We start from the raw sequence: 42,644 nt of genomic DNA, 5'->3' as shown, positions 1-42,644 counted from the left end.
CGTCCGGCGTTTGAGGACGAGGCCGTTCAGGCCGAAGCGGGGGTCTGGGGGCGGCAGCCCCCAGGGATGGGACGGGTAGGGGCGGCGGGGGCGAGAAAAATCCGCGCGACACCCCCGGCCCCTCCCCCTAGCCTGGCCCCATGACCCCCCGTGACGCCATCGACATACGCCCCGTCAGTGAAGACGGACTCCGGGAGTGGACCCGGGCCCTGAGCACCGGGTTTCTTCGGTCGCCCGAGGTCAGTGATGTGGAACTGGAGGCGCGGCGTGGGCAGTTTCTGCCGGCGCGGACGCTCGGCGCGTTCGACGGCGGGCGGTGTGTGGCGACCTTCCGTTCGTTCCCGCAGGAACTGAGCGTGGGTGGCGGCGCGACCGTTCCCGCCGACGCCATCTCCAACGTCACCGTCTCCCCCACCCACCGCCGCCGGGGCATCCTCACCCGCATGATGGCCCAGGACCTCGCCGCCGCGAAGGACCGTGGGGACGTCGTCGCGACCCTGATCGCCGCCGAGTACCCGATCTACGGACGGTACGGCTTCGGCCCCGCCACCTGGACCTCCGAGTGGACCATCGACGTACCGCGCACCGGCCTCGACCCCCGCTGGGCGGGCCCGACGGACGGCGGCCGTATCGACCTCGTGGACGCGGAGGACGTACGCAAGCTGGGACCCGAACTGCACGCGCGGCTCGCGCGGCAGCAGCCGGGTGCCGTCAGCCGTGACGAGCGCTGGTGGCAGGTGAACACCGGGGTGGTGCGGTTCGGGGGGTCCTGGGACGAGCCCTTCTACGCCGTCTACCGTTCGGCGGACGGGGAGGTCGACGGGCTTGTCTCCTACGAGGCCGACGACAAGTGGGAAGCGAAGCAGCCGCAGGACACCGCCGATGTGAACTGGCTGATCGCCGCGACCCCGGCCGCCGAGCGCGCCCTGTGGCAGTACCTCTGCTCGATCGACTGGATCACCAAGGTCAAGACCGGCTGGCGGGCCCCGGACGACCTGCTCCCCTTCTTCCTGCCGGACCCACGCGCCGCCAGGCTCACCGCACACGCGGACTGGCTGTGGGTGCGGATCCTGGATGTCGTACGGGCTCTGGAAGCTCGTCCCTACGACAGCGGTAGCGGTACGGGTGGTCGCGGTCTTGTCCTTGACGTCGTCGACGCGGACGGGTTCGCCGGTGGGCGGTATCGGCTGGACGTGTCCGCCGAGGGGGTCGGGTCCTGTACCCCGGGCAGTCGCGACGCCGCCGAACTCACCCTTGATGTGCGGGAGTTGGCCGCGCTGTGGCTCGGTGACGAGTCGGCCGTGCGGCTTGCCGCGCTGGGGCGGGTGCGGGAAGAACGAGCGGGCGCCGCCCGAGTGGCCGACGCCCTGCTGCGTACGTCCAGGCGTCCTTGGTGCCCGGACATCTTCTGATCCGACCTCTCTTCCCCGACTCGTGGTGGCTGCCGAGCTCCAGGCTCCCCTCCGGAGAAGAGTTCGGCAGCCAACCTGTGGAAGGTTTGACCATGTTGCCGAAGTTGGTGGTCATTGGTGTTTATTGGCAGCCAACTTCACTGTACTTATCTCCACTTGGAGGCGTCTCATAACCACCTTCACTGGAACTGCCCAAAGATGGCGGGAAGTTGTAGTGTTTGGTTGTGGAGCCTCAGAGGTCACACCGCGAGGTGGCCGACGCCCTGCGCACCCGGATCAGGACCGGTGAGCTGCGGCCCGGCCAGCGCATGCCCACCCAGGCCAGGCTGGCCGAGGAGTTTGGCGTCGAGCGGGGTGCCGTACGCGAGGCGTTGCGCATCCTGCACGCCGAGCGGCTGCTGACCAACGTCAGCAAGGGGAGCCCGGCGACGGTCGCGCCCGATCCCGGACCCGCACTGACCGGCCCCGCCGCCCCGCCGCTGCCCACCACCGTCGCCCTCGCGCCCCGTATCGAGGCCGCCTTCGCGGTGCCGCACGTCGCCATCGACGCCCTGTGTCTGACGGCCGTCTCGCTCACCCTCGCCATCGGTGAGCCGCTGCGGCAGATCCACACCGGACGACTGAATCCGGCCAGGATCGACGTCCGGGTGCTGCTGCCGAGCCGGGACATCGACCTCGCGTGGCCGGCGCCGGTGGCCCTGGCGGACGGCTCCCCGGCCGGGTCCGAGGCCACCAGCCTGCTGCAGCGCCGCTGGCTGGCCCAGCGCAACGCCCAGGGGCAGGTGCTCCGGCACAATCTGCTGGCCCTGCGCGCCACGCACGGTATCGACGTGCGCGTCTCCTTCCGGGCCCTCCCGTTCACGCCACCGGTGAAGCTGTATCTGCTCAACGAGTCGGAGGCGCTCTTCGCGTACTACACGCTGAAGAGGCGCGCGGCGGAGATCGACCACGAGCAGGTGGAGATGTACGACGCCGAGGGCGTCCGGTCGATGCTGTTCGCGTTCGAGCAGGGCGCCGGACTCCGGGACACGACCTTCGTGGAGCAGTCGCACCTGTGGTTCAACGCGCTGTGGGAGACGATCAGTTCGGAGCTGACGCTCACGGACTGAGGTCTCCCACAGCGGTCTACGACGGTCACAGGGCGGGGCCCGTGACCAGCAGGGCGAGGACCACCGCCCCGATGGAGCTGATGGTCGCGTTCTTGGCCTTGATGCCTACGGTGAGCAGTAGCAGGCCTACGACACCTGAGGTGCCGTACTTCCAGCTGATGAGCTGCTGGAAGCCGCTGATGAAGACGGCGGCGAGGAGGGCGATGGCGGGCATGGTGGTTCCTCCTTCAAGCTCAGGGGCGGTGGCAAGGTGATGGAGGGGAGGTAAACTTATGCCAACTTCACCAAGTTGGCAACCAACTCTGAATAGGTTGTCCCCACTTGGCCCCTAGTCATAAACAACTTTCAAACAACTCCCCATAGATGGATCGAAGTTGTAGCGTTTTGGTCGTGACCCAGGAGAACGTGGCAGTGAACGGCAGCAGAAGACAGTCGCCCCAGGAGATCGCCGACGCCCTGCGTGACCGCATCCGCAGTGGCGACCTGCGGCCGGGCGACAGGCTGCCCACTCAGGCCGAGCTGGCCGAGGAGTTCGGGGTCGAGCGAGGTGCCGTACGGGAGGCGCTGCGCGTCCTGCACTCCGAGCAGCTGCTCACCAACGTCAGCAAGGGCAGCCCGCCGCGGGTCGCCGCGATGACCCTGCCCCGGGAAGGGCCGCAGCCGACGATGGTGGGGCTGGCGCCGCGGCTGACGGAGGCGTTCTCGGCACCGCACGTCCGCATCGACGCGGCCTGTCTCACCGCGGAGACCCTGATGCTGGCCGTCGGTGAACCGGTCCGGCTGATCCACGAGGGCCGCATCCGCCCCCAGTCGATCGACGTACGCATCCTGCTGCCGTCCCGGGACATCACACTGGCCTTCCCGGTCTCTGTCGAGGGCCGTAGTGACGCCGACCCGGTCCACCAGCGCTGGCTGGCGCAGCGCAACGCCCAGGGGCATGTCCTGCGGCACAACCTGCTGGCCCTGCGCCACTCGCACGGCATCGACGTACGGGTGACGTTCCGGGCGCTCCCGTTCACCCCGCCGGTGAAGCTGTACCTGCTCAACGAGACCGAGGCGCTGATCGCGTACTACGTGATCGCCCGCCGCGAGGAGGCGGGGGAGAGCGGGGTCACGCTCGACATGTACGACGCCCTCGGCACCGAGTCGCTGCTCTTCTCGTTCGGCAAAGGGGCCGGTGAACGGGACACGGCGTTCGTCGAGCAATCCCAGAAGTGGTTCGACGCCCTTTGGGAAACCATCACGTCGGACCTGACACTCTCCTAGTGACCTCTGATACGACACAGACCGAACCAGCAGCCGCAGGGACCGTGAACGAGATCGAGAACCAGTTGATGGAGAGCCTGCGGCAACTGATCGCACCCGCCCGCGTCGTCCTCTGGGACTTCGACGGGCCGATCTGCCGGCTGTTCGCGGGCTATTCGGCCGAGCGGGTGGCGATCCGGCTGGTCGACTGGCTCGAAGGCCGGGGGCTGCACGGCCTGTTGACGGAGCGGGAGCTCGAATCCCTGGATCCGCACCAGGTGTTGCGTGCCGTCGACCGCGGGCACTCCGGCAGCGACCTGGTGGCGGAGCTGGAGGAACGCCTCACCCAGGAGGAACTCCGGGCGGTGCCCAGGTCGATGCCCACTCCGTACGCCGACATCCTGATACAGACCTGGAAGGCCGTCGGATCCAGACTCGCGATCACCACCAACAACTCCCCGAGAGTGGTGCGCACTTACCTCGCGGGGCGCAATCTGACCAGGTGCTTCACCCCGCACGTCTACGGCCGCACCCAGGACCTCCATCTCCTCAAGCCGGACCCGCACTGCCTCAACCGCGCCCTGAACGCGATGGGCGCGGCCCCGTCCGCGGCCCTGATGATCGGCGACACCCCCTCGGACTACTTCGCCGCACGCGACGCCGGGGTGCCCTTCCTGGGCTACGCGCGTAACGAGGAGAAGGAGAAGATGCTCAGGGCAGCGGGTGCGGAAACGATGGTGGCCTCGTTGGCGCCGGTGCTACGGGCGGTCCGCAGGCAGGCGCGGGCCGGTCAGGCCTGAGTCATCAGCAGCGCGAACACCACGGCCGCGCCCACGGCCAGGCCGTTGTGACGCGACCTGATTCCGACGAAGATCGTGCTCAGCAGGATCAGGCCGAAGAGCCCGAGCCGTAGCTGCGCCAGCACGCTCAACGCGAACTGGCATAACGCGTACAGCACTTGAAGAAGAAGCATGTCCCCCACCCGCACCTTCCACAGCAGTCAATCACTCAACTTGCCGTCCAATTGGACTGGTTGCCCTTCGGGATTGGTCTTCCCGGGGAGGGAGATCCCTTAACTGCCCTGCTCAAGTGGTTGGTTGGTTGACGCAAATTGGTGTGGCCGCGGTCCGGAAGAGGTACGGTCGATGTGTGGGTGAGCAACAGGACAACCAGCGTGGCACCGAGGGCGGCGGCAGGGAGTTCGAGCGGATCCTGGCCGAACTGATCCTCCGTATGTCCGGCGACGAGGGGACACCCGCGCTCTATCCACTGGGCTCTCTGCTGCCTCCCCAGCGTGAACTCGCCCAGGAGTTCGGGGTGTCCCGGGACACCGTCCAGCGGGTGCTGCGCGTGCTCACCGACCGGAACCTGATCGAGTCCCGTCAGGGCAGCGGCTCCCGGGTGATCGCCGTACCGGAGCCCGCGCGTACGGGCGGCGCACAGCCGGGAGCCGCCGCCCTGCCGGTGGGCGCGGTACGGCTCGCGCGTCCCGGGCGTACGACCCTGGCCCCGCACATCCGCGAGGCGTTCACGAAGCCCGAAGTCACCCTGGACGTCTCCACGTTGACCTCCGAGTCCCTGCAGGGGCACATCTGGCTCCAGGCGGAACGGATCAGGACCGGGGAGATCGCCGCCCCGCGGAGCATCGCCCTGCGCATGCTGCTGCCCACCGACGATCTGCCGCTGCCGTATCCGCGGGCCCTGGCCGACGCGACCGACACCCGCCCCGTGGACCGGCTCCGGGCCATCACCAGCCGGCACGAGACCTCGCTGCGCCATGTGCTGGGCATGCTGCGGGCGGAAGGGCTGGTGGAGAACGTCGAGGTGGCGATCCGGCGGGTGCCGATCGTCCCGGCGTTCAAGCTCTATCTGCTCAACGGCACGGACGCGCTGTTCGGAATGTACGAGGTGGTCGAGCGCCCCATCGTGCTGGAGGACGAGACGAAACCCCTTGCCGCGATCGACGTCGTCGGGATCGGCGCCACCCTCATGCACTATGTGCGGGGCGAGGAGCCCCCGGAATCCGGTGCGTCGGATTCCGGCGGTCCGGAATCCCAGGGGTCGGTGTTCGTGGCGAGCATGCAGTCGTGGTTCGACTCGGTCTGGAAACACCTCGCGGAGGACTGACCGCCCGAGGGCGATTCCGCCACCGACTCGACGACCGGAGCGTGCGAGGCGACCACGAAATCCGCTCCCCGGCGCAGCATTTCGCGCGCCCGGTCGTCGTAAGGGGTGAATCCCAGGAAACGTACGCCCGCTTCGGTGGATGCCGTCAGATCCGTCAACTGGTCGCCGATGAGCAGGACTTGTCCGGGTTCCGGGTCGCAGAGAAGGCGTAATGCCCGCCGGATCGAATCCGGATGGGGTTTCATCAGCCGGGGATCGTGCGGATCGCGTCCGCAGACCGCCTCGAACCGCCCTAGCAGACCGATGTGTTGGAGGTATTCCCGTACGGGACCCTCCGCGTTGTTGGTCACGATCGCCAGGGGCTTTCCTCGGGCGTGCAGCGCCGCTACGAGTTCGCTAGCGCCGGCTGTTCCCCGGGTCGAGCGCAGAGCCGAACGCACCGCGGCGTACTCGTACTTCTCGACGATCTCGTCCGCCCAGTCGAGCGGTCCGTCGAGGGCGGGCGCGTGCCGGTCCGCCATGGCGGCGAGCCTGCGGAGGATGCCGTGCGAGTCGGCGCAGTCCCGGACGTCCGCGTCCAACCCGGTGCCGGGCCAGGCCTGTTCCGCCCGGGCCTTGACCTCGTCGGCGATGTGCGCGGTGGAGGAGCCGCCGAACAGGTCGCAGACGGGGCCGTCGAAGTCGATCAGCACCGCGTGTGTGTCGCGCAGCAGGGCGCGCAGGCAGTGCGGGTCCTGGGCGCGGTGGTCACCGGGGGCGCCACTCATGAGTCTCCTCGTTCGTCGGAACGTGCGTTGAGCGCGCACCGGACACTCACGTGCCCGGTGCGCGGGCTGGTGTTGGGAGGGGTTCTGTGCGTCGGGAGATTCGCTCGGATACGGGCGCAACGTTCGCAAGCAGTCGGGACTGGGTGAAGTTGGTGCGGCGCTCGTACTCACGTCGTGGGCCCTTGCTTGACGACGCGCGACCACAGCAGACGGAGATCGCCTCTGTACCGGTCGAAGGCCGTGATCCCGATGTCCTCTTCCGGACGGCCCTGTAGGCAGGCACTATGAGCGAACTTGATACAACTCCATTGCCAACAGGGGGATTTGGTGTCAGATCCAGGGGTGCCGCTGAGAAGGAGAGTGGCCGCGGGTTGGGAGCGTGCCGAGAGCACGATGACCAAGCTGCTGCTCCTGGCGATCTTCCTCACCGGGCTGGTGGGGCAGTTCGTCAGGCCAGTAGGAGACGCGCTGGAGGGAAAAGCGTACATCGGTGGTGCGCTGCTCAGTCTGGTGGGATACGTCCTCTACGCCGAGGTGCAGCGGCTGAACACGGCCCATGAGGCGCAGCGGGAGGGAACGGGGAGCCTGCACGCCACCGTGCTGCAGCTGACCGAGGAGGTGCAGCAACTGAACGCGCTTCTCGGACCCCGGGCGGGGGAAGTGGTCACGCCCAGTAGTCTGCAGGCCGAGTTCCAGGAGGCGCTGGAGGTTGGCGGTGAAGTCCATCTGTCGGCGCTGGGTTTCACCGGAGAGACCTTCACGATTCCGCTGAAGACCCTTCTGGAGCGGATACCCTCCAACGCCCAGCGGTCTGTGTATGTGAGGGTCCTGTTGCCGGACTTCACCCAGCCGATGGATGTGCCGGGCCTGGTGAGGGCGGACGGGAAGGTGACGGATGCCGCCGGCTTCCGGCAGCGGCTCGTACGCCAGATCAAGGACTACGAGACCGATCTCAAATCGATGGTCGGGAGGGTACAGGTCAAGGGTTGGGGCACGCTCTCCGTCGAGTTCCGCGTGATGCACATCTCCCCCTCGCTGAAGCTCTATCTCATCAACAACGACCGGGCCTTCGAGGGGATTTACGACAAGACCGAGCTGCGGCCCTACGAGTACCACTCGGAGGGGGCGACGTCCGGAGAGGGCGCGGCGAATGAAGATCGGCTACTGGATCTCATCGGATACGACTCCCGCCTGACACGCTGGCGTTGGAACGACGGCGAGCGGGCCCGTGAGGCCATTGAACGACGTCGTGAACTCTTCGACACGTATTGGAACGTCGCACGCGAACTGTCTCCCTCTCCTCGCTGACCGGTTCGCTACCACACGGGTGCGCTCCGGCTCGGAGGATCACACCTTCAGATCCACTGGGCGAATTGAGGTTTGCGATGCAGTCAGCCGGCGGCCTCAGTCAGTTGACGGAGGCGAGGCCGCCCGGACTGCTCCGCGTGCGTCAAGAAACGGCCTCCGCAGGCAGCCAAGGCGAAGGCTGCGCCACGGAGTTCGCTACCCAACCGTCAAGGGCGACGTCGGCGGTGCCGTCACCGCCGAGTGTGGCACGGGCGGCCGACGGCCAGCCCATGGGCGGATCCTGCTGAATAGGGCATTCGGGGTCGTCGCCCAGAAGTCTACTTGTTCTCTTTGCCGGTCTCCTCGTCGCTATGAGGACAATCTCAACGTCTGGGGGCGCGTCCCCTACTTTTCAGGCCTTCCCAGTTTCCTCCAGGAGATACGTCGCTCATGCGGGAGGGCACTCAAGTGCCCGGCGCGGGACCGAACGAGGATCGGTGCCGGGGCTGTTGGGATGATGGTGGGGAACGGTGCGGGCGGGTGAATCCCTTCTGGCACCATGCTGATGCGTGGAGGAGTACCGTGCATCTTTCCCTCACCCACGGGTGTGGGGTCCGGTGGTGCAGGGTCCCGACGGTCCACGCCGGACGGCGGCGGGTTTCAGGCAGGAGAGCGGGCGATGCAGCCGAACGGAGTGTCTCCGGCTCCGGAGCGGGCCGCCCGTACGGCCTCCGACGCAGCCTTCGGGAGGGTCGTCAAGGTGACCGGTGGCGACGCGCATGTGGTCGATGTGATCGAGGAAACACACCAGGGCTACCACCATGTGACACACGTGATCCCGCTTCCCGGAGTTGCCACCGACGGTCGGCGACTGCGCGGCAAGGTTCGGGAGCCGCGCAGTAACCTCCTCTGGTTCGACCGGCGTTGCTACGTCTCGGAAGAACAACTGCTGGCGGACCTCCAGGGGCGCGTCGACGGCATTCCCGAGCTGATCGAGGCCGGGGACCTGCGGTTGCAGCGGTTCATCGAGGGGCGGACGCTGGCCGCGCGCCACCGCTCGGGCCGGGAGGTCCCCGGCGAGGTGGTCGACCAGGTCCTCGCGCTCTTCGCGCAGATGCTCGCCATCTCGGCGGACACCCTGAAAACGCCCCGTGTGTGCGAGCCCGAGGACCGGGCCACCGACCCCAACAGCTCGGAGTTCCTGGAACGGCTCATCACCTTCGCCGAGGAGCGCGTCTACCGGGAGAATCTCGAGGACTTCAAGTCCCTCTTCGACGCGCTGGGTATCGAAGCGGACTCCTTCAAAAAGCTCAGAAAGAACGTTTCGGACCTGACCGAACGTCCCTTTTGTCTGCTCCATGCCGATCTGCACCGGGAGAATCTCATCCTGGACCGGGAGAACCGGCTCTGGACGATCGACTGGGAACTGGCGATGTTCGGCGATCCGCTCTATGACCTGGCCACGCATCTGTACCTCATGCGCTATCCGGAAAAGCAGCACGATTCCCTTGCCGAGCGCTGGAGTTCGCTCGCCGAGCAGGTCAGGCCGGGCAGCGCGAAGAACTGGGAGAGCGATCTCCCCAAAATCATGGATTTCAAGCGCGCGCAATCGGTTTTCACCGACGTGATCCGTGCCACGCAGATTCTTGGTTCCGGTGCCAGGTTCAACTGGCCGCAGCTTTATCGCGAGGCTTCGAAGGTGCACGGGGCTCTGCTGGGCGGAGCGGAGCCCCTGGGGCTTATGGGTGTACCAACTCTTCGGTATGTCATGACATCCCTGGTGCGCTGGCATCGTGAACGACGGGACCGGGATCGGAGTGATCGACAGGGAAATGATCACCAGGATACGGAAATCGCTTTCCCTTAAACTCATTTGAGTGACTCTCGCCTCGTTGGCCACATGAGTGTTCTACAGTCGGTATCCAGCACTACGCACACGAGGCACAGGAACTCCATTGGGCACACCCCCTGCCCCGCACCCCACCGTGTACGGCCTGTTCGTTGAACTGGCGTGCAAAAAGGGGGAGTTGCTCGAAGGGCACCACAACTCGAACTACGTACTCGCGCTCACTCCTGAATTGGCGCAGGTCCTCCGCTGCCGGGAGGGCAGACTGGTCATGGTCCGGATACCCCGCAGGGGCCTGCCGGTCGTGGCGGTGAAGACCTGGCCGGACGAGGAAGCGAGGATCCTCGACGCCATCAGGAGCACCCTGCCGGGCGTGCCGCAGTGCCTGACGCAGGACTGGGGGAAATCCAGCCTGTTCGGCTTCGTGTCCGGTCGCCCGCTGTCCGACGACTCCCCCCGGGGGACCCCCGTCGACCGTGGGGCGATCGCGACGATGGCCGGCATTCTGGCGAGCCTGACGCTCGTACCCCTCGAAAAACTGCCCCCGCTGCCGCCGGGCTGGCCCCAGGGCGACGACAGCCGGGCCTTCCTGCGGCACCTGATCCATCGTGCGGACCGGGTCGTCCGACAGGCCAACACAGCTGTCTACGGCCCGCTGTTCCGGGCCCTGGGAATCCCCGACGGCGGTCTGCGGAGAATGGCCGGCCGGGTACCGCGGATGACCCGCCGGCCGTACAGCGTCCTGCACGGCGACCTGCACCGGGCCAACGTGATCGTCACCGCCGACGAGCCGCCGCGGCTGATCCCCGTCGACTGGGAACTCGCCACCTACGGCGACCCGTTGCACGACCTCGCCATCCATCTCGTGCGCATGGGCTACCCCGAGGGGCAGGCCAAGGAGGCGATCGAGGCCTGGGCGGAGGCGATGCGCGGGGTGAGCCCGGCCTCGGTGCGCGGGCTGGACGAGGACCTGCCCCAGTACATCGCCTTCGAGCGGGCTCAGTCCGTCTACCCCGACGTGATCCGCGCGGCGTACGACCTGGAGCGGTCGCCCGACCCCCGGCAACTCGTGAAGTCCGTGCGGAGTGTGCACCGGGCGCTGACGGCGGCCGCGGAGCCGCTCGCCCTGCGGGACGTCCCGGACGAGGGGGAGATCGAGGAGGTGCTGGTCCGCTGGACGTTCTTCCGGCTCGGCGCACCGATCCGCAGCGGCCGGGAGACGGAAACCGTCCACTGGAAGCCGGGCCGCGACCACCCGCACCTGCCCGATTTCACCGACGTCCAGGTCACCGACGCGCTTCTCGCGGAGCGCTCGGCGGCGGCCCGCAACGTGCGTACGGGCACGGCGGACGTGAACCCGGTGGTGCGGGTGCGGGGCCGGCGCGACCCGGTCCTCGTACGCCGCCCAGGCAGGACGCCCTCCCCCCGGCGCGAAACGGGTCTGCACGCCGAGCACGTGGTGCTCCAGCTCATCGAGAACGCGGGCGTCCCGGTGGCGGTGCCGCGTGTGCTGGCCATGGGCGACGACGGCGACCCGGCGGGTCCTTTCCTCATCCACACGTACGTCGGTCAGGGCGACGGCGGCACACCGCCCCGGCGCCCGCTGTCCGGCCTTCGGCTGTACGAGGCCGACGACCTGGTCGACCAGCTCTGCGCCCTCACCACGGTCGACTACTTCGCCCTCGACCCGACGGCCACCGCCGGAGTCTTCTACGAGCGGATGACGGACCGCCTCGTCCGGCTGGTCGACGCGTTGCCCGACGAGTCGCGCCGCCTCGCCGAGCGGTCCGGCCTGCCCGGTCCCGACCGCCTCCACCGGATCCTGTCCCGCTACCGGGTCAGCCCGCGCACCCCCACGCTCCTGCACGGCGACCTGCGCCTCTGGAACCTCGTACGCCTGAACGAGGAAAGGTTCTCTCTGGCTCTCGTCGACTGGGAGCGTGCGATGGTGGGCGACCCCCTGTACGACCTGGTCCGCCACTTCCACCTCGCCCGCTCCCGCCCGGTCATGCGGCACCGCATGCTGCGCCGTTGGGAGCTGGCCCTGCCGCCGCACTACACCCGCGACTGGCGGCGCGACCGGCGCACGTACCACCGACTGGAGATCGTCCGTTCCGCGTACGTCGACCTCGACCGGCTGGCCACCCGCACCGACCTGGAGGCAGTCGACGCCGGCCGGGCGGTGGTGTCGGTCCAGGCGACCGTGGTCGCCGCGCTGACCGCGTTGAACCTGGAGCCGGGACCGATCCTGTAACTGTTTCCCGGCGTGGACGCGGGGGTTCCGACAGTGCGTACGCTCCCTTCCATGGCAGAGATCGGGCTGCGTGAGCGCAAGAAGCGGCAGACGTACCAGAACGTGTCCGACATCGCGATCGGGCTCTTCCTCGAGAAGGGCTTCGACGCGGTTTCCGTCGCGGAGATCGCCGCCGCGGCCGGGATCTCGAAACCGACGCTGTTCCGGTACTTCCCGGCCAAGGAGGACCTCGTCGTGCACCGCTTCGCGGATCACGAGGACGAGGCGGCGCGGGTGGTCCGGGCGGCCCGCGCGGGGGCGGGGGCGGGCACGTCGCCGGTCGACGCGCTGCGCCGGCAGTTCCTCGACGGGCTGAGCCGCGAGGACCCGGTCACCGGCCTCAACGACGCCCCCGGGGTGCTCGCCTTCCACGGTCTGCTCTACGGCACCCCGTCGCTGGTCGCACGGGCGTACGAGTACCAGCAGCGGTCGGAGGCGGCGCTCGCCGGTGCCCTGGGCGGCACCCTGGCGGCCCGGCTCGCGGCTGGGCAGATCATCGCCGTACAGCGGATCCTCGCGCAGGAGAACTGGCGGCGGATAGCCGCGGGGGAGGCGGTGGAGGCCGTGCGCGGGGACGCGGTCGAGGCGGCCGAGGCGGCGTTCGGGCAGCTGGATGCGGGGCTGCCGTGGCTTCGGGCGGTGGGTGTGGGGCCGGGCGGTGTGGGCGACGCGACTGACAAGACTGGGTAAAATATTTAACTCGGTTACGTTATTTCGGTAGGCTTGCTGGAATGACGCCACCCGACTCCCCGCTCCGTGACGCCCTGCGCCGCGAACGTGCCCATCACGACGTCTGCCGTGCCGCCCTCGCCGCGATGATCGCCGGCGCCCAGGAGCATGTCGTCACCGGCGAGGACGTCTCCGCCTCCGGGGCGGACGCGGAAGTGCTCGGGTACCAGCTGCGCAGCAAGGCGAAGGAGCTGGGCGAACTGCCCGAAGGGGCGTTGTTCTTCGGCCGGCTGGACTTCGGAGAGGGTGACGACGGGGGTGATCACCGTGGTGCGCGCTATCACATCGGGCGGCTGCGGATCTCCGAGCATCCGACCCGCCCGCCCCTCGTCGTGGACTGGCGGGCCCCCGTCTCCCGCGCCTTCTACCAGGCGAGCGCCCGCGATCCGCAGGGCGTGGCCGTGCGGCGCCGATTCGGCTGGGCGCCCGGCAGTACGGGGGACTCCGCCGACCTGACCGGCCTGGAGGACGAGCACCTCACGGAAGGGGGCGCGGACGAAGGGGAGTTGGCGGGTGGCGCGGACGGGCTGGTCGCGCGGGAGATCGCCCGGCCCCGGGTCGGGCCCATGCGGGACATCGCCGCGACGATCCAGCCCGAGCAGGACGATCTCGTACGGGCCGGGCTCGGCGTCTCCGTCTGTGTGCAGGGTGCGCCCGGCACCGGCAAGACGGCCGTCGGGCTGCACCGGGCCGCGTACCTTCTCTACACCCACCCCCAACGCGTCCAGCGCGGCGGCCTGTTGATCCTCGGGCCCAACCGCACGTTCCTCTCGTACATCTCGGAAGTGCTGCCCGCCCTCGGCGAGACGGGCGTACGGCAGTCCACGGTCACGGACGAGATCGCGGGCCCGGGCCGTCCGGTGCGGGCGGAGGACGACGAGCTGGCGGCCGTCGTGAAGCACGACGCGCGGATGGCGGAGGTGCTGCGCCGGGCGCTGTACGCACGCGTGGTCACCGAGGGGTATCCGAACTCCCTTGAGGTGCCGGACGATTCGTACCGCTGGCGGATCCCTGCGGCCGAGCTGGCGCGGATCGTGGCGGGCGTACGGGCCGAGGAGCCGCCGTACGGGGTGGGGCGCGAGCGGGTACGGACGCGGGTGGTGGCCCGTATCCAGCGGGAGGCGGAGCGGCGGGCGGGGGCGCAGTCGAACGGCTGGGTACGGCGGATCGAGCGGGCGCGGCCGGTCGGGGCGTACGTGGAGGCGGTGTGGCCGAGGGTGCGTCCGGAGGAGGTGCTGGCCGAACTCCTCAGCGACGAACGGGCGTTGGCGCGGGCCGCCGAGGGGCTGCTGGGGGCGGAGGAGCAGCGGGCGGTGCGGTGGGCGCGTCCGCCGAGGTCGTGGAAGTCGGCGCGCTGGTCGGCCGCCGACCTGGTCCTCCTCGACGAGGTCGCCGGTCTGATCGAACACCCCGAGGGATACGGCCATGTCGTGATCGACGAGGCGCAGGACCTCTCCCCGATGGAGTGCCGGGTGATCGCGCGCCGGGCGCCCTACGGTTCGCTGACCGTCCTGGGCGACCTGGCCCAGGGCACCACACCGTGGGCGGCACGGGCGTGGGAGCCCCACCTGGGCCACCTGGGCAAGCCGGACGCCACGGTGATCCCGCTGACGACCGGGTTCCGGGTGCCGAGGACGGTGGTCGACTTCGCCAACCGACTGCTGGAGAGGCTGGAGGTGGCGGTGCCGCCGGCTCGATCCCTGCGCGGGGACGGGGAGTTGAGGGTGGTGGAGGCCGCGGATGTCGCCGGGGAGGTGGTGGCCGCGGTGGGGCGGGCGCTGGACGGGGAGGGGTCGGTGGGGGTCGTGGCGGCCGAGGGCGAAGTGGCCGCCGTACGGGAGGTGTTGGGGGCGTCGGGGGTGTTGGACGGGGGCCGGGTCGCGGTGATGTCGGCGAAGGCGGTGAAGGGGCTGGAGTGGGACCACGTGGTCGTGGTCGAGCCCGCCGCGATCGTGGAGGGGGAGGGGGAGGGGGCGACCGGGCGGGGGCTGCATCGGCTGTACGTGGTGCTGACGCGGGCGGTGTCACGGCTGGAGGTCGTGCATGGGCGGCCGTTGCCGTTCTGAAGGTGTTGGAGAGGGGGTGGGGCGCCTTAGCGGAAGGCGCCCCACTGTCGCTGCTTCGGAACATCAGAGCAACGGGATCAACTGCTCTTCCTCGTAGGTGAGATGGGCTTCGAGTTCGAGGGTGAGACGCTCGACCTCCGCCCGGACGGCGCCGGGGTCGGTGTCCTCGCCCTCGCCCTCGCCGGAGAGAGCCCCGCGCAGTTGCTGGACGAGTTCGGCGATCCGCTCGTGCTCGGTGCGCAGGCGTTCCAGGACGGGGGCCGACTGGGGGTGGCGGTCGGCTAGGAAGGGGAACAGGCCGATGTCCTCGCCGGTGTGGTGATTGTGCAGCCCCGCGCAGAAGGTGAGGCAGTTGGCGCGCAACTGGGCGCCGAGGGGCGCGGTGTCGCTGGTCGCTTCGCTCATCTCCTTGCGTATCAGGGCGAGTTCATGCCGGAAGGCGTCGTGGACGACCTTGATGGCCTCGCCCACGCCGGACGCGTTGATACGGGGCGGCCCGCCCTGCTCGATCTCGTACAGGGCGACCACGGGAATGATCCGGTCGGTCTTCTCCTGGTACGTGGCCCACCCCGGCTCGGCCTCGACGGCACGCGCGAAGATCCGGTCGCGCTCGTCGCGGTCGAGGACGACGGCACGGGCCTCGTACGTGAACACGCCTGACTCGACGGTGACTTGGGGGTGGGCGAGGATGTTGCGGTACCAGTCGGGATGCCTGGAGGAGCCCGCGGCCGAGGCGATGACGAGGACTCGCTCGCCGCCGTCGGGGAGGTAGCCGAGGGGTGTGGTGTGGGGGGTTCCTGTACGGGCGCCGGTGGTGGTGAGGAGAAGGAGACGGGCGCCTTCGAAGTAGCCGCCTACCTGGCCGCGGTTGGCCCGGAACTCGTCGATGACGGGCTGGTTGAAGTCGTTGGGCATGCTCTGCTTTCTGTGCGAGTGGTTTCTCTGTCGGTCACACGGACTCCCCGTGGAATGGAAAAGGGGGAAGCCCGTGGAAAGAGGGAAAGAGAAACCGGCGGGCCTCTGGCCCACCCCGACCTCACTCAGAGGCCGGGCACCCAACTCGCTCACGGCACAAGGCCGACCCGGCAGTCATGGGGATTACGGTATCAAGGGGGACGATGACGAGCCCTTTCTTTTCTGCCGCCCCGCCCACTCCCGCCCCTCTCCTCTTCCTGGACGTCGACGGACCGCTGATCCCGTTCGGCGGGACACCGGAGCAGTATCCGGACGGCTATCCGACGTACGAGCCCGCCCGGCGACCACGACTCCCGGCGTCCGAGGCGAACCCCCTGCTGCCCAGGGTCGACCCCGCACTCGGGCCTCGACTCGCCGCGCTGGGCTGTGAGTTGGTGTGGGCCACGACCTGGATGGATGAGGCGAACGAGTGTGTCGCGCCGTGGCTGGGGCTGCCGGATCTTCCGGTGGTGGCCTGGCCGGAGCCGGGCTCCGAGGGCTCGCCCGGAGTGCCTGGCGGGCATTGGAAGACTCGCCCTCTTGTCGAGTGGGTGGCCGGGCGGGACTTCGTCTGGCTCGATGACGAGATCGGTGGGGGCGATCGGAGCTGGGTGGCGGCGCACCACCCGGGGCGGGCCCTGTTGCATCGGGTCGATCCTCGGCATGGGCTGGGGGACGCGGACTTCGGGGTGGTGGAGGCGTGGCTGCGCTGATTCGGGCTCCGGATCAGGCTTCGGATCAGGCTTCGGCTCCGGATCAGGCTTCGGATGCTTACTCCTTCGTCATCGAAGTGGTTGTGGCACGCGTACTACTCTGTGGCTCCTGAACAGCTGTGCGGCACAGGGGTTTTGGGAAGGTGGGCGGCGATGCCGCTGAGCGCCGGGGAATCTGGGGCCGTCGGGGCGTCCGTCGGCGGTTATGTGCTGGGCGAGCGGCTCGGCAGTGGCGGTATGGGGATCGTCTACCTGGGGAGTTCGGCCTCGGGGCGGCAGGTCGCGGTCAAGGTCGTGCACGCGCAGTACGCGCAGGACGAGGAGTTCCGCACCCGGTTCCGGCAGGAGGTCGCGGCGGCGCGACGGGTCAGCGGGGCCTTCACCGCCTCCGTGGTGGACGCCGATCCGGACGCCGAGGTGCCCTGGATGGCGACGCTGTACGTGCCCGGGCGCACGCTGGCCGACATCGTCAGCAAGGAAGGGCCGTTGGCGGGGCGGGAGTTGCGTACTCTCGCCCTCGGGCTCGTCGAGGCGCTGCGGGACATCCACCGGGCGGGTGTGGTGCACCGGGATCTCAAGCCGAGCAACGTCCTGATGGCCGAGGACGGGCCGCGCGTCATCGACTTCGGGATCTCGCGTGCCGTCGACAGCCAGACGCTCACCGTGACCGGCCGGCTGATCGGTACCCCGCCCTTCATGTCCCCGGAGCAGTTCGCGGCGCCCCGGGACGTCACCGCCGCCTCGGACGTGTTCTCGCTGGGCTCGCTGCTCGTGTACGCGGCCACGGGCAACCGTCCCTTCGACGGGGAGAGCCCGTACATGACGGGCTATCAGGTGATGCACGCGGAGCCCGCCCTGGACGGCGTACGCGAGCCCTTGCGGAGCATCGCCGAGCGCTGTCTGGACAAGGATCCTGGCGCCAGGCCCGAACTCGCCGAGCTGTATGGGCTGTTCAGGGCGCTGCCGGACGTGGTCGCTGCCGCTCCGGACGCGGCCACCGCCACTCCGGACGCGGTCGCCACCCCGCCGGACATGGCTGCCACCTCGGGCGTGGTCGGTCCGCCGGCCGGTCCAGGGCATCGGAGGGCCTCCCGGCGGTCCGGTGGTGCGACGACCGTGACCGGGGGCGGCGGTCGCGGGCGACGGGTGCGCCGCCTGGTCGTCGTCGGGGCGGCCCTGGCCGTCACCGTGGCGTGCGCGTCGGTGTACCACCTGGTGTCGAGTTCGAGGACCACGGACGGCCCGCCCGCGGCCGACGCCCCCGCATCCCTCACCCCGGCGCTTCCCACCGGCTGGCAGCCCTGGCAGGCGAGCCTCTTCCGGCCCGTCAAGGACGAGTCCCTGATCTTCAACGCGGACAGTGTGGATTCCGGCTGTGCGTCCGGTGGATCCGCTGTGTACTGCTCGGGGACCGGCTTCACGGTCGCCCGGATCGACGCCGCCTCGGGCCGTATCGACTGGCGGTTCGGCAGCAGCCCCCTGTCCGCCGAGCGGCCCCTCGGCGTCCGGGACGGGATCGTGTACGGGGCCGACCAGCCGAACGTGACCGACGTGCAGTCGACCCAGCGGCTGTTCGCCCTCGATGCGAAGACCGGGAAACCGGTCTGGACCCGGGAGATCGACGCGGGCCGCAGCGCCGCCCTGTTCGACGGGGGTGTCCTGGCGATGCCGGAGGGGGCGAGGGAGTTCGTCGCCGTCGACGCCAGGACGGGCAAGGACATGTGGCGGACACCGGCGACGTCGTCGGCCGGCACCGCCTGCGACGTGCTGGTCCTGGGCGGTGTGCCCTACGGCACGTGCGTCGACGCGGACGATCCCACCCAGGGCTCGAACGCCCTCCTGCGCCTCGACCCGGCCGACGGTACGGCGCATGAACTCGCCGAACTGCCCCTGAACGCGCTGCCGCTCGGCGAGGTCGGTGGGCAGCCGTTGTTCGCGCTGCCGCGGCAGGCGGAGTGGGAGTCGAACGACGGGCGGGACGAGGCGTACAAGGCTCTGCTGCGGGTGGACCCGACCAGCGGTGCGGTCGTCGAGATCCCGTTGGCGGGGACCCCGCGCGGGACGGTCACCCTCGTCGACGGGGTGGTGTACTGCGTACGGCCCGACGGGACCGTCACCGCGAACGGGGTGAGCGACGGGGCTCGGCTGTGGCAGGTGGGCACGCAGGTGGAGAACCTGTCGGCGCCGGTGCGGTCGGTGAGGTACGACGAGTTGTACTTCGCCAATCGGTACGGTCGGCTGCTTGCGCTGGACCGTGGGACGGGCGTCGTGCGGTGGAGTACGGACAAGCTGGATGACGCGGGGACGTCGGCGGAGGACAGGTTTCCCAGCGTGTTGCTGGTGAAGGACGCGATCGTGGCCGTGGCGGGCGACACGGCGTTCTCCGTCCGGGCGGACGGGTCCGCGACGCGCACGTCGACGCCTGCTGCACCGGCCTCGAACTGACCGGTGCAGCCGCCTGCTCCAATGCGTTCGGCTGCGGGCCGGTGGGGGCTGGTCGCGCAGTTCCCCGCGCCCCTGAAGACCCCGTCCGTCCCGATGCGTTTGGCTGCGGGCCGGTGGGGGTTGGCCGCGCAGTTCCCCGCGCCCCTGAAGACCCCGTCCGTCCCGATGTGTTCGGCTGCGGGCCGGTGGGGGCTGGTTGCGCAGTTCCCCGCGCCCCTGAAAGGCCCGTCTGTCCCGATGCGTTTGGCTGCGGGTCGGTGGGGGTTGGTTGCGCAGTTCCCCGCGCCCCTAGGAGGGCGCTTCGCGCCCGTCCAACCCGCATAGCTGCGGGCATGCGTGCCGCTAGGGGCGGCTCCCGTCCCACCGAGAGCGGCACCCCGTACGGCGCCGGGCTGCGCGACCCACCCCCCGCCCACACCAAGTCGCTCAGCCGCCCACGTACCCCGCCAAGTGCTCCCCCGTCAGTGTCGAGCGTGCCGCCACCAGGTCCTCCGGAGTGCCCTCGAAGACGATTCGGCCGCCGTCGTGGCCTGCGCCGGGGCCCAGGTCGATGATCCAGTCGGCGTGGGCCATGACCGCCTGGTGGTGTTCGACCACGATGACCGACTTGCCCGCGTCGACGAGGCGGTCGAGGAGGCCGAGGAGGTGTTCGACGTCGGCGAGGTGGAGGCCGGTCGTCGGTTCGTCGAGGACGTACACGCCACCCTTGTCGCCCATGTGCGTGGCCAGCTTGAGGCGCTGGCGTTCGCCGCCCGAGAGGGTGGTGAGCGGCTGGCCGAGGCTGAGGTATCCGAGGCCCACGTCGGCCAGGCGGTCCAGGACTCGGTGCGCGGCCGGCGTACGCGCGTCGCCCGCGCCGAAGAACTCCTCCGCCTCCGTCACGGACATTGCCAGTACCTCGCTGATGTCCCGGCCGCCCAGGCGGTATTCCAGCACCGCCGCCTGGAACCTCTTGCCCTCGCAGTCCTCGCAGGTCGTCGCCACCCCCGCCATCATCGCCAGGTCCGTGTAGATGACACCCGCACCGTTGCAGGTCGGGCACGCACCCTCCGAATTGGCGCTGAACAGGGCCGGCTTCACCCCGTTGGCCTTGGCGAACGCCGTACGGATCGGGTCCAGGAGTCCCGTGTACGTCGCCGGGTTGCTGCGCCGGGAGCCGCGGATCGGGGTCTGGTCCACCGACACCACCCCGTCGGCGACCGCACCCTTGGTGTCCACCAGCGAGCCGTGGATCAGTGAGCTCTTGCCCGACCCCGCCACGCCCGTCACCACGCACAGCACCCCCAGCGGGATGTCCACGTCCACGCCCTGCAGGTTGTGCTTCGTCGCGTTTCGGATCGGCAGCGTGCCCGTGGGCTTCCGTACCGACTCCTTCAGGGCTGATCTGTCGTCGAAGTGGCGGCCCGTGACCGTGCCGCCCGTCCGCAGGCCCTCCACCGTGCCCTCGAAACAGACCGTGCCGCCCGCCGTACCGGCCCCCGGGCCCAGGTCGACGACATGGTCGGCGATCGCGATCACCTCGGGCTTGTGCTCCACGACGAGCACGGTGTTGCCCTTGTCGCGCAGCCGCAGCAGCAGGTCGTTCATGCGCTGGATGTCGTGCGGGTGCAGACCGATCGTCGGCTCGTCGAAGACGTACGTGATGTCGGTGAGGGAGGAGCCGAGATGGCGGATCATCTTGACGCGCTGCGCCTCGCCGCCCGAGAGGGTGCCCGAGGCGCGGTCCAGCGAGAGATAGCCGAGGCCGATCTCCACGAACGAGTCGAGCGTGTGCTGGAGCGCCGTGAGCAGCGGGGCGACCGAGGGGTCGTCCAGGCCGCGTACCCATTCCGCCAGGTCCCGGATCTCCATCGCGCAGGCGTCGCCGATGCTGAACTTGCCGATTTTCGACGATCTGGCGCCCTCGCTCAGCCGCGTGCCCTCGCACTCGGGGCAGGTCGTGAAGGTGACCGCCCGTTCCACGAAAGCCCGGATGTGCGGCTGCATCGCCTCCTTGTCCTTGGACAGGAACGACTTCTGGATCTTCGGGATCAGGCCCTCGTAGGTGAGGTTGACGCCGTTGACCTTGACCTTTGTCGGCTCGCGGTAGAGGAAGTCCTGCATCTCCTTCTTCGTGAACCGGCGGATCGGCTTGTTCGGGTCGAGGAAGCCGGACTCGGCGTAGATCCCGACGGTCCAGACGTTGTCCGACTTCCAGCCGGGGATCGTGAACGCGCCCTCGGCGATCGACTTGGAGTCGTCGTACAGCTCGGTGAGGTCGATGTCGGAGACCGCGCCCCGGCCCTCGCAGCGCGTACACATCCCGCCGGTGCGGTTGAAGGTCGCCTTCACTGTTTTTGTCTTGGCCGCGCCGCGGTCGACTGTGATTCCGCCGCTCGCCCGTACCGACGCCGTGTTGAAGGAGTACGCGCTCGGCGGGCCGATGTGCGGCTGCCCGAGCCTGCTGAAGAGGATGCGCAGCATCGCGTTGGCGTCGGTGGCCGTGCCGACCGTGGAGCGCGGGTCGGAGCCCAGCCGCTGCTGGTCGACGATGATCGCGGTCGTCAGCCCTTCGAGCACGTCGACCTCGGGCCGCGCCAGCGTCGGCATGAAGCCTTGCAGGAACGCGCTGTACGTCTCGTTGATCAGCCGCTGCGACTCCGCGGCGATCGTGTCGAACACCAGGGAACTCTTGCCGGAACCGGAGACACCGGTGAACACCGTCAGTCGACGCTTGGGCAGCTCGATGCTGACGTCCTTGAGGTTGTTCTCGCGCGCACCGAACACACGGATGAGGTCGTGACTGTCGGCGCTGTGCGGCTCGGCGGCCGACTTCGGGGCCGACTTCGGGGCCGGCTGCTGGGCCGACTTCGGGGGCCTGCTCATCGGGTCTCCGTCTCGTCCGGTTTTCTTACAGGCTTACCGTCTCCTACAGGTGCCGTTAGTTCTTCGGCTTCTGCGAGATCCGTACGAGATTGCCCGACGGGTCCCGGAACGCGCAGTCGCGCGGACCCCACTGCTGGTCCATGGGCTCCTGGAGCACCTCGGCGCCGGAAGCCCGTACCTTCTCGAACATGGCGTCGAGGTCGTCGGTGCGGAAGACGAACATGGGCATGACGCCCTTGGTGAGCAGCTCCTGGAGGGCGTCGCCGTCGGCCGGGGAGCGGCCCGCGTGCGGCTCGGAGAGGACGAGTTCGAGGTCGGGCTGCGCGGGGCTGCCCAGGGTGACCCAGCGGAACCCGCCGGAGGCGACGTCGTTGCGGACCTCGAAGCCGAGCGCGTCGCGGTAGAAGGCGAGCGACTCGTCGGGGTCGTTGACCGTGATGTGGCAGTACTGCAGTGCGATGTCCATGCCGACAACGCTAGGCGGCGGCCGTACGGCCCGCTTCTCGAATCCTGCTCGGCATGTTTTCGGCCGCCGCTTCGGGAGCGTCCGGGCTCGGTACGGGGTTCCTGCTCGGCCGTGTGTACACCTTCGCCACGCACGCGGGCATCGCCGTCACCGCGTCGTGCCCCCGGCTGCGATACGCGCTCGGCGTCTCCCCCACGATCTCGGTGAACCGCGAGCTGAACGAACCGAGCGAGGTACAGCCGACGGTCATGCACGCGTCGGTCACGCTCATCCCGCCGCGCAGCAGCGTCATCGCCCGCTCGATCCGCCGGGTCATGAGATAGCTGTACGGCGTCTCGCCATAGGCCGCCCGGAACCGCCGTGAGAAGTGCGCCGGCGACATCAGCGCGTGTTTGGCCATCGTCGGCACGTCCAGCGGACGCGCGTACTCCCGGTCGATCAGATCCCGTGCCCGACGCAGATGCGCGAGGTTGGCGAGTTCCTGCGGGTCCATGCGGCGACCGTACCACCGGGGTACGGGGTCCGGCCCTGGTCTGCGTCATGGTCTGCGAGGATCGAGTGGGCGGGGCGTACCCGCCCCGGAACCCGACCGGCTGCGGCCACGGCACGGCAGCTGACCTGCGAAGACGGAGACATCGGCACCATGGACGACGAACGGCCGCTCACCGGCGACCAGCTGGAGCAGCTGGAACAGCTCAAGGAGCTGGACGCCGGGCTGGAGGCGGCGGCGGACGTGTTCCAGGGGCTGCGGCCGAGGCTGTTCGGGATCGCCTATCGGGTCCTGGGGAGTGTGTCCGAGGCCGAGGACGTGGTGCAGGACGCGTGGGTGCGCTGGCAGGGCGCCGACCGGGGCGCGGTGCTGGATCCCGGGGCGTTCCTGGCGAAGACGACCACCCGGCTGGCGATCAACGTGGCCCAGTCGGCACGGGTCCGCCGCGAGGCGTACGTCGGGCCGTGGCTGCCCGAGTTCGTGGACACCCGGGTGGATCCACAGGTCGGCGCGGAGCGCGGCGAGGCGCTGGAACTGGCCGTACTGCTGGTCCTGGAGAAGCTGAACCCGGTCGAGCGGGCGGCCTACGTCCTGCGGGAGGCGTTCGACTACCCGTACGACGAGATCGCGGGCATGCTCCAGCTCGGCCAGGCCAACACCCGGCAGATCGTCAGCCGGGCCCGCAAACGGCTGGCAGCCGAGCGCCGCGCCCCCGTCGACACGTCGGAGCACCGGCGGCTGCTCGAAGCCTTCGTCGCGGCGGCCCGGGACGGTGACGTCGCCGCGCTGGAGAACGTCCTGTCCGCCGATGTCGTCGCGTACGCGGACGGCAACGGCATGCGTGGCGTGGCCCGCCTTGAGGTCCTGGGCGCCGGACGCGTGGCCATGATCACCGCCTTCGCCAAGAAGTTCTTCCCCGGTGCCGACTACGGCATCGTCGAGGCCAACGGCGGCCCCGCCCTGCTGATCGCCCAGGACGGCACCGCCGTCGCCCTGATGAGCGCCACCGTCGGACCGGACGGGATCGACGGGCTGTACTGGATCCTGACACCCGAGAAACTGAGGGCGTACGAGCGATCGGCGCACCGGATCGTGCCGTAGTCGTCCAGTCTTGATCTGGGGGTTCTCGTGATTGACGTAATCGTGGTCGGCGGCGGGCCCACCGGCCTGATGCTCGCCGCCGAACTGCGGCTGCACGGTGTGCACGTGGTCGTGCTGGAGCGGGATGCGGAGCCGACCCCGGTCGTCCGTTCGCTCGGTCTGCACGTACGCAGCATCGAGGTGATGGACCAGCGCGGCCTGCTCGAACGGTTCCTCGAACATGGCAAGCGGTACCCGGTCGGCGCCGGTTTCTTCGCCGGCATCACCAAGCCCGCACCCGACCTGGACACCGCGCACGCCTACGTACTCGGCATCCCGCAGACCCTCACCGACCGTCTCCTGGAGGAGCACGCGATCGAAGTCGGCGCCGAGATCCGGCGCGGCTGCGAGCTGGTCGGGCTGAGCCAGAGCGAGGACGGGACCGGGGTCGCGGCGGAACTCGCCGACGGTACGAGGCTGCGCTCGCGCTACCTCGTCGGCTGCGACGGCGGCCGCAGCACCGTGCGCAAGCTGCTCGGCGTCGGCTTCCCCGGCGAGTCCGCCCGGGTCGAGACGCTGATCGGCGAGATGCGGGTCGACGTACCGCAGGAGACGGTGGCCACTGTGGTGGCCCAGGTCCGCGAGACGCACCGGGGCTTCGGCCTCGGGCCCCTCGGGGACGGGGCGTACCGCGTCGTCGTACCGGCGGAGGGGGTGACCGAGGACCGCACGGTGCCGCCGACCCTCGACGAGGTGAAACGGCAGCTGCGGGCGTACGCCGGTACCGACTTCGGCGTGCACTCCCCGCGCTGGCTCTCGCGCTTCAGCGACGCCACCCGCCAGGCCGAGCGCTACCGCACCGGCCGGGTCCTGCTGGCCGGCGACGCGGCGCACATCCACCCGCCGGTCGGCGGTCAGGGCCTCAACCTCGGCATCCAGGACGCGTTCAACCTCGGCTGGAAACTGGCCGCCGAGGTGCGCGGCTGGGCACCGGCGGACCTGCTGGACAGCTACCACGCCGAACGGCACCCGGTGGCCGCCGACGTCCTGGACAACACCCGCGCACAGATGCTCCTCCTGTCCGCCGAGCCGGGCCCCCGGTCGGTGCGCCGGCTCCTGTCGGAACTGATGGACTTCGAGGACGTCAACCGGTACCTGATCGAGAAGATCACCGCGATCGGCGTCCACTACGACCTCGGCGAGGGCCACGAACTCCTCGGCCGCCGCCTGCGGGACGTACCACTGAAGCAGGGACGCCTGTACGAGCGGACACGCACCGGCCGAGGCCTCTTCCTGGACCGGACGGGCGGCCTCTCGGTGGCGGGCTGGACGGACCGGGTCGACCACGTCGTCGACGACAGCGACGCTTTCGCCGAACTGAAGGTGTCCGCCGTACTGCTGCGGCCGGACGGGTATGTGGCGTGGGCCGGTGCGGACCAGGGGGAGCTGGTCGGCGCGCTGGCGAAGTGGTTCGGCGCGGCGGATGTCCCTGCCCCGACCGGCTGAGAACCGGATCACCGGCCGCACGAGCCCACCGGGGCCGCGCATGAGCACGCCTGGCCGAGTGACCTCACCGGGGGTTCGTGATCCCGCCAGGGCCGCGCGACTCCACCGGGTGCTCGTGACTCCGTCTGGCCGCATGAGCCCACCGGGGTTCATGGCCCCGCCTGGCGGCACGAGCCCCCCGTGGGTTCATGATCCTGCCAGAGCCGTACGACTCCACCGGGTGCTCGTGACTCCGTCTGGCCGCATGAGCCCACCGGGGGTTCATGGCCCAGCCAGGGCCGCACGACTCCACCAGGGCCGAACTACTCCACCGGGTGCTCGTGGCCCCGTCTGGCCGCATGAGCCCACGGGGGGTTCATGGCCCAGCCAGGGCCGCACGATCCACCAGGGCCGAACTACTCCACCGGGTGCTCGTGGCCCCGTCTGGCCGCATGAGCCCACGGGGGGTTCATGGCCCAGCCAGAGCCGCGCGACTCCACTAGGTGCTCGTGGCCCCGCCAGAGCCGCACGCCCCCACCCGGGGCCGCGGGTCCCCACGTAACCTCTCCCTTGTGCCCGCACCCCGCCTGCATCGCGTCGCTGTCCTGGTGCTCGAGGGTGCGAAGCCGCTCGATGTCGGGATTCCGGCGCAGGTCTTCTCGACCCGCGCGAGCATGCCGTACGAGGTGCGGGTGTGCGGGGCGGCGCCCGGGCCCGTGACCGGCGGCGACGGTCTCGCGTACTACGTCGCCGACGGCCTCGACGCGCTCGCGTGGGCCGACATCGTCTTCGTCCCCGGCTACCGGTTCCCGGACCGTGACGACCCGCCGCGCGCCGTCGTCGACGCGCTGATCGCCGCCCACGCGCGCGGTGCGCGGCTCGCCGCGATCTCGACGGGCGCCTTCGCGCTCGCCGCCACGGGCCTGCTCGACGGCCGGCGTGCCACGACGCACTGGCACTACACGCGGGCACTCATGGCCCGGCATCCGCTCGTCCAGGTCGACGAGAACGTGCTGTTCGTCGACGAGGGCAGCGTGCTCACCTCGGCCGGCGCCGCCTCCGGCATCGACCTGTGCCTGCACATCCTGCGCGGCGACCTCGGCGTAGCCGCGTCCAACCACGCGGCCCGGCGCCTGGTCGCGGCCCCCTACCGCAGCGGCGGCCAGGCCCAGTACGTGCCGCGCAGCGTCCCCGAGCCGCTCGGCGAGCGGTTCGCCGACACCCGGGAGTGGGCGCTGCACCGGCTCGGCGAGCCCCTCACGCTCGACATACTGGCGCGGCAGGCGGGGGTCTCGCCGCGTACGTTCTCCCGGCGCTTCGTCGAGGAGACCGGCTACACGCCGATGCAGTGGGTGATGCGCGCCCGGATCGACCTGGCCCGCGAACTGCTGGAGCGCTCGGAGCGCGGCGTCGAACAGATCGCCGCCGACATCGGGCTCGGCACCGGCGCGAACCTGCGTCTGCACTTCCAGCGCATCCTCGGCACGACGCCGAGCGAGTACCGGCGCACGTTCACCCGAGGCGAGTGACCTACTCACATACGGGCATGGCGGGATCCTTTCGAACCATGGCGATCCCGCCACTGTCAGCGGCGCCGACCGCGCGCGAGCCTGGGGGCGAAGGGTCTGGACGGAAAGGGACACCACTCATGACTCGCATCGCCATCAACGGATTCGGCCGCATCGGACGCAATGTGCTGCGCGCCCTGCTGGAGCGCGACAGCGCCCTGGAGATCGTCGCCGTCAACGACCTCACCGAGCCCACCACCCTCGCCCGGCTGCTCGCCTTCGACAGCACGGCCGGTCGGCTCGGGCGCCCGGTGACCGTCGACGGGGACACCCTCGTCGTCGACGGCCACCGGATCAAGGTGCTGGCCGAGCGCGAACCGGCGCAGCTGCCGTGGGCCGAACTCGGAGTCGACATCGTCCTGGAGGCCACCGGCCGCTTCACCTCGGCCAAGGCCGCCCGAGCCCACCTCGACGCGGGTGCGCGCAAGGTGCTCGTCAGCGCGCCCTCGGACGGCGCCGACGTCACGCTCGCGTTCGGGGTCAACTCCGACTCGTACGACCCGGCCGTGCACACGATCGTCTCGAACGCGTCCTGCACGACCAACGCGCTCGCGCCGCTGGCCAAGGTGCTCGACGACCTCGCCGGTATCGAGCACGGGTTCATGACGACGGTGCACGCCTACACGCAGGAGCAGAACCTCCAGGACGGTCCGCACCGCGACGCCCGTCGCGCCCGGGCCGCCGGCGTCAACATCGTGCCGACCACGACCGGCGCGGCCAAGGCGATCGGCCTGGTGCTGCCGAACCTCGACGGCAAGCTGTCGGGCGACTCGATCCGCGTACCGGTGCCGGTGGGCTCGATCGTCGAGCTCAACACGACCGTCGCCCGTGACGTGACCCGCGACGACGTACTGACGGCCTACCGCACGGCGGCGGAGGGCCCGCTGGCAGGCGTCCTCGAATACTCGGAGGACCCGCTGGTGTCGTCGGACATCGTGGGGAACCCGGCCTCGTCGATCTTCGACTCGGCCCTCACCCGCGTCGAGGGCCGCCACGTCAAGGTGGTCGCCTGGTACGACAACGAGTGGGGCTTCTCGAACCGCGTGATCGACACGCTCGAACTCCTCGCCACCGGCTGACGGGACGCCGACACTTCCGTACTTCCGTCGAGTGCTCTGGTCAGCCGGTCGGGTCGGCCAGGGCTGTCAGCCGGGCGGCAGCGCGCCGAGAACGGCCGCGAGGCTGTACGGGTCGCGGCGGGCGATGTTGTGACCGACGGGAATCTCGTGAACCCGCCAGCCCGAGTCGTCGCGCAGCCGTTCGGTCAGTCACGAAGGGGCTGCCTGCCCACGCGTCCCCACTGATGTACGTCCGGCCGAGGGCGGGGCCGGGGTTGCCTCCCAGCCTGATCGACTGGACGAAGCTCGGCATGGGATGCGGTCGCGCGCGAGGGTCGAGCCCCTCAGGCACCGCGACCCATCGACCGTCGGCGCGGACGCCCGCGATGAACGACTCCCGGAAGCTGTCGCTGGTCAGGGACCAGCACGAATCCCCGTCGTCCGGGACATAGGCGTCGATGAAGACGAGCTGATCGAGGCGGTCGCCGAGCCGATCCGCGACACCGGCGATCACCATCCCGCCGTAGCTGTGCCCGCACAGCGCGAGGGGGGTTCCGTCGCTGCGGTCGACGATCTCGGCCACCTGGTCGATGTGGGTGCCAAGGTTCGGCGGACGGTCCACATCGACCGGGCCGTCCAACTCCAGCCCCGACAGGGTCACCGCCTCGACGTGATGCCCGTCCCGGCGCAACTCGGCGGCCACCGAGTCGAACACCCACCCGCCCTGCCAACCCCCTGGCACCATCACGAACTTCACCGCGTCATCGTAGGCCAGGCAGAACCGGACGAGCCCGGCTGGTAGTAGCGGAGCGACGAGCCCAGCCGACAGGAGCCGAGCGTCACGTCGGTGGCCGGGTGAGGTTGGCGGCCACGGCACGAACAGCCGCTCGCACAAGGCGCGTTGGCCACAAGCAGGCGTTAAGCAGGCGTCCCGGCCCGCGAGGCGCGCTTGGTCAGGACCGCGCGGTCCGGAACGCGAGATACCGGCTGAAGGCTTCGTGGCTGTCGGGGGTGAAGGGCCACTCCAGCAGGGCCGACCGCAGCTCCGGCTCGGTCAGCCGGCCGTGCCAGGCGACCTCATCGGGATCGGCGGTCACGGCGTCCGGCATCACGGCTTCGTGCACGCCGAGCCAGTGAGGGCTCGACCCGCGCCGGTTGAGGAACGTGAACAGCAGGCGCGGCAGCACACGGATGCCCAGCTCTTCGGCCAGCTCCCGCGCGGAGGCCTGTTCGTAGACTCGCCGACCTCCACGGCGCCACCGACCACGACCTCGTAGAGCCCGGGGAAGCGTGACAACTGCTCCGACCGCCGGTGAACGAGGATCCGCCCACGCTCATCACGACACACCGTCACGGCGACCCGGTGCAGCCAACCCTCCCGGACGGCCTGCCGACGGCTGACCACCACCCCCAGCACACGATCCTGATCGTCGACACGCTCCACCAGTTCGTCCACGACGCACACCCTGGCAGGACCCACTGACAACGCCGCCCATGCCGGCCGGAGCGCCCAGCCGCAGTGGCGTAGCGCACTATTGCAAGCGCCTGCTTGCAATAGTTAGCAACGGTGCGGCAAGCTGGACGCATGGCATCGCTCAACGTCGGCAATCTTGGTGAGTATCTGCGTGAACAGCGGCGCACCGCGCAGCTGTCGCTCAGGCAGCTCGCCGATGCCGCCGGGGTGTCCAATCCGTATCTGAGCCAGATCGAGCGCGGGCTGCGCAAGCCGAGCGCGGAGGTGTTGCAGCAGGTCGCCAAGGCGCTGCGGATCTCCGCCGAGACGCTGTACGTCCGCGCCGGCATCCTCGACGCCGAGCGTGACCGGGTCGATGTGGAGACGCGTGCCGTCATCCTCGCCGATCCCACCCTCAACGAACGGCAGAAGCAGGTGCTGCTGCAGATCTACGAGTCCTTCCGCAAGGAGAACGGGTTCGAGATCGCCGATCCGGACAGCGCGCCGGCCTCGATGGACGTCCCTGTGCCGGACGTTCCGGACGCCGACGCCGACGCGGATGCAGTAGATACAGCGGACACAGCGGATCCAGACGAACACATAGGCACCGGCAGCGACGCCGACCCGCAACAGACGGCCAGTTGATGCAGTTGATGCAGATGAAGTCGACGCAGATGCGTTTGACGCGGACGCAGTTGACGCACGTGAGACCGGCCCGACGTTCGCCGCAACCCAAAACCCTCAGCCCGAAGCAACCCGGGAGGACCATCACCATGGCCATCACCGACGACCTGCGCAAGACCTTCAGCGACCCCACCCCGTTCTACTTCGCCGCCGGCACCGCCGACCTCGCCCTTCAGCAGGCCAAGAAGGTCCCCGGTCTGGTCGAGCAGCTGCGTACCGAGGCACCGGCCCGGATCGAGGCCGTACGCGGCACCGACCCGAAGGCGGTCCAGGAGAAGGCCGCCGCCCGCGCCAAGGAGGCGCAGGAGAAGGCCGCCCTCCGTGCCAAGGAGGCGCAGGAGACCATCCAGACCAAGGTCGGCGAGTTCATCGGCACGCTGGACGGCGACCTGAAGAAGCTCGGCTCGACCATCGACGCCGACCTGAAGAAGCTCGGCGAGAGCGCCTCGGACCTCGCCCTGCGCGGTGTCGGCGTCGCCGCCGAGTACGCCGTGAAGGCGCGCGAGACGTACGAGAAGGTCGCCGAGCACGGCGAGCAGGCCGTGAAGACCTGGCGCGGCGAGGCCGCCGAGGAGATCGAGGAACTGGCCGTCGCCGTCGAGCCGAAGTCCGAGCCGAAGGCCGAGTCGGCCGAGGTCAAGACGGCGACCGCGGAGACGACGCCCGCCCCCGTCGAGGCCAAGGCCGCGCCCGCCCCGGCGAAGAAGACCGCCGCCAAGAAGGCCCCGGCCCGCAAGCCGGCCGCCAAGAAGACGACTCCGCCCGCCAAGTAGGCAGAGCCGAGCGGGTGAAACCGCGTGTACGGGGACGGGTCGGGCACTCCATGCGTGCCCGGCCCGTTCTCCGGGTAGCGGGTTTGCGGATACGGGTACGGTGACCGCAGATACGAACTGACGAACTTGGTGGTGGACGTTGTGCTGATGCAGGGGTTCGCAGGGTTCATGTGGCTGTTGAGCATGGCCCTGATCCTTTTCAGCGGCTTCGCGCTGATCGACGCCGCGGTGCGCCGCGAGGACGCCTACCGGGCGGCGGACAAGAAGACCAAGCCGTTCTGGCTGATCGTCCTCGCGCTCGCTTTCGTTGTGAACCTGATCTTCAACATCCTGTCGTTCCTGCCGATCATCGGCCTGGTCGCGACGATCGTGTACATGGTCGACGTACGACCGGCCCTGCGCGGTCTCCCGGGCGGTGGCCGCAGCCGCAGGGGCGGCGGCTCCAGCAGCGACGGCCCGTACGGCCCCTACAACGGCGGTCGCTGAAGCCCGAACAACGGCGGCCGCTGAAGCCCGAGGGCTACGCCACGCGGTCCAGCAGCAGTACCGCCAGGTCGTCCGTCAGCTCCCCGCCGTTCAGTCTGCGCACCTCGCTCACGGCCGCCCGCAGCAGCTTCTCGCCGCGCAGGCCCTGGGCCAGCTGGCGGCGGATCATCGCCACCATGCCGTCCTGGCCGAGCCGTTCCCGGCCCTCGCCGACATGGCCCTCTATCAGGCCGTCCGTGTAGAGCATCAGCGTCCACTCGGCCCCCAACTGCACCTGCGTACGGGGCCAGCGCGCCCCCGGCAGCAGGCCCAGCGCCGGGCCGTTGTTGTCGAACGGCAGCAGTTCCGCCACAGCGGATTCCGAGGCCCCCGCAGACCCAGAAGACCCCGAGGGCACGGGCGCCGGGCGCACCAGCAGCGGAGCGGGGTGGCCGGCCAGGCACAGGCCCGCGCTGCGGCCGTCCGGCGCGATGTCGACCGTGCAGAGCGTCGCGAAGATCTCGTCGTTCTCGCGTTCGTGCTCCAGGACCTGCTGGAGCGTGCCCAGCAGCGCGTCGCCGCACAGGCCCGCCAATGTCAGCGCGCGCCACGCGATCCGCAGCTCCACACCGAGCGCCGCCTCGTCCGGGCCGTGCCCGCACACGTCGCCGATCATCGCGTGGACCGTGCCGTCGGGCGTACGGACCGTGTCGTAGAAGTCGCCGCCGAGCAGCGCGCGGGAGCGGCCGGGGCGGTAGCGGGCGGCGAAGCGCAGCGAGGAGCCGTCGAGGAGCGGGGTGGGAAGCAGACCGCGTTCGAGGCGGGCGTTCTCCTGGGCCCGCAGCCGGGACTCGGTGAGCCGGCGTTCGGCCTTGTCGGAACGTTTCCTCTCCACCGCGTAGCGGATCGCGCGGCTCAGCAGCCGACCGTCCAGCTCGTCGCGGAAGAGATAGTCCTGGGCGCCGACGCGCACGGCCTCCGCACCGCGTTCGGCGTCGCCGGAGGCGGTGAGCGCGAGGACGGCGTGCCGGGGCGCGAGCCGCAGTACGTGCTTGAGCACCGCCAGCTCGTCGTCGTTGCCGTCGTCGGTGTTCGGGGGCGTCGGGGGCGCGGGCAGCGCGAGGTCCAGCAGGATGCAGTGGACGTCGTCCGTGAGCAGCCGCTCGGCCTCGGTGAGGTTGCGGGCCGTACGGATGCGGATCGGCTTGCCCGTGGCGTCGAGCAGCTCGGGCACGACGGGCGAGCCGCCCGGGTCGTCCTGGATCAGCAGCAGCGTCAGCTGCGTGCCGGTGGCGGTCCCGGCGGTGATCCCGGTGGCGTTGGCGGCGTCCGGGCCGGGTGTCGTCGGCTTGCGCGGAGCCACTTCGCCGGAAGGGCCACCGGGGCCGCCGGGAGCGCCGGGAGTGCCTGCGGAGGGCGTCCCTCCGGGCACGGCCGGAGCCTGCGCCTGACCGTTCTCGACGGCCGGGATCGCTCTCTGCCGCGGTACGGGTACGGGCATCGTCGTGGGTTCCTTCCCTCCCCCCGAGGGCACGATGGGCGAGGGGTCTCGATCCACCGACCGGGACCATAGCGGTTGACGGGGCAGGAACGGAATGGTGGGGCGGAGCGTCGGTGGGGTGGCACCGGTGTCATATGCCGTGTTCCGTAACGCACTTGGGCACGGGGTTGCCTCTCCGGGGATGACGAATGTCACGTCCACGGGAGGGTTGGGAGAGGCCGGTGGGTGCGGTGGGTCACGTGGGACGGGTCACGCACAGTGCGGAATGCGCCGTACGGAATGTGACATACGGCGGAAATGTGCCGTACGTGACGATTCGCGGGCTCAGTTGGGCCGGACCACCCCGAGTATCGGCATCGACCCCGCCCCCGCGATCGTCACCGTCCGCCCCGGGCGCGGGGCGTGCACCATCGCGCCGTCGCCCACGTACATCGCGATGTGGCTGGCGTCGTCGAAGTAGATGATCAGATCGCCGGGGCGCATGTCCTCGACGTCGACGTGGGGAAGCTGCGCCCACTGCTGCTGCGAGGTGCGCGGGATGCCGATCCCGGCCGACGCCCAGGCCGACTGGGTCAAGCCCGAGCAGTCGAACGTGCCCGGGCCCTCGGCGCCCCACTCGTACGGCTTGCCAATTTGTGCCGTCGCGAACTCCACGGCCTTCTGGCCCTGCGCGGTCGCCTTGCCGCTGATCTCGTCGAGGATGCCGGAGCCGAGCCAGGACGTCTGCGCCTTGTAGGCGGCCTCGCGCTCCAGCTCCGCGAGGCGTTCCTTCTCCTCCTTCTCCAGCTCGGACTCCAGCTTCTCGGCCGCCGCAATCTGCTCCTTGATCGTCTTCTGGGCGGCGGCCTTGGCCTTCCGGCTGGCCTCCAGCTTCGTCCACTGGGCCGAGGCGTCCTGCGCGTACTGCTCCAAGTCCTGCTGGGTGCGGGTCATTTCGGCGATCAGGCCCGTGGTCGCCTTCTGGCCCTGCCGGACCCGGCTGACACCCTCCAGCCAGGCCTGCGGATCGTCGCTGAGCCACAGCCGCGCCTCCGGCGTCAGGCCTCCGGAGCGGTACTGGGCGCGGGCGGCGGCACCCGCGCGGTCCTTCAACTCGGCCAGCCGCTCCTGCCCCTTGACGATCTCCCGGGCCAGTTCGACGATCTCGGTGGACTGGCGCTCGGTCTCCTCCTCCGCCGCGTTGTACGCGTCCGTGGCGACCGCGGCGTCGTGGTAGAGCTTCTCCAGCCGCTTGTGTACGGCTTCCAGGTCCTTGTTCGGCGGCAGCGTCACGCTCGGGGTCGTCGTGGGCGACGGGGTCGGTTCCGGAGCCGCGAACGCGGTGCCCGCTCCGCCGAGGACGGTGACCGCGCAGACCAGTCCCACGGCTGCCGCGCCCCAAATCCGCTTGCCGGCTCCCATTCCCCGTACCCCCGAACCTTTCGCCCACTTGATTAACCGTCAGTAACTTACGGACGCCTGGGGATGGTGACATGTCACCGCGAAAAGAAACAGGCCTCCTGCGAGGTGCCTGCCCCTCCCTTGGCCCCCGCATGTGTGACGAACGAGGTACGGAGATCGTTGCCCGTGATTCGTGAGCAATTTGAGGCGCCGGGGAAGTAATCAAATACGCCTAAAAGCACCTAGAGCGGCGCCAACGCCCCCCACCCCACGGTCACTTCCCCCTGCCGCCACCGCGTCGGCCCGTCCACCACGGGCCAGTCGCCCGTCAGGTCGTGCACCGCCCGGATCCAGCGCTGGCGTGCCCCGTACGAGGCGTAGGGCGCCGCCGCCGCCCACGCGCGGTCGAAGTCGCGCAGGAAGGCGTGCACCGGTTCGCCGGGGACGTTGCGGTGGATGAGGGCCTTCGGGAGGCGCTCGGCGAGGTCGGAGGGGCGGTCCAGGGAGCCGAGCCGGGCCGCGAAGGTGACCGTGCGCGGCCCTTCCGGCCCGAGGGCGACCCACACGTGCCGCCGCCCGATCTCGTCGCACGTCCCCTCGACGAGCAGCCCGCCCCCGGGAACGTCGTCGGTGGCCGGCGCGAGCCGGGCGCACAGCCGCGCCCACACCCCGGCGACCTCGCCCTCCTCGTACTGCCGCAGCACGTTCGCCGCGCGGATCAGCGCCGGCCGCTCCGGGACCGGGATCTCGAAGCCGCCGTGCCGGAAGACGAGCCCCTCGCGCTCGTACGGTTTCGCCGCCGCGACCCTGGCCGGTTCGATCTCGACGCCCACCACGCGCGCGCGTGGCGCCACCGTACGCAGTCGCGCCAGCAGCTCGACGGCCGTCCAGGGCGCGGCGCCGTACCCGAGATCGACCGCGACGGGGGAGGGCGCGCGGCGCAGGGCGGCGCCGTGGGTGGCCGCGATCCAGCGGTCCATCCGGCGCAGGCGGTTGGGGTTGGTCGTCCCGCGCGTGACTGATCCCACGGGTCGGGTCGTCGATGCGCGGGCAGCCATGGATACGAGGGTAAGGGGCGGCCCGGTATCGAACGGTTGAGCGGTAAAAGGTAATGATTGGGCAAAGAGGAAATGGGTTGCGTTCTCCCAGCGTTGTGCCTTCGGGCCTCTGCCGGACCTCTGTGAAGAGCGATCCGCGCAGAACGGCAGGAAACGAGGCTGGAGGAGGAACGCCACGTGAGCCAGTACATGGGCAGGCTGGGCCGCCGTCGCAGGCCCCGTCGCGTAGCCATGCTCTCCGTGCACACCTCCCCCCTCCACCAGCCCGGCACCGGTGACGCCGGCGGGATGAACGTCTACATCGTCGAGCTGGCGCAGCGCCTCGCCGCGATCAACATCGAGGTCGAGATCTTCACCCGGGCCACCACGGGCATCCTCCCCCCGGCCGTCGAGCTGGCCCCCGGCGTCCTCGTCCGGCACGTCGACGCGGGCCCCTACGAGGGCCTCGCCAAGGAGGACCTCCCGGCCCAGCTGTGCGCCTTCACCCATGGCGTCATGCAGGCCTGGGCCGGCAACCGCCCCGGCTACTACGACCTGGTCCACTCCCACTACTGGCTCTCCGGCCACGTCGGCTGGCTCGCCGCGCAGCGCTGGGGCACCCCCCTGGTGCACGCCATGCACACCATGGCCAAGGTCAAGAACGCCGCCCTGGCCGACGGCGACAACCCCGAACCCGCCGCCCGCGTCATCGGCGAGATGCAGATCGTGGCCGCCGCCGACCGGCTCGTCGCCAACACCGCCGAAGAGGCCGACGAACTCGTCCGCCACTACGACGCCGACCCCCGCAAGGTCGCCGTCGTCCACCCGGGCGTCAACCTCGACCGCTTCTCCCCGGCCGACGGCCGCGCCGCAGCCCGCGCCCGCCTCGGCCTCCCGCAGGACGCCCTGATCCCCCTCTTCGCGGGCCGCATACAGCCCCTGAAGGCCCCCGACGTGCTGCTCCGCGCGGTCGCCGTCCTCCTGGACGAGCGCCCCGAGCTGCGCTCCCGGATGGTCGTCCCCGTCGTGGGCGGCCCGAGCGGCAGCGGCCTGGCCAAGCCGGAGGGCCTGCAGAAACTCGCCGCCCGCCTGGGCATCGCGGACGTCGTACGCTTCCGCCCGCCGGTCGGCCAGGAGCAGCTCGCGGACTGGTTCCGGGCGGCGTCCGTCCTGGTCATGCCGTCCTACAGCGAATCGTTCGGCCTGGTGGCGATAGAGGCGCAGGCGGCGGGCACACCGGTCCTGGCGGCAGCGGTGGGCGGCCTCCCGGTGGCGGTGGCGGAAGGACGTACGGGATTCCTCGTACAAGGCCACGATCCGGCCGCCTACGCGCGCGTGCTGCGTGATTTCGCCGACGACGAGACCCTGTCGGCCCGGATGGGCGAGACGGCGGCCCGGCACGCGAAACGTTTCGGCTGGGACGCCTCGGCGGCGGCCACGGCGGACGTCTACACGGCCGCGATGCAGGCCCACAGGCGTCGCGTACGCTCGCTGCATGGCTGATGCGGCGTCGATCATCGAACAGGTCCTCACCGAGGCGGACCTGGACTGGGAGAGCCCGGCGACCGGCAACTACGTGGTCAAACTCCCGGGCACCCGCAAACTCTCGACGACGGTCTCGCTCCTGGTCGGCAAGCACTCGCTCTCCCTGAACGCGTTCGTGATCCGCCACCCCGACGAGAACGAGTCGGGCGTCCACCGCTGGCTCCTGGAACGCAACCTCAAGCTGTACGGCGTGAGTTACGCGGTGGACCGCCTGGGCGACGTCTACGTCACCTCCAAGCTCCCTCTCTCGGCGATCACCCCGGAGGAGATCGACCGTCTGCTCGGCTCGGTCCTGGAGGCGGCGGACGGCGGCTTCAACACCCTGCTGGAGCTGGGTTTCGCGTCGGCGATCCGCAAGGAGTACGCCTGGCGGGTGTCCCGGGGCGAGTCGACCCGCAACCTGGACGCCTTCGCCCACCTGACCCGGCGCCCGACGGACTGACTCCGCCTACGGACCGACTCCGCCGCTGAGCCGATAGCGCCCGGGCGGCACACCCACCAACTTCTTGAAGTGCCGCGTGAGATGGGCCTGGTCGTAGAACCCGGTGGCGGCGGCGACCTCGCCGGGAGCCTGCCCGTCGAGCAGCAGCCGCCGGGCGCGCTCGACCCGCCGCGCGGTCAGGTACTGATGCGGCGGCATCCCGAAGGCCGCACTGAACGCCCGTACGAGATGCGCGGGATGGGCATGCACGAGCCGCGCGGCCTCGTCGAGCGCGATCCCGTCGACGAGCCGCTCGTCGAGCAGCTCGCGCAACCGCCGGGCGAGCTGCGGATCGGCGCGTGGCGCACGGGGTACGTCGGTCTCCCGCAACCGCGCCCGCAGCCGCTCGGAGACGAGCGCCAGCCTGCTCTCGGCCTCGAACTCCTCCCCGACCCGCACGAGCGCCCCGTGCAACTGCCCGACGCGCAGCCGCAGCAGGGGATCACGCAGATCGGGCCGGTCGACGGCGGCCCCGATGAACTCGTCGCCGAGGTGCGTGGAGTCGAGATACAGCACCCGCTTGCGGAACCCGTCCGGGGTGGCTGCCGACCCGTTGTGCGGCACATGCGGCGGCAACAGGGTCACGGTGTCGTGCGGGGTACCGCGCTCGTGCCGGTCGAGGTCGTACCGTACGGCGCCGTCGTCGACGATGAGCAGCGTCCAGGTGTCGTGTACGTGCATCGGGTACGCGTACTCGGTGAAGTGGGCGTGGAAGACCTCGACGACGCCCGTCACGGCCGGGCGCCAGGCGGAGACTTCCTGCCGGGTGGCCATGCAAAGAACGTACAAGACGGGGTCGTACGGGGCTCGGCAGTCTCGAAGCATGAGCACAGAGACCCCCACGGGCACCGCCCCCACCCCCGCTCCGATCCGCTTCGACACGAAGATCGCCGTCCTGCTGCGCGAGGACCTGGAGCCCTGGCAGCGCCTGAACGTGACGGCGTTCCTGGTCAGCGGCCTGGGGACGACGGTCCCAGAGGTGATCGGCGAGCCGTACGAGGACGGAGAGGGAGTGCGCTACCTCCCGATGTTCCGCCAGCCGGTCCTGGTCTTCGAGGCCACGAAGGAGACACTGACCGCCGCCCACGCGCGCGTGCTGTCCCGTTCCCTCCCACGCGCGGTGTTCACCGGCGACCTCTTCACCACCGGCAACGACCACGACAACCGGGCGGCGGTACGGGCCGTACGGACCGGGGAGCTGGATCTGGTGGGGCTCGCGGTGTACGGGCCTAAGAACGCGGTGGACAAGGTGATCAAGGGGTCGCGGATGCACCCGTGACGGGGTCGGCGGCGGGGGTCGGTCCGACGGGCGTGACGGTTTCGGCGGCGGCTGCGGGGACCGGGCCGACGGGCGCGGGCTCCTCGCCCGCGTCCTGCGCCGGTTCCTCCACCGCGTCCTCCACCACGTCCTCCTCCGGAACCCTCCCCATCAGCCCCCAATACCCCACCCCCGCCACCGTCCCCACGACCGCGCACAGCCCCCACAGCCACTCCGCGCCGAGGTGGTCGATGACGAAGCCGGACATCAGCGGGGCGATGAGGCCGGCGACCGACCAGGCCATCGTGTACATGCCCTGGTAGCGGCCGCGTCCGTGCAGTGGGGACAGGCGGACGACCAGCCCGGTCTGGGTGGGCGCGTTGACGATCTCGGCCAGCGTCCAGACGCACACGGTGAGGATGAAGACGCCGACCGACCCGGCGAAGGCGGTGAGCCCGAACCCGTACCCGGCGAGGAGGGACGAGGCGAGCAGCAGGCGGCGGGCGTCCCGGTGTTCGATGAACCGGGTGACGGGGATCTGCAGCACGACCACGAGTACGCCGTTGACGGCGACGACCATTCCGAAGTCCGCCGGGGTGAACCCGGCCTCGCCCATCGCGATCGGCAGCCCGACCAGGCCCTGCTGGAAGATGAGCGCGACGAGGAACGCCAGCCCGACGACGCTCATGAAGCGCCCGTCGCGCAGCACGGTCCCGAGCCCCACGGAGGCCTCCTCCGCCTGCTCGGCCTTCGTGGCCCGCGTCGGCCGTGACTCGGGCAGCTTGAGGAAGACGACGATCGCGCAGGCCAGCGTCATACCGGCCTCGACGAGGAACCCGGCGACGTAACTCACCTCGACGATGAAGCCGGCCCCGGCGGAGGAGACGGCGAAGCCGAGGTTGATGGCCCAGTAGTTCAAGGAGAAGGCGCGGACTCGGTCCTCGGGCCGCACGATGTCGGCCATCATCGCCTGCACAGCCGGCCGCGAGGCGTTGCTGGCCATGCCCACCAGGAAGGCCACGGCCGCGATGGCGACGGGGTCGTGCACGAAGCCGAGCAGGGCGACGGAGAAGGCGGTGGACGACTGGGCGATGAGGAGCGTGGGCCGACGCCCGAGCCGGTCGGTCATGACACCGCCGCCGATCGACGACACCACCCCACCGAGCCCGTGGAGGGCGACGACGAGACCGGTGTACGAGGCGGAGTACCCGCCGTCGAGGGTCAGATAGATCGCCATGAACGTGGCGACGAAGGCCCCGAGCCGGTTGACGAGGGTGCTGGTCCACAGCCACCAGAACTCGCGGGGCAACCCGGAGACGGACTCTCGGGCGGCGCGTTTCAGGGCGGCGAGTGACACAGGGATCCCCCACGAACGTAAGCAGCACAGATGGCGATGACAACTTACGAGGAGGTCTCTCGGGGGAGCCACTCAATTAACAGATCCCGTCAACTGTCCGGTTGCCGGGCGGCCGAGCAACGGATCAGGACGTTCTATTACGCTCGGGGCATGGCCGACGCACCGTACAAGCTGATCCTCCTCCGCCACGGCGAGAGCGAATGGAACGCGAAGAACCTGTTCACCGGCTGGGTGGACGTCAACCTCACCGACAAGGGCGAGAAGGAGGCGGTCCGCGGCGGTGAGCTGCTCAAGGACGCCGGCCTGCTCCCCGACGTGCTCCACACCTCCCTCCAGAGGCGCGCGATCCGCACGGCCCAGCTGGCCCTGGAGTCCGCGGACCGCCACTGGATCCCCGTACACCGCAGCTGGCGCCTGAACGAGCGCCACTACGGCGCCCTCCAGGGCAAGGACAAGGCCCAGACGCTCGCCGAGTTCGGCGAGGAGCAGTTCATGCTCTGGCGCCGCTCGTACGACACCCCGCCCCCGCCCCTCGAGGACGGCACGGAGTTCTCCCAGTCCGACGACCCGCGCTACGCGACGATCCCGCCGGAGCTGCGCCCGCGCACGGAGTGCCTGAAGGACGTCGTCGTCCGCATGCTCCCGTACTGGTACGACGGCATCGTCCCGGACCTCCTGGCGGGCCGCACGGTCCTGGTCGCGGCCCACGGCAACAGCCTCCGCGGCCTCGTCAAGCACCTGGACGGCATCTCCGACGAGGCGATCTCGGGCCTGAACATCCCGACGGGCATCCCGCTCGCCTACGAACTGGACGCCGACTTCAAGCCGGTGAAGCCGGGCGGCACCTACCTCGACCCGGACGCGGCCGCGGCGGCGATCGAGGCGGTCAAGAACCAGGGCAAGAAAAAGTAGGTCGCACGACCGTGCCCCCGACCTGCGCACACGGCGCGGATCGGGGGCATTTTCGTGGCCCGGGCCCGGTCGGTCGGCGAGACTGCACAACCCCCCACCCGCCCCGTCAGTCTCACGCAGGTGAAGGCACCACCCGATTCACCTAACAGGGGAAACCACGCCATGCGCATACGCGCCACCGTCGCCACAGCTACCGCCGCTGCCCTCAGCGCCGCTCTGGCCGTCACCGCTCTCGCCGTCCCGGCAGCCGGGGCCGACCAGGACGACTCGGCATCGAAGTTCTCGAACATCGACGTCAACCACGACTGGCAGGACTACACCGTCGGCGTCGAGGCCGCGAAGAGGAGACTGATCCCGATCTCCGCGACGGTCACCGACCCGTCCGGCATCAAGAGCGTGTCGGTCGAGCTGCGGCGCGGAGACGACCCGGAGAAGCCCGATGCGGTCATCACCGCGTCCGCCACCTGCCACGAGATCAACGAGATCACTTCCTGGTGCGAGGCCCTCCTGACCGCCGACCCGAAGGTCAACCTCCGCAGCAACGCCCTCGCCGGTCTCTGGTACTTGAGCTTCACGGCTGTGGACGGTGACGGAAACGTCACCCGCGGGGACGGCCTCTACGACCTCACCTCCTTCGCCCGCATCAAGCGCACGACCTACATGACCCAGACCGACGCCACCCCCGAGCCGGTGACGAAGGGCAAGAACCTCACGGTCAAGGCCCAGATGACCGTCGCCAGCTGGGAGACGAACAAGAACGTGCCCCTCATCGGGCACCAGGTACTGCTCCAGTACCGCAAGGGCACGAGCGGCGCCTTCGTCACGCTGAAGAAGATCAAGACCGACCGGAACGGCTGGGCCAAGGCCACCGTGAAGGCGACGGCGGACGGCGCGTACCGCTACACCTTCGCGGGCACGAGCCTCACCCTGCCCGCGGCCGGCTGGACCGACTACGTCGATGTGAAGTAGGCCCGGACCGCTGAGACGACGGCCCCCTGCCCCGCGACACCGCCGGGCAGGGGGCCGTCGTGGGCAAGGGGTTCAGACGCTCAGCGGGACCGCGTGGATCTCATCGGGCGCGTCACTGCCCGCGTGGATGTGGGCACGTTGGACCGCGTCGGCCGAGGAGGCCTCGGTGAGGCAGTAGACGACTCCCGCCTCCGGGTCCGCCCAGGCCCGCTCGAAGCGCACGCCCTCTTCCTTCTGGATGGCGACGGCGGCGTCGTGGCCCTGCTGCAGCTGTTCGGCCGTGATGCCCTTCGCCCCGTGGTGGACGTCCATGAACTGGGTCATGGGCTCGCACCTCCTTCATCTCCGTCCCCCTCCTTCCATGGTGCGCCTGTACGGGCACACGGGCACCCGGCGGTGCGTCGGCGGGGCGACGGACACGTTCACACCGTCAGCGGCACCGGATGGATCTCGTCGGCGAGGTGACCGGCGCGCTCGTGGATGCGCTGGACCGCTTCCGCGGAGGGGGCCTCCGAGAGGCAGTAGACCGTGCCGGAGGCGGGGTCCGCCCAGGCCTTCTCGAAGTGGACCGCCTCGTCCTTCTCTATGGCGAGGTCGGCGTTGTGGGCCTCACGCAGCTGGTCGGCCGTGATGCCCTTCATGTCGTGGTGGACGTCCATGAACCGGGGCATGGCGTCGCACCTCCTATCCCTGATCTGATCAGATCTGATCCGATCTGCGAGCTTCTTGCGGACGGGGTACCGCCTGCCTTCCATCCTCTGCCCGCACGCCCGCCCCGGCGACCCCGTGCGCAGCCCCCGGCGGCACCGCGTCGCTCGTCGCGG

38 protein-coding genes and 2 pseudogenes are annotated in these 42,644 nt (G+C 70.0%); 24 read left to right on the top strand and 16 right to left on the bottom strand.

The features are described 5' to 3' along the window. The first annotated feature begins 140 nt into the window (after positions 1 to 140). On the top strand, positions 141 to 1,412 hold the full coding sequence (locus ACWCRB_RS30540; RefSeq protein ID WP_450999114.1) for a GNAT family N-acetyltransferase: 1,272 nt from the start codon (positions 141 to 143) through the stop codon (positions 1,410 to 1,412). A gap of 224 nt (positions 1,413 to 1,636) precedes the next feature. Continuing rightward, a complete protein-coding gene (locus ACWCRB_RS30535) occupies positions 1,637 to 2,521 on the top strand; it encodes a winged helix-turn-helix domain-containing protein (protein WP_235477134.1) in 885 nt (294 codons plus the stop codon). A 25-nt stretch (positions 2,522 to 2,546) separates the two neighbouring features. Here the strand turns inward: ACWCRB_RS30535 and ACWCRB_RS30530 are convergent, their stop codons facing one another. Continuing rightward, the gene (locus ACWCRB_RS30530; RefSeq protein ID WP_369035773.1) at positions 2,547 to 2,735 is read right to left on the bottom strand and encodes a hypothetical protein; all 189 of its coding nucleotides are present in this window, start codon (positions 2,733 to 2,735) and stop codon (positions 2,547 to 2,549) included. 170 nt (positions 2,736 to 2,905) lie between these two features. On the opposite strand from ACWCRB_RS30530, the gene ACWCRB_RS30525 reads away from it, so the two are divergent. Both ACWCRB_RS30525 and ACWCRB_RS30520 read left to right on the top strand, forming a co-directional pair. After that, complete coding sequence (locus ACWCRB_RS30525; protein ID WP_450999113.1) at positions 2,906 to 3,787, top strand: winged helix-turn-helix domain-containing protein; 882 nt, start codon at positions 2,906 to 2,908, stop codon at positions 3,785 to 3,787. Next, the gene (locus ACWCRB_RS30520; protein ID WP_450999112.1) at positions 3,736 to 4,566 is read left to right on the top strand and encodes an HAD family hydrolase; all 831 of its coding nucleotides are present in this window, start codon (positions 3,736 to 3,738) and stop codon (positions 4,564 to 4,566) included. Before ACWCRB_RS30525 ends, ACWCRB_RS30520 begins: the two co-directional genes overlap by 52 nt. Here the strand turns inward: ACWCRB_RS30520 and ACWCRB_RS30515 are convergent. Next, positions 4,557 to 4,739: a hypothetical protein gene (locus ACWCRB_RS30515; RefSeq protein WP_450999111.1), complete on the bottom strand. Its 183-nt coding sequence runs from the start codon at positions 4,737 to 4,739 to the stop codon at positions 4,557 to 4,559. The two genes, ACWCRB_RS30520 and ACWCRB_RS30515, sit on opposite strands and share 10 nt — an antisense overlap. A gap of 176 nt (positions 4,740 to 4,915) precedes the next feature. Here ACWCRB_RS30515 and ACWCRB_RS30510 point away from each other — a divergent pair, with 176 nt between their 5' ends. Continuing rightward, a complete protein-coding gene (locus ACWCRB_RS30510; RefSeq protein WP_450999110.1) occupies positions 4,916 to 5,893 on the top strand; it encodes a winged helix-turn-helix domain-containing protein in 978 nt (325 codons plus the stop codon). A 122-nt stretch (positions 5,894 to 6,015) separates the two neighbouring features. On the opposite strand, the pseudogene ACWCRB_RS30505 reads toward ACWCRB_RS30510, so the two are convergent. Next, a pseudogene (locus ACWCRB_RS30505) lies at positions 6,016 to 6,660 on the bottom strand (HAD family hydrolase); the annotation flags it as partial. Between the two features lie 393 nt (positions 6,661 to 7,053). On the opposite strand from ACWCRB_RS30505, the gene ACWCRB_RS30500 reads away from it, so the two are divergent. From ACWCRB_RS30500 to ACWCRB_RS30480, 5 genes are all read left to right on the top strand, one after another. After that, positions 7,054 to 7,968 carry an ATP/GTP-binding protein gene (locus ACWCRB_RS30500; RefSeq protein ID WP_450999109.1) on the top strand — a complete coding sequence of 305 codons (915 nt, stop codon included), beginning with the start codon at positions 7,054 to 7,056 and terminating at the stop codon, positions 7,966 to 7,968. 658 nt (positions 7,969 to 8,626) lie between these two features. Beyond that, positions 8,627 to 9,814 (top strand): phosphotransferase, encoded by a 1,188-nt coding sequence (locus ACWCRB_RS30495; RefSeq protein ID WP_450999108.1) that lies wholly within the window; start codon positions 8,627 to 8,629, stop codon positions 9,812 to 9,814. 88 nt (positions 9,815 to 9,902) lie between these two features. Beyond that, positions 9,903 to 12,047 carry a phosphotransferase family protein gene (locus ACWCRB_RS30490; RefSeq protein ID WP_450999107.1) on the top strand — a complete coding sequence of 715 codons (2,145 nt, stop codon included), beginning with the start codon at positions 9,903 to 9,905 and terminating at the stop codon, positions 12,045 to 12,047. A gap of 51 nt (positions 12,048 to 12,098) precedes the next feature. Further along, positions 12,099 to 12,776: a TetR family transcriptional regulator gene (locus ACWCRB_RS30485; RefSeq protein WP_450999106.1), complete on the top strand. Its 678-nt coding sequence runs from the start codon at positions 12,099 to 12,101 to the stop codon at positions 12,774 to 12,776. Positions 12,777 to 12,817: 41 nt separating this feature from the next. Further along, the gene (locus ACWCRB_RS30480; protein ID WP_450999105.1) at positions 12,818 to 14,881 is read left to right on the top strand and encodes a HelD family protein; all 2,064 of its coding nucleotides are present in this window, start codon (positions 12,818 to 12,820) and stop codon (positions 14,879 to 14,881) included. A gap of 63 nt (positions 14,882 to 14,944) precedes the next feature. On the opposite strand, the gene ACWCRB_RS30475 is transcribed toward ACWCRB_RS30480, so the two are convergent. Further along, complete coding sequence (locus tag ACWCRB_RS30475) at positions 14,945 to 15,796, bottom strand: nitroreductase/quinone reductase family protein (RefSeq protein ID WP_450999104.1); 852 nt, start codon at positions 15,794 to 15,796, stop codon at positions 14,945 to 14,947. Between the two features lie 203 nt (positions 15,797 to 15,999). Here ACWCRB_RS30475 and ACWCRB_RS30470 point away from each other — a divergent pair, with 203 nt between their 5' ends. Then, complete coding sequence (locus tag ACWCRB_RS30470) at positions 16,000 to 16,548, top strand: HAD domain-containing protein (RefSeq protein ID WP_450999103.1); 549 nt, start codon at positions 16,000 to 16,002, stop codon at positions 16,546 to 16,548. Between the two features lie 153 nt (positions 16,549 to 16,701). Then, entirely contained in the window at positions 16,702 to 18,993 is a 2,292-nt protein-coding gene (locus ACWCRB_RS30465) for a protein kinase domain-containing protein (protein ID WP_450999102.1), read from the top strand. 426 nt (positions 18,994 to 19,419) lie between these two features. Here the strand turns inward: ACWCRB_RS30465 and ACWCRB_RS30460 are convergent, their stop codons facing one another. Genes ACWCRB_RS30460 through ACWCRB_RS30450 form a run of 3 tightly spaced genes read right to left on the bottom strand, consistent with a single transcriptional unit; the run spans position 19,420 to position 22,817 of the window. Continuing rightward, entirely contained in the window at positions 19,420 to 21,858 is a 2,439-nt protein-coding gene (locus ACWCRB_RS30460) for an ATP-binding cassette domain-containing protein (RefSeq protein ID WP_450999101.1), read from the bottom strand. A 55-nt stretch (positions 21,859 to 21,913) separates the two neighbouring features. Then, positions 21,914 to 22,324, bottom strand: coding sequence for a VOC family protein (locus tag ACWCRB_RS30455; RefSeq protein WP_235477146.1), 411 nt, complete (start codon positions 22,322 to 22,324; stop codon positions 21,914 to 21,916). 10 nt (positions 22,325 to 22,334) lie between these two features. Then, a complete protein-coding gene (locus ACWCRB_RS30450; protein WP_450999100.1) occupies positions 22,335 to 22,817 on the bottom strand; it encodes a helix-turn-helix transcriptional regulator in 483 nt (160 codons plus the stop codon). A 150-nt stretch (positions 22,818 to 22,967) separates the two neighbouring features. Between ACWCRB_RS30450 and ACWCRB_RS30445 the strand changes: the two genes are divergently transcribed. The 4 genes from ACWCRB_RS30445 (at position 22,968) to gap (ending at position 28,026) form a co-directional block, all read left to right on the top strand. Continuing rightward, positions 22,968 to 23,915 (top strand): sigma-70 family RNA polymerase sigma factor, encoded by a 948-nt coding sequence (locus tag ACWCRB_RS30445; RefSeq protein ID WP_450999099.1) that lies wholly within the window; start codon positions 22,968 to 22,970, stop codon positions 23,913 to 23,915. A 27-nt stretch (positions 23,916 to 23,942) separates the two neighbouring features. After that, positions 23,943 to 25,400 carry a rifampin monooxygenase gene (rox, locus tag ACWCRB_RS30440; protein ID WP_450999098.1) on the top strand — a complete coding sequence of 486 codons (1,458 nt, stop codon included), beginning with the start codon at positions 23,943 to 23,945 and terminating at the stop codon, positions 25,398 to 25,400. Positions 25,401 to 25,951: 551 nt separating this feature from the next. Then, on the top strand, positions 25,952 to 26,908 hold the full coding sequence (locus ACWCRB_RS30435) for a GlxA family transcriptional regulator (protein ID WP_450999097.1): 957 nt from the start codon (positions 25,952 to 25,954) through the stop codon (positions 26,906 to 26,908). Between the two features lie 119 nt (positions 26,909 to 27,027). After that, positions 27,028 to 28,026, top strand: coding sequence for a type I glyceraldehyde-3-phosphate dehydrogenase (gene gap / locus ACWCRB_RS30430; protein ID WP_450999096.1), 999 nt, complete (start codon positions 27,028 to 27,030; stop codon positions 28,024 to 28,026). A 40-nt stretch (positions 28,027 to 28,066) separates the two neighbouring features. On the opposite strand, the gene ACWCRB_RS30425 is transcribed toward gap, so the two are convergent. Both ACWCRB_RS30425 and ACWCRB_RS30420 read right to left on the bottom strand, forming a co-directional pair. Then, positions 28,067 to 28,762, bottom strand: a complete 696-nt coding sequence (locus ACWCRB_RS30425; RefSeq protein WP_450999095.1) for an alpha/beta fold hydrolase — start codon at positions 28,760 to 28,762, stop codon at positions 28,067 to 28,069. A gap of 196 nt (positions 28,763 to 28,958) precedes the next feature. Next, a pseudogene (locus tag ACWCRB_RS30420) lies at positions 28,959 to 29,422 on the bottom strand (NUDIX domain-containing protein). Positions 29,423 to 29,590: 168 nt separating this feature from the next. Here ACWCRB_RS30420 and ACWCRB_RS30415 point away from each other — a divergent pair. From ACWCRB_RS30415 to ACWCRB_RS30405, 3 genes are all read left to right on the top strand, one after another. Next, the gene (locus tag ACWCRB_RS30415) at positions 29,591 to 30,103 is read left to right on the top strand and encodes a helix-turn-helix domain-containing protein (protein WP_450999094.1); all 513 of its coding nucleotides are present in this window, start codon (positions 29,591 to 29,593) and stop codon (positions 30,101 to 30,103) included. 128 nt (positions 30,104 to 30,231) lie between these two features. Next, the gene (locus tag ACWCRB_RS30410) at positions 30,232 to 30,915 is read left to right on the top strand and encodes a hypothetical protein (RefSeq protein ID WP_450999093.1); all 684 of its coding nucleotides are present in this window, start codon (positions 30,232 to 30,234) and stop codon (positions 30,913 to 30,915) included. A 147-nt stretch (positions 30,916 to 31,062) separates the two neighbouring features. Beyond that, positions 31,063 to 31,401 (top strand): DUF2516 family protein, encoded by a 339-nt coding sequence (locus ACWCRB_RS30405; RefSeq protein WP_450999092.1) that lies wholly within the window; start codon positions 31,063 to 31,065, stop codon positions 31,399 to 31,401. Positions 31,402 to 31,435: 34 nt separating this feature from the next. Here the strand turns inward: ACWCRB_RS30405 and ACWCRB_RS30400 are convergent, their stop codons facing one another. The 3 genes from ACWCRB_RS30400 to ACWCRB_RS30390 form a co-directional block, all read right to left on the bottom strand. Next, positions 31,436 to 32,881, bottom strand: a complete 1,446-nt coding sequence (locus ACWCRB_RS30400; RefSeq protein ID WP_450999091.1) for a PP2C family protein-serine/threonine phosphatase — start codon at positions 32,879 to 32,881, stop codon at positions 31,436 to 31,438. A gap of 324 nt (positions 32,882 to 33,205) precedes the next feature. Beyond that, positions 33,206 to 34,282 (bottom strand): NlpC/P60 family protein, encoded by a 1,077-nt coding sequence (locus ACWCRB_RS30395; RefSeq protein WP_450999090.1) that lies wholly within the window; start codon positions 34,280 to 34,282, stop codon positions 33,206 to 33,208. 221 nt (positions 34,283 to 34,503) lie between these two features. Further along, positions 34,504 to 35,319 carry a class I SAM-dependent methyltransferase gene (locus ACWCRB_RS30390; RefSeq protein ID WP_450999089.1) on the bottom strand — a complete coding sequence of 272 codons (816 nt, stop codon included), beginning with the start codon at positions 35,317 to 35,319 and terminating at the stop codon, positions 34,504 to 34,506. Positions 35,320 to 35,496: 177 nt separating this feature from the next. On the opposite strand from ACWCRB_RS30390, the gene mshA reads away from it, so the two are divergent. Together mshA and ACWCRB_RS30380 are read left to right on the top strand one after the other, a co-directional pair. Then, positions 35,497 to 36,801, top strand: a complete 1,305-nt coding sequence (mshA, locus tag ACWCRB_RS30385) for a D-inositol-3-phosphate glycosyltransferase (RefSeq protein WP_450999088.1) — start codon at positions 35,497 to 35,499, stop codon at positions 36,799 to 36,801. Beyond that, complete coding sequence (locus ACWCRB_RS30380) at positions 36,794 to 37,285, top strand: YbjN domain-containing protein (protein ID WP_450999087.1); 492 nt, start codon at positions 36,794 to 36,796, stop codon at positions 37,283 to 37,285. The genes mshA and ACWCRB_RS30380 overlap by 8 nt, the downstream gene beginning before the upstream one ends. A gap of 6 nt (positions 37,286 to 37,291) precedes the next feature. Here ACWCRB_RS30380 and ACWCRB_RS30375 read toward each other — a convergent pair whose 3' ends face one another. Beyond that, positions 37,292 to 38,098, bottom strand: a complete 807-nt coding sequence (locus ACWCRB_RS30375; RefSeq protein WP_450999086.1) for an AraC family transcriptional regulator — start codon at positions 38,096 to 38,098, stop codon at positions 37,292 to 37,294. A 49-nt stretch (positions 38,099 to 38,147) separates the two neighbouring features. Between ACWCRB_RS30375 and ACWCRB_RS30370 the strand changes: the two genes are divergently transcribed. After that, the gene (locus tag ACWCRB_RS30370) at positions 38,148 to 38,603 is read left to right on the top strand and encodes a DUF2000 family protein (RefSeq protein WP_450999085.1); all 456 of its coding nucleotides are present in this window, start codon (positions 38,148 to 38,150) and stop codon (positions 38,601 to 38,603) included. Here the strand turns inward: ACWCRB_RS30370 and ACWCRB_RS30365 are convergent. Further along, positions 38,578 to 39,939, bottom strand: a complete 1,362-nt coding sequence (locus tag ACWCRB_RS30365; protein WP_450999084.1) for an MDR family MFS transporter — start codon at positions 39,937 to 39,939, stop codon at positions 38,578 to 38,580. The genes ACWCRB_RS30370 and ACWCRB_RS30365 overlap by 26 nt on opposite strands. 150 nt (positions 39,940 to 40,089) lie before the next feature. Between ACWCRB_RS30365 and ACWCRB_RS30360 the strand changes: the two genes are divergently transcribed. Together ACWCRB_RS30360 and ACWCRB_RS30355 are read left to right on the top strand one after the other, a co-directional pair. Beyond that, positions 40,090 to 40,851: a phosphoglyceromutase gene (locus ACWCRB_RS30360; RefSeq protein ID WP_235477178.1), complete on the top strand. Its 762-nt coding sequence runs from the start codon at positions 40,090 to 40,092 to the stop codon at positions 40,849 to 40,851. 162 nt (positions 40,852 to 41,013) lie between these two features. Further along, positions 41,014 to 41,820, top strand: a complete 807-nt coding sequence (locus ACWCRB_RS30355) for a calcium-binding protein (protein WP_450999083.1) — start codon at positions 41,014 to 41,016, stop codon at positions 41,818 to 41,820. A 72-nt stretch (positions 41,821 to 41,892) separates the two neighbouring features. Here ACWCRB_RS30355 and ACWCRB_RS30350 read toward each other — a convergent pair whose 3' ends face one another. Both ACWCRB_RS30350 and ACWCRB_RS30345 read right to left on the bottom strand, forming a co-directional pair. Further along, positions 41,893 to 42,144: an SCO4226 family nickel-binding protein gene (locus tag ACWCRB_RS30350; protein ID WP_235477180.1), complete on the bottom strand. Its 252-nt coding sequence runs from the start codon at positions 42,142 to 42,144 to the stop codon at positions 41,893 to 41,895. A 98-nt stretch (positions 42,145 to 42,242) separates the two neighbouring features. Further along, on the bottom strand, positions 42,243 to 42,491 hold the full coding sequence (locus ACWCRB_RS30345; RefSeq protein WP_450999082.1) for an SCO4226 family nickel-binding protein: 249 nt from the start codon (positions 42,489 to 42,491) through the stop codon (positions 42,243 to 42,245). Positions 42,492 to 42,644 lie beyond the last annotated feature (153 nt).

The sequence above is a fragment of the Streptomyces sp. NPDC002156 genome (assembly GCF_053593675.1).
This window is presented reverse-complemented; position numbering and strand designations above follow the sequence as displayed.

What these genes read in the sequence shown, in the direction of transcription:
- ACWCRB_RS30540 (WP_450999114.1), top strand. Translation starts at nt 141, where the DNA reads ATGACCCCCCGTGACGCCATCGACATACGCCCCGTCAGTGAAGACGGA.
- ACWCRB_RS30530 (WP_369035773.1), bottom strand. Translation starts at nt 2,735, where the DNA reads ATGCCCGCCATCGCCCTCCTCGCCGCCGTCTTCATCAGCGGCTTCCAG.
- ACWCRB_RS30515 (WP_450999111.1), bottom strand. Translation starts at nt 4,739, where the DNA reads ATGCTTCTTCTTCAAGTGCTGTACGCGTTATGCCAGTTCGCGTTGAGC.
- ACWCRB_RS30500 (WP_450999109.1), top strand. Translation starts at nt 7,054, where the DNA reads ATGACCAAGCTGCTGCTCCTGGCGATCTTCCTCACCGGGCTGGTGGGG.
- ACWCRB_RS30495 (WP_450999108.1), top strand. Translation starts at nt 8,627, where the DNA reads ATGCAGCCGAACGGAGTGTCTCCGGCTCCGGAGCGGGCCGCCCGTACG.
- ACWCRB_RS30485 (WP_450999106.1), top strand. Translation starts at nt 12,099, where the DNA reads ATGGCAGAGATCGGGCTGCGTGAGCGCAAGAAGCGGCAGACGTACCAG.
- ACWCRB_RS30480 (WP_450999105.1), top strand. Translation starts at nt 12,818, where the DNA reads ATGACGCCACCCGACTCCCCGCTCCGTGACGCCCTGCGCCGCGAACGT.
- ACWCRB_RS30475 (WP_450999104.1), bottom strand. Translation starts at nt 15,796, where the DNA reads ATGCCCAACGACTTCAACCAGCCCGTCATCGACGAGTTCCGGGCCAAC.
- ACWCRB_RS30470 (WP_450999103.1), top strand. Translation starts at nt 16,000, where the DNA reads ATGACGAGCCCTTTCTTTTCTGCCGCCCCGCCCACTCCCGCCCCTCTC.
- ACWCRB_RS30465 (WP_450999102.1), top strand. Translation starts at nt 16,702, where the DNA reads ATGCCGCTGAGCGCCGGGGAATCTGGGGCCGTCGGGGCGTCCGTCGGC.
- ACWCRB_RS30460 (WP_450999101.1), bottom strand. Translation starts at nt 21,858, where the DNA reads ATGAGCAGGCCCCCGAAGTCGGCCCAGCAGCCGGCCCCGAAGTCGGCC.
- ACWCRB_RS30455 (WP_235477146.1), bottom strand. Translation starts at nt 22,324, where the DNA reads ATGGACATCGCACTGCAGTACTGCCACATCACGGTCAACGACCCCGAC.
- ACWCRB_RS30450 (WP_450999100.1), bottom strand. Translation starts at nt 22,817, where the DNA reads ATGGACCCGCAGGAACTCGCCAACCTCGCGCATCTGCGTCGGGCACGG.
- ACWCRB_RS30445 (WP_450999099.1), top strand. Translation starts at nt 22,968, where the DNA reads ATGGACGACGAACGGCCGCTCACCGGCGACCAGCTGGAGCAGCTGGAA.
- gap (WP_450999096.1), top strand. Translation starts at nt 27,028, where the DNA reads ATGACTCGCATCGCCATCAACGGATTCGGCCGCATCGGACGCAATGTG.
- ACWCRB_RS30415 (WP_450999094.1), top strand. Translation starts at nt 29,591, where the DNA reads ATGGCATCGCTCAACGTCGGCAATCTTGGTGAGTATCTGCGTGAACAG.
- ACWCRB_RS30410 (WP_450999093.1), top strand. Translation starts at nt 30,232, where the DNA reads ATGGCCATCACCGACGACCTGCGCAAGACCTTCAGCGACCCCACCCCG.
- ACWCRB_RS30405 (WP_450999092.1), top strand. Translation starts at nt 31,063, where the DNA reads ATGCAGGGGTTCGCAGGGTTCATGTGGCTGTTGAGCATGGCCCTGATC.
- ACWCRB_RS30400 (WP_450999091.1), bottom strand. Translation starts at nt 32,881, where the DNA reads ATGCCCGTACCCGTACCGCGGCAGAGAGCGATCCCGGCCGTCGAGAAC.
- ACWCRB_RS30395 (WP_450999090.1), bottom strand. Translation starts at nt 34,282, where the DNA reads ATGGGAGCCGGCAAGCGGATTTGGGGCGCGGCAGCCGTGGGACTGGTC.
- ACWCRB_RS30390 (WP_450999089.1), bottom strand. Translation starts at nt 35,319, where the DNA reads ATGGCTGCCCGCGCATCGACGACCCGACCCGTGGGATCAGTCACGCGC.
- ACWCRB_RS30380 (WP_450999087.1), top strand. Translation starts at nt 36,794, where the DNA reads ATGGCTGATGCGGCGTCGATCATCGAACAGGTCCTCACCGAGGCGGAC.
- ACWCRB_RS30375 (WP_450999086.1), bottom strand. Translation starts at nt 38,098, where the DNA reads ATGGCCACCCGGCAGGAAGTCTCCGCCTGGCGCCCGGCCGTGACGGGC.
- ACWCRB_RS30370 (WP_450999085.1), top strand. Translation starts at nt 38,148, where the DNA reads ATGAGCACAGAGACCCCCACGGGCACCGCCCCCACCCCCGCTCCGATC.
- ACWCRB_RS30360 (WP_235477178.1), top strand. Translation starts at nt 40,090, where the DNA reads ATGGCCGACGCACCGTACAAGCTGATCCTCCTCCGCCACGGCGAGAGC.
- ACWCRB_RS30355 (WP_450999083.1), top strand. Translation starts at nt 41,014, where the DNA reads ATGCGCATACGCGCCACCGTCGCCACAGCTACCGCCGCTGCCCTCAGC.
- ACWCRB_RS30350 (WP_235477180.1), bottom strand. Translation starts at nt 42,144, where the DNA reads ATGACCCAGTTCATGGACGTCCACCACGGGGCGAAGGGCATCACGGCC.
- ACWCRB_RS30345 (WP_450999082.1), bottom strand. Translation starts at nt 42,491, where the DNA reads ATGCCCCGGTTCATGGACGTCCACCACGACATGAAGGGCATCACGGCC.